The sequence below is a fragment of the Sphingomonas sp. Leaf10 genome, assembly GCF_001421245.1.
Taxonomy (GTDB): Bacteria; Pseudomonadota; Alphaproteobacteria; order Sphingomonadales; family Sphingomonadaceae; genus Sphingomonas.
Window position 1 is genome coordinate 543,523 of the sequence record NZ_LMKE01000001.1, and the last position, 55,356, is coordinate 598,878.

General features: G+C 63.9%; 61 protein-coding genes and 1 tRNA gene (1 of these 62 only partly in view). 20 read left to right on the plus strand and 42 right to left on the minus strand.

The genetic code is table 11. The features are described 5' to 3' along the window. Positions 1–1,040 (minus strand): 1,9-bis(guanidino)-5-aza-nonane synthase (locus ASE59_RS02575; protein ID WP_082458030.1); only part of this gene is annotated, 1,040 nt, incomplete at its 3' end. Between the two features lie 184 nt (positions 1,041–1,224). Then, positions 1,225–2,466, minus strand: coding sequence for a type III PLP-dependent enzyme (locus ASE59_RS02580; protein WP_082458031.1), 1,242 nt, complete (start codon positions 2,464–2,466; stop codon positions 1,225–1,227). 139 nt (positions 2,467–2,605) lie between these two features. Here ASE59_RS02580 and ASE59_RS02585 point away from each other — a divergent pair, with 139 nt between their 5' ends. Further along, positions 2,606–3,568 carry a threonine/serine dehydratase gene (locus ASE59_RS02585; RefSeq protein ID WP_200913141.1) on the plus strand — a complete coding sequence of 321 codons (963 nt, stop codon included), beginning with the start codon at positions 2,606–2,608 and terminating at the stop codon, positions 3,566–3,568. Further along, on the plus strand, positions 3,565–3,732 hold the full coding sequence (locus ASE59_RS19435) for a hypothetical protein (protein WP_156359838.1): 168 nt from the start codon (positions 3,565–3,567) through the stop codon (positions 3,730–3,732). The genes ASE59_RS02585 and ASE59_RS19435 overlap by 4 nt, the downstream gene beginning before the upstream one ends. 3 nt (positions 3,733–3,735) lie before the next feature. Here the strand turns inward: ASE59_RS19435 and ASE59_RS02590 are convergent, their stop codons facing one another. Together ASE59_RS02590 and ASE59_RS02595 are read right to left on the minus strand one after the other, a co-directional pair. Next, a complete protein-coding gene (locus ASE59_RS02590) occupies positions 3,736–3,963 on the minus strand; it encodes a hypothetical protein (RefSeq protein WP_056451657.1) in 228 nt (75 codons plus the stop codon). A gap of 173 nt (positions 3,964–4,136) precedes the next feature. After that, positions 4,137–4,793 (minus strand): alpha/beta hydrolase, encoded by a 657-nt coding sequence (locus ASE59_RS02595; RefSeq protein ID WP_055784189.1) that lies wholly within the window; start codon positions 4,791–4,793, stop codon positions 4,137–4,139. 86 nt (positions 4,794–4,879) lie between these two features. Between ASE59_RS02595 and ASE59_RS02600 the strand changes: the two genes are divergently transcribed. The 3 genes from ASE59_RS02600 to ASE59_RS18940 are packed head-to-tail and all read left to right on the plus strand — an operon-like array spanning position 4,880 to position 7,361. Next, positions 4,880–5,935: a cysteine desulfurase family protein gene (locus ASE59_RS02600; RefSeq protein ID WP_056451659.1), complete on the plus strand. Its 1,056-nt coding sequence runs from the start codon at positions 4,880–4,882 to the stop codon at positions 5,933–5,935. Further along, entirely contained in the window at positions 5,932–7,038 is a 1,107-nt protein-coding gene (locus ASE59_RS02605) for a cysteine desulfurase family protein (protein WP_056451661.1), read from the plus strand. Before ASE59_RS02600 ends, ASE59_RS02605 begins: the two co-directional genes overlap by 4 nt. Beyond that, a complete protein-coding gene (locus ASE59_RS18940) occupies positions 7,035–7,361 on the plus strand; it encodes a 2Fe-2S iron-sulfur cluster-binding protein (RefSeq protein ID WP_082458032.1) in 327 nt (108 codons plus the stop codon). The genes ASE59_RS02605 and ASE59_RS18940 overlap by 4 nt, the downstream gene beginning before the upstream one ends. Here ASE59_RS18940 and ASE59_RS02610 read toward each other — a convergent pair. Continuing rightward, positions 7,286–7,711 carry a DUF2809 domain-containing protein gene (locus ASE59_RS02610; protein ID WP_056451662.1) on the minus strand — a complete coding sequence of 142 codons (426 nt, stop codon included), beginning with the start codon at positions 7,709–7,711 and terminating at the stop codon, positions 7,286–7,288. The genes ASE59_RS18940 and ASE59_RS02610 overlap by 76 nt on opposite strands. Before the next feature lie 93 nt (positions 7,712–7,804). Here ASE59_RS02610 and ASE59_RS02615 point away from each other — a divergent pair, with 93 nt between their 5' ends. Beyond that, the gene (locus ASE59_RS02615) at positions 7,805–9,253 is read left to right on the plus strand and encodes an ATP-binding protein (RefSeq protein ID WP_056451664.1); all 1,449 of its coding nucleotides are present in this window, start codon (positions 7,805–7,807) and stop codon (positions 9,251–9,253) included. A gap of 23 nt (positions 9,254–9,276) precedes the next feature. Here the strand turns inward: ASE59_RS02615 and ASE59_RS02620 are convergent, their stop codons facing one another. From ASE59_RS02620 to serS, 6 genes are all read right to left on the minus strand, one after another. Further along, positions 9,277–10,659, minus strand: a complete 1,383-nt coding sequence (locus ASE59_RS02620; RefSeq protein ID WP_056452760.1) for a leucyl aminopeptidase family protein — start codon at positions 10,657–10,659, stop codon at positions 9,277–9,279. 174 nt (positions 10,660–10,833) lie between these two features. Beyond that, positions 10,834–12,165 carry a 30S ribosomal protein S12 methylthiotransferase RimO gene (gene rimO, locus ASE59_RS02625; RefSeq protein WP_056451666.1) on the minus strand — a complete coding sequence of 444 codons (1,332 nt, stop codon included), beginning with the start codon at positions 12,163–12,165 and terminating at the stop codon, positions 10,834–10,836. A 51-nt stretch (positions 12,166–12,216) separates the two neighbouring features. Next, entirely contained in the window at positions 12,217–12,561 is a 345-nt protein-coding gene (locus ASE59_RS02630; protein WP_056451668.1) for a DMT family protein, read from the minus strand. Continuing rightward, a complete protein-coding gene (locus ASE59_RS02635) occupies positions 12,561–13,571 on the minus strand; it encodes a potassium channel family protein (protein ID WP_056451670.1) in 1,011 nt (336 codons plus the stop codon). Before ASE59_RS02635 ends, ASE59_RS02630 begins: the two co-directional genes overlap by 1 nt. After that, positions 13,568–14,644 carry a M23 family metallopeptidase gene (locus ASE59_RS02640; RefSeq protein ID WP_082458084.1) on the minus strand — a complete coding sequence of 359 codons (1,077 nt, stop codon included), beginning with the start codon at positions 14,642–14,644 and terminating at the stop codon, positions 13,568–13,570. The genes ASE59_RS02635 and ASE59_RS02640 overlap by 4 nt, the downstream gene beginning before the upstream one ends. Positions 14,645–14,664: 20 nt before the next feature. Further along, positions 14,665–15,942: a serine--tRNA ligase gene (gene serS / locus ASE59_RS02645; protein WP_056451673.1), complete on the minus strand. Its 1,278-nt coding sequence runs from the start codon at positions 15,940–15,942 to the stop codon at positions 14,665–14,667. A gap of 95 nt (positions 15,943–16,037) precedes the next feature. On the opposite strand from serS, the gene ASE59_RS02650 reads away from it, so the two are divergent. The 3 genes from ASE59_RS02650 to dksA all read left to right on the plus strand — a co-directional run bounded on the left by ASE59_RS02650 (position 16,038) and on the right by dksA (position 18,330). Further along, entirely contained in the window at positions 16,038–16,490 is a 453-nt protein-coding gene (locus ASE59_RS02650) for a host attachment family protein (RefSeq protein ID WP_056451675.1), read from the plus strand. 214 nt (positions 16,491–16,704) lie between these two features. Further along, entirely contained in the window at positions 16,705–17,655 is a 951-nt protein-coding gene (locus tag ASE59_RS20530; RefSeq protein WP_235515616.1) for a hypothetical protein, read from the plus strand. Positions 17,656–17,871: 216 nt separating this feature from the next. Next, positions 17,872–18,330: an RNA polymerase-binding protein DksA gene (gene dksA, locus ASE59_RS02660; RefSeq protein WP_056451679.1), complete on the plus strand. Its 459-nt coding sequence runs from the start codon at positions 17,872–17,874 to the stop codon at positions 18,328–18,330. A gap of 45 nt (positions 18,331–18,375) precedes the next feature. Here the strand turns inward: dksA and ASE59_RS18945 are convergent, their stop codons facing one another. Next, positions 18,376–18,531, minus strand: coding sequence for a YdcH family protein (locus tag ASE59_RS18945; RefSeq protein ID WP_082458033.1), 156 nt, complete (start codon positions 18,529–18,531; stop codon positions 18,376–18,378). A gap of 150 nt (positions 18,532–18,681) precedes the next feature. Between ASE59_RS18945 and ASE59_RS02665 the strand changes: the two genes are divergently transcribed. Together ASE59_RS02665 and ASE59_RS02670 are read left to right on the plus strand one after the other, a co-directional pair. Next, positions 18,682–18,879: a YdcH family protein gene (locus ASE59_RS02665; protein WP_056451681.1), complete on the plus strand. Its 198-nt coding sequence runs from the start codon at positions 18,682–18,684 to the stop codon at positions 18,877–18,879. 83 nt (positions 18,880–18,962) lie between these two features. Next, the gene (locus ASE59_RS02670) at positions 18,963–19,421 is read left to right on the plus strand and encodes a DUF1465 family protein (protein ID WP_056451683.1); all 459 of its coding nucleotides are present in this window, start codon (positions 18,963–18,965) and stop codon (positions 19,419–19,421) included. On the opposite strand, the gene ASE59_RS02675 is transcribed toward ASE59_RS02670, so the two are convergent. Then, positions 19,416–20,360, minus strand: a complete 945-nt coding sequence (locus ASE59_RS02675) for an NAD(P)H-dependent flavin oxidoreductase (protein ID WP_056451685.1) — start codon at positions 20,358–20,360, stop codon at positions 19,416–19,418. The two genes, ASE59_RS02670 and ASE59_RS02675, sit on opposite strands and share 6 nt — an antisense overlap. 305 nt (positions 20,361–20,665) lie before the next feature. Here ASE59_RS02675 and ASE59_RS02680 point away from each other — a divergent pair, with 305 nt between their 5' ends. Further along, positions 20,666–21,061 carry a hypothetical protein gene (locus ASE59_RS02680; RefSeq protein WP_056451687.1) on the plus strand — a complete coding sequence of 132 codons (396 nt, stop codon included), beginning with the start codon at positions 20,666–20,668 and terminating at the stop codon, positions 21,059–21,061. A 7-nt stretch (positions 21,062–21,068) separates the two neighbouring features. On the opposite strand, the gene ASE59_RS02685 is transcribed toward ASE59_RS02680, so the two are convergent. From ASE59_RS02685 to cysS, 6 genes are all read right to left on the minus strand, one after another. Beyond that, the gene (locus ASE59_RS02685) at positions 21,069–22,403 is read right to left on the minus strand and encodes an Nramp family divalent metal transporter (RefSeq protein WP_056451689.1); all 1,335 of its coding nucleotides are present in this window, start codon (positions 22,401–22,403) and stop codon (positions 21,069–21,071) included. A gap of 26 nt (positions 22,404–22,429) precedes the next feature. Further along, positions 22,430–23,437, minus strand: coding sequence for a ferritin-like domain-containing protein (locus ASE59_RS02690; protein ID WP_056451691.1), 1,008 nt, complete (start codon positions 23,435–23,437; stop codon positions 22,430–22,432). A 20-nt stretch (positions 23,438–23,457) separates the two neighbouring features. Continuing rightward, positions 23,458–24,480 carry a ferritin-like domain-containing protein gene (locus tag ASE59_RS02695; protein WP_056451692.1) on the minus strand — a complete coding sequence of 341 codons (1,023 nt, stop codon included), beginning with the start codon at positions 24,478–24,480 and terminating at the stop codon, positions 23,458–23,460. A gap of 315 nt (positions 24,481–24,795) precedes the next feature. Further along, positions 24,796–26,169 (minus strand): class II 3-deoxy-7-phosphoheptulonate synthase, encoded by a 1,374-nt coding sequence (locus ASE59_RS02700; RefSeq protein WP_056451693.1) that lies wholly within the window; start codon positions 26,167–26,169, stop codon positions 24,796–24,798. A 98-nt stretch (positions 26,170–26,267) separates the two neighbouring features. Then, complete coding sequence (locus ASE59_RS02705) at positions 26,268–26,708, minus strand: TM2 domain-containing protein (RefSeq protein WP_056451695.1); 441 nt, start codon at positions 26,706–26,708, stop codon at positions 26,268–26,270. A 70-nt stretch (positions 26,709–26,778) separates the two neighbouring features. Continuing rightward, the gene (gene cysS / locus ASE59_RS02710; protein ID WP_056452766.1) at positions 26,779–28,218 is read right to left on the minus strand and encodes a cysteine--tRNA ligase; all 1,440 of its coding nucleotides are present in this window, start codon (positions 28,216–28,218) and stop codon (positions 26,779–26,781) included. A 190-nt stretch (positions 28,219–28,408) separates the two neighbouring features. On the opposite strand from cysS, the gene ASE59_RS02715 reads away from it, so the two are divergent. The 3 genes from ASE59_RS02715 to ASE59_RS02725 are packed head-to-tail and all read left to right on the plus strand — an operon-like array spanning position 28,409 to position 30,967. Further along, positions 28,409–28,981, plus strand: a complete 573-nt coding sequence (locus ASE59_RS02715) for an SRPBCC family protein (RefSeq protein ID WP_056451697.1) — start codon at positions 28,409–28,411, stop codon at positions 28,979–28,981. Positions 28,982–28,994: 13 nt separating this feature from the next. Continuing rightward, entirely contained in the window at positions 28,995–30,197 is a 1,203-nt protein-coding gene (locus tag ASE59_RS02720; protein WP_056451699.1) for a zinc-dependent alcohol dehydrogenase, read from the plus strand. Further along, positions 30,197–30,967 (plus strand): SDR family NAD(P)-dependent oxidoreductase, encoded by a 771-nt coding sequence (locus ASE59_RS02725; RefSeq protein WP_056451701.1) that lies wholly within the window; start codon positions 30,197–30,199, stop codon positions 30,965–30,967. Before ASE59_RS02720 ends, ASE59_RS02725 begins: the two co-directional genes overlap by 1 nt. A 113-nt stretch (positions 30,968–31,080) precedes the next feature. Here ASE59_RS02725 and purU read toward each other — a convergent pair whose 3' ends face one another. The 12 genes from purU to ASE59_RS02785 all read right to left on the minus strand — a co-directional run bounded on the left by purU (position 31,081) and on the right by ASE59_RS02785 (position 39,276). Then, positions 31,081–31,962, minus strand: a complete 882-nt coding sequence (gene purU, locus ASE59_RS02730) for a formyltetrahydrofolate deformylase (RefSeq protein ID WP_056451703.1) — start codon at positions 31,960–31,962, stop codon at positions 31,081–31,083. 48 nt (positions 31,963–32,010) lie between these two features. Further along, on the minus strand, positions 32,011–32,895 hold the full coding sequence (locus ASE59_RS02735) for a copper resistance protein B (RefSeq protein WP_056451704.1): 885 nt from the start codon (positions 32,893–32,895) through the stop codon (positions 32,011–32,013). Continuing rightward, positions 32,892–34,706: a copper resistance system multicopper oxidase gene (locus tag ASE59_RS02740; protein ID WP_056451706.1), complete on the minus strand. Its 1,815-nt coding sequence runs from the start codon at positions 34,704–34,706 to the stop codon at positions 32,892–32,894. The genes ASE59_RS02735 and ASE59_RS02740 overlap by 4 nt, the downstream gene beginning before the upstream one ends. Before the next feature lie 51 nt (positions 34,707–34,757). Next, on the minus strand, positions 34,758–35,324 hold the full coding sequence (locus tag ASE59_RS02745; RefSeq protein WP_056451708.1) for an RNA polymerase sigma factor: 567 nt from the start codon (positions 35,322–35,324) through the stop codon (positions 34,758–34,760). Continuing rightward, the gene (locus ASE59_RS02750; protein WP_056451710.1) at positions 35,321–35,764 is read right to left on the minus strand and encodes a periplasmic heavy metal sensor; all 444 of its coding nucleotides are present in this window, start codon (positions 35,762–35,764) and stop codon (positions 35,321–35,323) included. The genes ASE59_RS02745 and ASE59_RS02750 overlap by 4 nt, the downstream gene beginning before the upstream one ends. Beyond that, positions 35,761–36,027: a hypothetical protein gene (locus ASE59_RS02755; protein WP_156359839.1), complete on the minus strand. Its 267-nt coding sequence runs from the start codon at positions 36,025–36,027 to the stop codon at positions 35,761–35,763. Before ASE59_RS02755 ends, ASE59_RS02750 begins: the two co-directional genes overlap by 4 nt. A gap of 119 nt (positions 36,028–36,146) precedes the next feature. Beyond that, positions 36,147–36,220 (minus strand) — tRNA-Cys (locus tag ASE59_RS02760). Between the two features lie 94 nt (positions 36,221–36,314). Beyond that, positions 36,315–37,331, minus strand: coding sequence for a tyrosine-type recombinase/integrase (locus tag ASE59_RS02765; RefSeq protein WP_056451714.1), 1,017 nt, complete (start codon positions 37,329–37,331; stop codon positions 36,315–36,317). Beyond that, on the minus strand, positions 37,324–37,584 hold the full coding sequence (locus ASE59_RS02770; RefSeq protein ID WP_156359840.1) for a helix-turn-helix domain-containing protein: 261 nt from the start codon (positions 37,582–37,584) through the stop codon (positions 37,324–37,326). The genes ASE59_RS02765 and ASE59_RS02770 overlap by 8 nt, the downstream gene beginning before the upstream one ends. Next, positions 37,584–38,315 carry a hypothetical protein gene (locus tag ASE59_RS02775; RefSeq protein ID WP_056451718.1) on the minus strand — a complete coding sequence of 244 codons (732 nt, stop codon included), beginning with the start codon at positions 38,313–38,315 and terminating at the stop codon, positions 37,584–37,586. The genes ASE59_RS02770 and ASE59_RS02775 overlap by 1 nt, the downstream gene beginning before the upstream one ends. Further along, positions 38,312–38,902 (minus strand): hypothetical protein, encoded by a 591-nt coding sequence (locus ASE59_RS02780; RefSeq protein ID WP_056451720.1) that lies wholly within the window; start codon positions 38,900–38,902, stop codon positions 38,312–38,314. Before ASE59_RS02780 ends, ASE59_RS02775 begins: the two co-directional genes overlap by 4 nt. After that, on the minus strand, positions 38,899–39,276 hold the full coding sequence (locus tag ASE59_RS02785) for a hypothetical protein (RefSeq protein ID WP_056451722.1): 378 nt from the start codon (positions 39,274–39,276) through the stop codon (positions 38,899–38,901). Before ASE59_RS02785 ends, ASE59_RS02780 begins: the two co-directional genes overlap by 4 nt. A gap of 305 nt (positions 39,277–39,581) precedes the next feature. Between ASE59_RS02785 and ASE59_RS18955 the strand changes: the two genes are divergently transcribed. The 4 genes from ASE59_RS18955 to ASE59_RS19445 all read left to right on the plus strand — a co-directional run bounded on the left by ASE59_RS18955 (position 39,582) and on the right by ASE59_RS19445 (position 42,812). Further along, positions 39,582–40,292, plus strand: a complete 711-nt coding sequence (locus ASE59_RS18955) for a DUF4145 domain-containing protein (RefSeq protein WP_156359841.1) — start codon at positions 39,582–39,584, stop codon at positions 40,290–40,292. A gap of 108 nt (positions 40,293–40,400) precedes the next feature. Beyond that, positions 40,401–41,261 carry a hypothetical protein gene (locus ASE59_RS19440; RefSeq protein WP_156359842.1) on the plus strand — a complete coding sequence of 287 codons (861 nt, stop codon included), beginning with the start codon at positions 40,401–40,403 and terminating at the stop codon, positions 41,259–41,261. A gap of 12 nt (positions 41,262–41,273) precedes the next feature. Next, complete coding sequence (locus ASE59_RS02790; protein WP_156359843.1) at positions 41,274–42,308, plus strand: hypothetical protein; 1,035 nt, start codon at positions 41,274–41,276, stop codon at positions 42,306–42,308. A 30-nt stretch (positions 42,309–42,338) separates the two neighbouring features. After that, positions 42,339–42,812, plus strand: a complete 474-nt coding sequence (locus ASE59_RS19445; RefSeq protein WP_156359844.1) for a hypothetical protein — start codon at positions 42,339–42,341, stop codon at positions 42,810–42,812. A 620-nt stretch (positions 42,813–43,432) separates the two neighbouring features. On the opposite strand, the gene ASE59_RS02795 is transcribed toward ASE59_RS19445, so the two are convergent. The 11 genes from ASE59_RS02795 to ASE59_RS02840 all read right to left on the minus strand — a co-directional run bounded on the left by ASE59_RS02795 (position 43,433) and on the right by ASE59_RS02840 (position 54,621). Beyond that, entirely contained in the window at positions 43,433–44,569 is a 1,137-nt protein-coding gene (locus ASE59_RS02795) for an acyltransferase family protein (RefSeq protein WP_056451726.1), read from the minus strand. Between the two features lie 298 nt (positions 44,570–44,867). Continuing rightward, entirely contained in the window at positions 44,868–46,166 is a 1,299-nt protein-coding gene (locus tag ASE59_RS02800; RefSeq protein WP_156359845.1) for a hypothetical protein, read from the minus strand. Between the two features lie 474 nt (positions 46,167–46,640). Continuing rightward, positions 46,641–47,519 (minus strand): S49 family peptidase, encoded by an 879-nt coding sequence (locus ASE59_RS02805; protein WP_056451730.1) that lies wholly within the window; start codon positions 47,517–47,519, stop codon positions 46,641–46,643. Continuing rightward, complete coding sequence (locus ASE59_RS02810) at positions 47,516–48,055, minus strand: HK97 family phage prohead protease (protein WP_082458036.1); 540 nt, start codon at positions 48,053–48,055, stop codon at positions 47,516–47,518. The genes ASE59_RS02805 and ASE59_RS02810 overlap by 4 nt, the downstream gene beginning before the upstream one ends. Further along, positions 48,052–48,711: a hypothetical protein gene (locus ASE59_RS02815; protein WP_156359846.1), complete on the minus strand. Its 660-nt coding sequence runs from the start codon at positions 48,709–48,711 to the stop codon at positions 48,052–48,054. Before ASE59_RS02815 ends, ASE59_RS02810 begins: the two co-directional genes overlap by 4 nt. An 84-nt stretch (positions 48,712–48,795) precedes the next feature. Further along, positions 48,796–49,257, minus strand: a complete 462-nt coding sequence (locus ASE59_RS02820) for a hypothetical protein (protein WP_056451736.1) — start codon at positions 49,255–49,257, stop codon at positions 48,796–48,798. Then, positions 49,254–49,556 (minus strand): hypothetical protein, encoded by a 303-nt coding sequence (locus tag ASE59_RS02825; RefSeq protein WP_056451738.1) that lies wholly within the window; start codon positions 49,554–49,556, stop codon positions 49,254–49,256. The genes ASE59_RS02820 and ASE59_RS02825 overlap by 4 nt, the downstream gene beginning before the upstream one ends. Positions 49,557–50,228: 672 nt before the next feature. Beyond that, positions 50,229–52,781, minus strand: a complete 2,553-nt coding sequence (locus ASE59_RS02830; RefSeq protein ID WP_056451740.1) for a phage/plasmid primase, P4 family — start codon at positions 52,779–52,781, stop codon at positions 50,229–50,231. Continuing rightward, positions 52,778–53,008 carry a hypothetical protein gene (locus ASE59_RS02835; RefSeq protein ID WP_056451742.1) on the minus strand — a complete coding sequence of 77 codons (231 nt, stop codon included), beginning with the start codon at positions 53,006–53,008 and terminating at the stop codon, positions 52,778–52,780. Before ASE59_RS02835 ends, ASE59_RS02830 begins: the two co-directional genes overlap by 4 nt. 453 nt (positions 53,009–53,461) lie before the next feature. Further along, a complete protein-coding gene (locus ASE59_RS20870) occupies positions 53,462–53,590 on the minus strand; it encodes a hypothetical protein (RefSeq protein WP_268795251.1) in 129 nt (42 codons plus the stop codon). A 68-nt stretch (positions 53,591–53,658) separates the two neighbouring features. Continuing rightward, entirely contained in the window at positions 53,659–54,621 is a 963-nt protein-coding gene (locus tag ASE59_RS02840) for an acyltransferase family protein (RefSeq protein WP_162235262.1), read from the minus strand. Positions 54,622–55,077: 456 nt separating this feature from the next. On the opposite strand from ASE59_RS02840, the gene ASE59_RS02845 reads away from it, so the two are divergent. Then, on the plus strand, positions 55,078–55,356 hold the 5' end (the start) of the coding sequence (locus ASE59_RS02845; RefSeq protein ID WP_056451746.1) for a protein-L-isoaspartate O-methyltransferase family protein. 393 nt of this gene lie beyond the right edge of the window; the window shows 279 of its 672 coding nt (coding positions 1–279); it begins with the start codon at positions 55,078–55,080; the stop codon falls past the right edge of the window.

Below are 55,356 nucleotides of genomic sequence, written 5' to 3' on the forward strand. Positions count from 1 at the left end.
TTGCCGAAGGCGCGCTTGGCGCGATCCTTCCATGCGCCGCGATGATAGGCGTCCGAGGCGAGGAGCGGCATGACCGATCCGGCTTCGGCGAATACCATCTGTTCGAGCGCGGTGTCGACCTTGCCCCAGCTGGCCGCTTCCTTCAGCGTCGACGACGAACAGGCGCCGTCGCGCACGTCGGCGACGGTGATCTGCACGGCATATTTGTGCATCTCGACATCGTCGTGACCGAGGATTTCGGCGCAGACGACGGTGTCCTGGATGAAGTTCTTGGGCACGCCGCCGCCGATCATCAACAGGCCGGTGGTGCCCGCCTTGATCTTGATGTCGGTCAGTTCGCGGAAGTCGGCGATGGCGTCGAGCACCATGTACGGCTTGCCTTCCTTCGCACGGTCGACCTGGTGCTTGACCAAGCCGAAGCCGGCCGAGCTGTCGACGAATGCCGGGCAGAAGATCGGCACGTCATGTTCATAGGCGAGCTTGACGAGGCTGTTTTCCTTCTTGCCATGCTCCGACAGATACTTGCCCATTTCGCGGATGAAGGCGCGCGACGAATAGGCCTTCGGCTCCAGCGAGTCGGCGATCTTGCCGATCGTGTGGTCGCAATCCTGGAGCTGTTCTTCGTCGATATAGGTGTCGTAGATGCGGTCGATGTAGAGCGAGCGCAGCGTATTGTCGTCGGGGATTTCCAGCGCCTGATAGTGCTTGTGGCCGAGGCCTTCGAAGAAATCCATGTCGACGATCGACGCGCCGGTCGCGACGACGCCATCGATCATGTTCGAGCGCAGCAGTTCGGCATAGAGGTCCATGCAGCCACCGGCCGAGGTCGACCCTGCGATCACGAGGAAGATCGAGCAGTCCTTGTCCTCCAGCATCTGGTTGTAGATGCGGGTGGCGCGCGCGAGATCGCGGCTGGTGAAGCTCATCTTGCCCATGGCGTCGATGATCGGGCGGGCGTCGAACTTGGTGATATCGACATGCTCGACCGTGGTCGAAAGCAGTTCGGCCTTGCGGGTGTCGTTGATCGTCGTGTCGGTCATGATGGTCCCATCATCATCGATAAGCCGTCGTCGTTATGGGGACGCGGAAACCCGGTTGGCCTCCTGCCCACAAGACGCGGGAGGAGCCGATGGCGGTCGCATAGCGGCAAAGCGATGCAAAGCCCACCCCCGGCCCCTCCCGCGTAGTGCGGGAAGGGGGAGGTGGCTGGTTAGGGTGGTGTCGTTACAGCTTGACGACGTTGTGCGAACGGAACGCCGGAACCGCGTCGAGTTCGATATACATCGACTCCATCGGTTCGTCGTCGGTCACGACAGTCTCGCCATTGCCGAAACCGTTGAACGCGGTGCGCATTGCCGAGCCATAGGCGCCGAGCATGCCGATTTCGAAATAGTCGCCGCTACGGGTATCGGCCGGAAGCGGGAACGGGCCCTGCATCTGGTCGATATCGTCGCAGGTCGGACCCCAGAAGCTGAAGTCCATGTCGCGGGCGTCCGATTCCGGCTGCCGCAGCAGCTGCACCGGATATTTCCAGCCGATATGCGCTGCATCGAACAATGAGCCATAGGCGCCGTCGTTGATGAACAGTTCGGACCCGCGACGATGTTCGACGCGGACGACCACCGACGCGTATTCGGCGCACAGCGACCGGCCCGGTTCGGCCCACAATTCAGCCGAATAGCTGATCGGCAGGCTTTCGAACGCGCGGTGGATCGTTTCGAAGAAGCGCTCCAGCGGCGGCGGGGTCATGCCCGGATAGCGCGATGGGAAACCGCCACCGACGTCGATGACGTCGACGGTCACACCCGCTTCGACGATCGCACCACGAACCCGCTCCATCGCGTTGCTATACGCATCGGGCGACATGGTCTGGCTGCCGACATGGAAGCAGATGCCGAGCGCGTCGGCGACCTGACGGGTCGCGATCAGCAATTCCTTGGCCTCGCCCGGACCAACGCCGAACTTCGACCCCAGCGACAGCTTTGCATATTCCGACGACACCCGCATGCGCACGCACAGCGTCAGGTCGGTCGCGCCATCGGTGGCGGCGACGATCTTGTGCAGTTCGTCCATGCTGTCGAGCGAGAAGGTCCGCACGCCATGCTCGAAATAGGCCTCGGCAATTGCTTCCGGCGCCTTGATCGGGTGCATGAAGTGGCAAGTCGCTTCCGGCAGCGTCGACTTCACCAGACGCACTTCGCCGATCGACGCGGTGTCATAGTGGACGATGCCGTTGTCCCACAGGACGCGGAGCAGGTCGGGCGACGGATTCGCCTTTACCGCATACATCGAACGCCCCGGAAACTTCTCAACGAAGAATCGGGCGGCGCGCGCGGCGGCGTGCGGGCGAACGAGCGTTACCGGTTCGACCGGTCGGCGCTCTGCGATGTCGATCCCGCGCTCGAACGAGGAGTCACGGGCGATAAAGGGGGCAGCTAGCCCCAGCGCGCTATGGTGCTTGGCCAATTCAAGGGACCTCCAATTGCCTTTCGGCATACGGTGACAAAAGCTGCCTTGCGGTTGGAAGTCCCATGGGGCAGCGGAGGCGCGATCTATGACCCACAAACCTTGATGTAAAGTGTCTGTGCGGCAGAAAGTGCAATTTATGACGATTATGCGACAACCTACCCGCGCCGGGGTGCGCGATGCGGCGGCCAAGATGGCCGAAATCCTGCCGGCGTCGCCATTGATGGTGAGGGAAATCAATGGCTTGAAGGTGGCTTTCAAAATGGAATCACTTCAACCGGTCGGTGCGTTCAAACTGCGCGGCGCGTGGCATCGGTTGACGGCGTTGAGCGACACTTCGAGGACGCGTGGGGTCGTCGCCTTCTCCTCGGGCAATCACGCGCAGGGCGTGGCATGGGCGGCGAAGCGGCTGGGAATCGCCGCGACGATCGTGATGCCCGCCGACGCGCCGGAAACGAAGTTGCGGGCGACGATGGTGTTGGGCGCGGAGGTCGTTCGCTATGATCGCGCGACTGAAAGTCGTGAGAAGATCGCGGCGCATCTGGCGCATGCTCGCGGCGCGACGCTGGTGCCGAGTTTCGACGATGCATGGGTCATCGAGGGACAGGGTTCGGCGGGAATCGAAGCGGCGGTGCAGATGGCGGCGGCCGGATTGCCTGCGGCGTCGCGCGTGATCGTGCCCTGTGGTGGTGGCGGGTTGGCGGCGGGGATCGCGCTGGCGCTGCCTGATGCCGAGATCGTGACGGTCGAACCGGAAGGCTGGGACGATATGCGCCGCAGCCTGGAGGCGGGCTGGATCGAACCGGTCGGTGACGCGCCGCCGCCGACCGCCTGTGACGCGTTGCAGACGCCGCGCGTGGCCGAGCGGACCTTCGACGTGTTGTCGCGACGCGGGGCGACCGGCGTGGCGGTCAGCGAGGGCGAGATTGCCGAGGCGCAGCGCTGGGCGGCACGGCACTTGCGTGCGGTGGTCGAGCCGGGCGGTGCGGTGGGGCTGGCCGCGATTTTGTCCAGACGGGTGATGGTGACACCGGGCACGCTGGTGCTGATATCCGGCGGCAATGTCGATCCCGTCGCCTATGGCGCAGTGCTGGCAGCGTGACGCAGGGTCCGGCGGGAACGCTGCTCGCCGTGCTGATGCTGGTCGCGATCCTGATGATCGTGTTCGGCGTCCGGATGATCGTGCGCGGCGAGCGGCGCAACGGCAGTCTGATGCTCATCTGTGCGCTGGTGATGATTGGGAACGTGGCGATCTGGACGGTGTAGTCGTCAGTCGCGTTGTGGCGACATGCGGTAGCTGCGCTGGTCGAGCGCCTGTCCGGCATTGGCCGCGTTCTGGTTGTCTATCTGCATCCATTCCGCCTTGGTGCGGCACACCGGACGCGCCATGATCGAGCCGGTCGTCACCTCGCGCCGGCAGATTTTCTTTTCGGGCTTCGGGGCATCGGTGGCGGGCGCGGTCTGAACCGTGGCGGCGAGTAGTAGGATGGTCAGCATGGTCCGGCGGTCCTGTGACGGAGTGTTGCCGGTATCCTATGGCGTTCAAGCAATATGGCAAGCATGAATGGGCCGCCGCGGCGAAGCCACGTCGTCGGTCGGTGCCATGCGGCACCGCCGGCCAAGCTCGCCGCCGGGTGCGGATTAGCGGCGCTAATCCGCTGCGCCGAGCGTCACTTGATCGGCGAGTTCGGGTCCAGCCGCATGTCCAGATACTTGTCCACGCTGCCCATCAGTTCGGGCATTTCGTTCTGGAAGAAGTGGTTGGCGCCCGGGATCGTATCGTGATGGATCGTGATGTGACGCTGGGTGCGCAGCTTGTCGACCAGCTTCTGTGTCGCCGCCGGGGTGACGACTTCATCGGCATCGCCCTGAATGATGATGCCTGACGACGGGCATGGCGCCAGGAAGGTGAAGTCGTACATGTTCGCAGGGGGCGCGATCGAGATGAAGCCGCGGATTTCGGGGCGACGCATCAGCAGCTGCATGCCGATCCACGCACCGAAGCTGACGCCCGCGATCCACGTCGTCTGCGCTTCCGGATGGAAGCTCTGCACCCAGTCGAGTGCCGAGGCGGCGTCCGACAATTCGCCGACGCCGTTGTCGAACGTGCCCTGGCTCTTGCCGACGCCACGGAAGTTGAAGCGCAGCGTCGCGAAGCCGCGGCGCTGGAACGTCTTGTAGAGTTCCTGGACGATGCGGTTGTTCATCGTGCCCCCCGACGACGGGTGCGGATGCAGGATCATCGCGACGGGCGCGCGGGGACGGGGAGCGGGGGCGAAACGGCCCTCCAGTCGACCTTCGGGACCGGGGAAGATGACTTCGGGCATGGGACGTCCTGCTAACAAATGGGCGCGGCGATGGCGCGGAATGGGATCGCGGCTATATAGGGTCAAGCAATCGGAACGGAAGTGTTTTGACGACCCGCATCTATCTCGACCATGCCGCGACCACGCCCATCCGGCCCGAAGCGGCAGCCGCTGTGGCAGAGGGAATGGCGCGGTGGGCCAATTCGTCCAGCCCGCATGCCGAGGGGCGGGCGGCGCGGCGGATGCTGGAGGATGCGCGCGGCCGGATCGCGAAGGCGCTGGGCTGGGATGGGGAGGTGATCCTGACCAGCGGGGCGAGCGAGGCGCTGGCGATCGGGCTTGGGCGGGCGAAACGGACGCGGCGGTTGGTGTCGGCGGTCGAGCATGATGCGGTGTTCCGGGCGGCTCCCGGTGCCGATGTGCTGCCGGTCGTTCGAGGCGCGCCGGATAAAGACATGCTGGCTCGATACCTCACCGATGGACCGCCCCCGGTCGTTGCGGTGCAGGCGATCAATTCGGAAACCGGCACGACCTTGCTGTCTCACGATTCTGACCCGGTCGTAGCGATGGTGCGGGACGCGGGGGGGCTGGTGCTGGCCGATGCGTCGCAGGCGGCGGGAAAGCAGCCCTTGCCCGATGCCGACATGATCGTGGTGTCGGCGCACAAGCTGGGCGGACCGCCGGGGATCGGTGCGCTGCTGCTGCGGGATTATGCGATGGTCGAGCCGGATGGCGGGCAGGAGTCCGGCTATCGTAGCGGCACCGAGAATTTGCCGGGCGTGCTGGGCTTTGCTGCCGCGCTCGAGGCCGGAGGGTTGGAGCGCTGGGCTACCACCGTCGACCAGCGGTTCCACTTCAAGGATCGGCTGTACGAAGCTGGCGAGGTGATTCAGCCCGGGGGGCAATGCTCGCATATCTTCGCGGTCGCGCATTCGACGCTACCGGCTGCGGCGCAGCTCATCCGGCTGGACGCCATGGGGTTTGCGGTATCGGCGGGAAGCGCGTGTTCCTCCGGGACGCTGAAGCGCAGCCGCGCGCTGGCGGCGTTCGGGGTGCCGGGTGAGGTCGCGGACCGGACGATCCGGGTCAGCCTTGGTTGGTCGACGACGCCCGAGGAACTCGACCGCTTCGCCAATGCCTATGCGGGACTGGTGCGGCGATGACCTATCTCGATTATCAGGCAACGACGCCGCTGGCTCCGCAGGCGTTCGAGGCGATGGTGCCGTGGCTGCGCGACCACCATGCCAACCCGCACTCGCCGCATCGTGAAGGTCGGCGGGCGAAGGCGGCGGTGGAGGTCGCCCGCGCGCAGGTGCTGGCGGCGCTGGCGCCCGGCGAGGATGGGCGGCTGTTCTTTACGAGTGGCGCGACCGAGGCGGCGAACTGGGCGATTGCCGGCACGTTCGAACGCCGGGGCGCTACCCGACCGAAGGTGGTGACGATCGCGATCGAGCATAGCTGCGTGCTCGACACCGTCCGCGCGCTTGCCAGCCGGGGCGCCGAGGTCGTCGTGTTGCCGGTGGGGGCGGACGGGTTGGTCGATCGCGATGCGGCGCTGGCGGCGATCGATGCGCGGACGGCGCTGGTCGCGGCGATGCTGGTCAATAACGAGATCGGGGTGGTGCAGCCGATCGCCTGGTTGGGTGACCTGGCCCGGTCGGTCGGCGCGGTGATGCTGTGCGACGCGGTGCAGGGTTGGGGCCGGGTCGCGTTGCCGGTCGCCGCCTGCGACCTGATCGCGGTGTCGGCGCATAAGGTCTACGGGCCGAAGGGCATCGGGGCGCTGTGGGTTCGTGCCGGGGCGGAGCCGGCGGCGATTGTGCATGGCGGTGGGCAGGAAGGTGGCCTGCGGTCGGGTACGCTCAGCCCGGCGTTATGCGCGGGCTTCGGGGCGGCGGCGGCGTTGCTGGCGCAGGATGATATGTCCCATATCGAGACGTTATGGGCGGCGGCGCGCGACGTTCTTTCAGCGCCCGACTGGCAGTTGAACGGCGATGCCGTGGCGCGGTGGCATGGCAATCTCAACGTACGGATGGATAGGTTGGATGTGGCGCGGTTGATGAGCGAATGTCGCGACATCGCCTTTTCGGCCGGATCGGCGTGCGCGAGCGGATCGGGGCGGACCAGTCATGTGCTGCGCGCGATCGGGCTGAACGATGCGCAGGCGAAGAACGCGATCCGTATCGGGTTCGGGCGGTACACGACCAAGGAAGAACTGGTGGCCGCGGTGCAGACGATCGATCGCGCGGCGCGGGGGCAACGATGATCGTCCGGTTCGTTCGACCCGATGGCGGTATCGAAGAGGCACGGGGCGCGGCGGGGGATCGCCTGCTTGATCTGGCGCAGGCATATGACCTGCCGCTGGAGGGGACGTGCGGCGGGCAGATGGCGTGTTCGACCTGTCATGTCATTGTCGATCCAGCCGATGCCGGACGCCTGCCCCCCGCAAGCGAGGAAGAAGAGGATATGCTCGATTTCGCCGAAGGGGCGGTCGCGACCAGTCGGTTGGCGTGTCAGATCGTGCTGGACGAGTCGCTCGACGGGCTGACAGTGTGGGTGCCGGCGGCGGCACGTGATGCGCGGCGGTAATGCTCGACCAACAGTACCGCGACCGCGCCGCTGGTATAGGCGACGAAATCCTTCGGATCGAACCCGCTGCCAAGGATCATGCGGGCGACGTCATTGCGGTCGAGCCCGATGGCTTTCAGCAGGCGGAAATACTGGCTGAACTCGATCACGACGGCGATGGCGAAGGCGATCAGCGTCGCCGACACAACCGACAGCCATGAGACGGCGCGGAGGCCGGCATAGACCAGCACGACCGCCAGCGCGTCGCCGACATAGGGGCGGATGATCGGATCGTTGAGGAAGAACGCGATCACCAGCTCGATTGCCAGCAATGCGATGGTCAGTGCGGCATAGCCCTTGTGCAGTCGCATCGTCGCTTCCCCCGAAGTGCGACGGCCATGGCGTGCGACGGACGCCGACGCAAGCGCTTGCCCCGATGCGGCACCACCGCCTAAAGACCCGCGATGACCGTGAACGTCGATATGGGGACGGACCCGGCGGGCAAGACCGTTCCCCTTGATCTCGAAGAATTGTTGGCGACCCGATTGCTGGTGCAGGGCAATTCGGGGTCGGGCAAGTCGCACCTGCTCCGCCGCCTGCTCGAACGCAGTGCCGGCCATGTGCAGCAGGTGGTGATCGATCCCGAAGGGGATTTCGTGACGCTGGCCGGTGCCCATGGCCATGTCGTGATCGAAGCGGCCGACCATAGCGAGCGAGAGGTCGCCAAGTTCGCGACGCGGGCGCGCGAGCACCGTGCGTCCGTCGTGCTGAGTCTCGAGGGGCTGGAAGCTGAAGGGCAGATGAAGTGCGCGGCGGCGTTCCTGAACGCGCTGTTCGATGCGCCGCGCGAGCATTGGTATCCGGCGCTGGTCGTCGTCGACGAAGCGCAGTTGTTCGCGCCGGCGGGCGGTGGCGAGGTCGTCGAGGAGGTACGGCGTGCGTCGCTGTCGGCGATGACCAACCTGATGTGTCGCGGGCGCAAGCGTGGCCTCGCCGGTGTCATCGCGACGCAGCGGCTGGCGAAGCTGGCCAAGAACGTCGCGGCCGAGGCGTCGAACTTCCTGATGGGGCGGACCTTCCTCGACATCGACATGGCGCGCGCCGCCGACCTGCTGGGCATGGAGCGGCGGCAGGCGGAGGCGATCCGCGATCTGCAGCGCGGGCATTTCCTGGCGCTGGGGCCGGCGGTGTCGCGGCGGCCCTTGTCGATCAAGATCGGGCCGGTGCAGACCTCTGCGCGCAGCGGCAGCCCCAAGCTGACCCCGCTGCCGTCCGCACCGGTGGCGGATATCAAGGGCTTGTTGCTGGCACCGGTCGAGGCGATGTTGCCGCTGGGTCCGCCGATCCGGCACGTCGCGCCGCCCGAAGCGGTGGAGGCGGCGATTGCCGCACCCCCACGCCCCAGCGCCGCGCCGGACCTGCCCGAACGCTCCGCCAATGAAACTGATACGATCGTCGCCGACGTGCTGCGCGCGCTGGTTGAGGATGAGGGCGATCAGCCACGGCCGGCCGCAGTGCTGTATCAGGATTTCGACGTGCGCTGTCGCATGGTCGGCCTGCCGCGTCCGCCGCTAGACCTGCCGGCGTTCACGCGGCGGCTCGCCTGTGCGCGAGCCGGCATCTTCGAGGCGCCGGATGACGAATGGGCGCAGGCGCTGGCGATCGCCGATGTGCTGCCCGACGATATGCTGGGTGCGTTCATGCTGATCGCGCGGGCAGCGCGCGAGGGGCGGCCATGCCCCAGCGATGCGGACATTGCGCGGACCTATGGCACCAGTTCGCTCGGCCGGGTGAAGCGAATGCTTGCCTATATCGAGGGGCGCGAGTTGCTGGTGTGCCGGATCGACTTGGCAGGCAAACGGTCGATCGCGTTGCCGCATCTGGGGTGGACGACCGAGGCGGCGGAGGCGTAAATCCTCCCCGTACGGGGGAGGATTTAGGGGCGGGCGTAGCGGTCCTTCAGCAATCGCCACGTCGCGCGCAGGCCATAGGCCTCGCCGCCTTTCGCGCGGCCGGGTTTGGCGCTGGCGCGCCATGCGAAGGTGTCGAGATGGACCCATGCCGTGCACGGCGTGACGAAGCGACGCAGGAACAGCGCGGCGGTGACCGCGCCGGCCATGCCGCCGTCGGGCGCGTTGACCATGTCGGCGATGTCGGACTTCAGCATGTCGTCATAGCCGTCCCATAGCGGCATCCGCCACAACGCGTCGTCCTCCGCCGTGCCGGCCGCCAAGAGGTCGGTGGCAAGCGCTTCGTCGTTGGTGAAGGTCGCGGGCAGATCGGGGCCGAGCGCCACCCGCGCAGCACCGGTCAGCGTCGCGAAGTCGATCAGCAGGTCGGGCTGGTCCTCGCACGCCTTGGTCAAGGCATCGCCGAGTACGAGCCGCCCTTCCGCATCGGTGTTGGTGTTCTCGACCGACAGCCCCTTGCGCGTGGCGAGCACGTCGCCGGGGCGGAAGCTGTCGGCGGACACGCTGTTCTCGACCGCCGGGATCAGCAAGTGAAGCCGGACCGGGAGGTGCGTTTCCATTACCAGCCCGGCCAGCGCCAGCGCGTGCGCGGCCCCACCCATATCCTTCTTCATCAGGCGCATGCCCGCCGAAGGCTTGATATCCAGCCCGCCGCTGTCGAAGCATACGCCCTTGCCAACCAGCGCGACGCGCGGATGGGCAGGATTGCCCCAGACGAGTTCGATCAGCCGCGGCTCGCGGCCCTTGGCCGCAGCTTTCCCGACCGCATGGATCATCGGATAACCGGTTTCAAGATCGCGGCCCGTCGTGACGGTAACGGTCGCACCATAGGCGTCGCCCAACGTGCGGACGGTCGTGGCGAGTTCAGCGGGGCCAAGGTCGGCGGCAGCGGTGTTGACCAGATCACGGACGCGCGCAGTCGCGGCGGCCTGTCGCAGCGCTTCGTCGATCCGGGCGGGTTCGTTAGACAGGAGAATGCGTGGGGCGTCGTCCTCGCCCTTGCGATAGCGGGTGAAGCGATATTGCGCGGTCGCCCAGCCCAGCTTGGCCGCCCCGGGCGTGCCGGTCGCGAGGCGATAGGCACCGGCAGGAAGGAGCGGGGGCAGGTGTGCAAGATCCCAGGTCGAAAGCCGGGCAGGGTCGGTGACGACGGTCGCGACCGACCAGTCATCGGTCTGCTCGCCGGGCAACGTCGCGGTCTTGCCGGCCTTGGCGGTCAGGCGCTGCGCCGTTGCCGCAGCGCGCACGCGCGGCGGGTGTGCTGCGAGCCATGCGTCGAGTGCGGCGGCGGGGATCAGGTGGATGGTGCGGGCGGCCTGCCCCCGGTCGGCGACGATCGTCGGTGTCATGCCGATGATGTAAGGCGACGTAACCGGATAGCGCAACCCAATCCTCCCCGGGAACGGGGAGGGGGACCGCCGCGAAGCGGGGGTGGAGGGGGATTGCCGGCAGCGGACCGCTTCGGGAAGCCCCCCTCAACCATGCTGCGCATGATCCCCCTCCCCCGGGGAGCCGGGACGATCTTAGCTCAGCGGGACGCCGTAGAGGTCGTGTTCGTCAGCGTCCTCGACCTCGACCTTCACGATATCGCCCTGCGCCAGATGCCCGGCGTCGCGCAGGAATACCTCACCGTCGATGCCCGGCGCGTCGGCGGTGCTGCGGCCGGTCGCACCGCCTTCCTCGCCGACCTCGTCGATGATGACGTCGATCGTGCGGCCGATCTTCGCGGCGAGCTTCGCGGCGGAGATGGCGGCGGTCTTTTCCATGATCCGGGCGTAGCGTTCTTCCTTGACCGCCTCCGGCACCGGATCGGGTAGCGCGTTGGCGGCGGCGCCCTCGACGGGTTCGAAGCGGAACGCGCCGACCCGGTCAAGCTGCGCTTCGTCGAGCCAGTCGAGCAGATATTGGAAATCGGCCTCGGTCTCACCGGGGAAGCCGACGACGAACGAAGAGCGGATCGCGATATCCGGGCAGATTTCGCGCCAACCGCGCAGGCGTTCGAGCACCTTCGCATCGTTGGCCGGCCGCTTCATCGCCTTCAAAACATTGGGCGATGCGTGCTGGAACGGAATGTCGAGATAGGGGAGCACCAGCCCTTCGGCCATCAGCGGGATGACGCTGTCGACATGGGGGTAGGGATAGACATAGTGCAGCCGTACCCACGGCGCGATCTGTCCCAGTTCGCGGGAGAGATCGGTCATGTGCGGCACGACCTCGCGACCCTTCCAAGCGCGCGGTTCGCGGCGGATATCGATGCCGTAGGCGGAGGTGTCCTGGCTGATGACCAGCAATTCCTTCGTGCCGGCAGCGACCAGCTTTTCCGCCTCGCGCAGGATCGCGTCGGGACGACGGCTGACGAGGTCGCCGCGGATCGAAGGGATGATGCAGAAGGAGCAGCGGTGGTTGCACCCCTCCGAAATCTTCAGATAGCTGTAGTGGCGCGGCGTCAGCTTCAACCCGCTTTCGGGGACCAGATCGACGAAGGGCGAGGGGATCGGCGGTGCGGCTTCGTGCACGGCCTCGACGACCTGTTCGTACTGGTGCGCGCCAGTGACGGCCAGCACCTGCGGAAAGCGGGCGCGGATCGTTTCCGCTTCCTGTCCCATGCAACCGGTCACGATGACGCGACCGTTTTCGGCAATCGCCTCACCGATCGCTTCGAGCGACTCTTCCTTAGCGGAATCGAGGAAGCCGCAGGTATTGACCAGCACGACATCGGCCCCGGCATAGTCGGGCGACATCTGATAGCCGTCGCTGCGCAGCTTCGTCAGGATGCGTTCGCTGTCGACCAGGTTCTTGGGACAGCCGAGCGAAACCATCCCGACACGGGGGGGCGAAGGAAGACGAGTTGCCATGATCGCCGGGTCACATAGCGATTTCGGCGAAAAATGATAGGGGCGGCGATCCTATTGCCGGAACAGGAAGAACGCACCACCGGCGATCAGCGCAAAGCCGATCATGTGATTGACCGTGATCTTCTGCCCCAGATAGGCGACCGAAAAGATCGCGAAGATGGTCAGAGTGATGACCTCCTGCATCCCCTTCAGCTGCGCCGCCGAGTAGACCTGCGACCCGATCCGGTTGGCGGGCACCGCGAGGCAATATTCGAAAAAGGCGATGCCCCAGCTGACGACGATCACGAAGAACAGGGGCGCACCCTTGTGCTTCAGATGGCCGTACCAGGCGAAGGTCATGAAGATGTTGGAGGCGATCAGCAGGACGATCGGCCAGATACGCGCAGCGTCGGGCATTATCGGGTCACCACTTCGACGATCATGTCGCCAGGTTGGAGGTTGCGTGCTTCTGGGCTGTCGAACGTGATCTTGCCGCCTTGTCGGTATATTCGCAGGCCGAGGCCGGTGGTGATCGCAGACAGGGGCTGGCCGACCTCGTGCGGCGCTACCGGTCGTTCGGACAGCGCGACCGCGCCGTCGATCGACGCCAGATCGAGCATATAGTCGGCGATATGCGGTCCCCGGCACGATCCGGCGAGCAGCAGTCCGGCGAAGCTGACCGGATTGATGACCGTCGTCGCACCGGCGGCACGCGCTGGAAACTCGTTATCCTCGGCCTTCACGATCACGCTGATCGTCAGGTCGGGGGCGAGATGACGGGCCGTCAGCGTCACCAGCACCGACGTGTCGTCGCGACCGGTGGCGACGATCAGCGCGCGGGCGCGGACGATGCAGACGTCGTTCAGCGTCGCATCGCGGGTGGCATCGGCCAGCAGAACGATGCAGCCCAGTTTTTGCGCGCGATCGAGATGCGCCTGGACCGTATCGATCACGACGATCCGCCGCGGGTCTTCCCCGCGCGCGATCAGTTCGTCGACCGCTTCGGAGCCGGTCTTGCCGAACCCTGCCACGACGATGTGACCGGTCAGCTTGTCTTGCAACAGCGCCATGCGCCAACGCTCCCAACTGCGCCGAAGGACGAATTGATAGGTCGTGCCGATGAACAGCAGCACGACGAACACCCGGATCGGCGTAACGATCAACGCATCGAATAGTCGCGCGCGTTCGGTGACCGGTGCGATGTCGCCATAGCCGGTCGTCGTGATCGAGATCATGGTGAAATAGATCACATCGGCGAAGCTGACGCGCCCGTCATAATTGTCGCGCAGCCCTTCGCGATCGAACCAGTGCACCGCGACCGCGATACCGACCAGCGTCAGTACCGCGACCACGCGCCACAGGATCGAGGCCCAGACCGGCAGCGGCGACGATTGCCGCAGGATCGCGCGGCGGGAGGGTGGCGTCACTGACGCGGCAGTCGCGACAGCGGATCGACCGGGGTCCGCCCCGAACGGATCTCGAAATGGACCGCCGGCCGTTCCGCATAGCCGGTGTCGCCCGACAGCGCGATTTTCTGCCCCTTCTTGACCGCCTGCCCCCGCTGGACCAGCAACTGGCTGGCATGGCCGTAGACGGTGGTGAGGCCGCTGCCGTGGCGGATGATGACCACCCCGCCCAGACCTGGAACGCCGGTGCCGACATAGGCGACGGTCCCGGCGGCGGCAGCAGCGATCGGCGTGTCGATCGGTACCGCGATCTTGATGCCGTTATTGCGTTCGCCGCTGTCCCCCGCGCCGAAGCGTTTGAACACGCGGCCGTCGACCGGCCAGATCAGCGTGCCGGGGCTGGTGCTGGGCGGTGCGACCGCTGCGGTCGATGGCAGCACACGGCGCGGCGAGGTGACGGCGGGGGCGGGGCGGGCGTTCGGTTCGATCGCCGGTTCGCCGCCCGTTAGAATGTCGTCGATATCTAGCTGGAACGCGGCGGCCCGTTCGGCGGCCGAGCGTGGCGTTGCATCGCCGGGGATCAAGATGCGCTGTCCGGCGCGCAGGATGAACGGCTCGGTCAGTGCATTGGCGGTGGCGATGCGCGACCAGTCGACGCCATAGGCGCGGGCAATGGCGATGCCGCTCTCCCCCCTCCCAACCATGTGATAGCGACCGCCCGGAATGGTCAGCCGTTGGCCGGCGCGGATCATGAAGGGCGGCGGCAGGTTGTTGGCGCGTGCGATCGCTTCGGTCCCGGCACCGGTCGTGTTGGCGATGCCCCGCAGCGTATCTCCGGAGCGGACGATGTAGCTGCTTGGCGCGATGCTCCGCGCGTTCGGTACGACCCGTTTGGCTTCCCATGCCGGCGGTGGCGAGGGCAGGGCCGTGACGCCTTCGCCCTGTGGTTCGGTCGCGGCCGGGGTATCCGGGGCGACGGTCGGGGCCGGCTCGACGGTCGGTTGCGACGCGACGCGGCTTTGGTTGGACGGGATACAGCCGCTTGCTCCGATCACCAGCACCGCCGCGCCTATGCCCCGTTTCGCGAACCGCATCGCCGCCCCCCGTTCGTCGCTCAACCCGCCGGGGTCAGCACATCCTGTCCGATATAGCGGCGTAGCACTTCGGGCACGACGACCGAGCCATCCGCCTGCTGATAGTTCTCCAGCACCGCGACCAATGTGCGACCGACCGCTAGACCCGATCCATTGAGAGTATGGACGAACCGTGTCGCCTTCTCTCCCTCGGGCCGGTAGCGGGCGTTCATCCGCCGCGCCTGGAAATCGGTGCAGGTCGAACAGCTCGAAATCTCACGGTAGCGACCCTGCCCCGGCAGCCAGACTTCGAGGTCGTAGGTTCGCGCCGCCGAGAAGCCCATGTCGCCGGTGCACAGCTTCATCCGGCGGAACGGCAGGACGAGCCGGTTGAGAATATCCTCCGCCGCCTGCGTCATCCGCTCATGCTCGGCGTCGGACTGGTCGGGGGTGGTGATCGACACCATCTCCGCCTTCTCGAACTGGTGCTGGCGGATGAAGCCGCGCGTGTCGCGCCCGGCGGCACCTGCTTCCGACCGGAAGCACATGGTGAGCGCGGTGAAGCGCAGCGGCAATTCGCGCTCGGCGAGGATCTGTCCGGCGACGATATTGGTCAGCGAAACCTCGGCGGTCGGGATCAACCAGCGATCGTCGGTCGTGCGGAACAGGTCCTCGGCGAATTTCGGCAACTGCCCAGTGCCGAATAGGGCGTCACTGCGCACCAACACCGGCGGCACGACCTCTTCATAGCCATGGATGCCGGTCAGCGTGTCGAGCATGAACTGGCCGAGCGCGCGGTGCAGCTTGGCGGCGGCCCCGCGCACCAGCGTGAAGCGCGCACCCGACAGCTTGGCCCCGGTTTCGAAATCAAGACCGATGGCCGGGCCGATCGCATCATGTTCGGCCGGCGTGAAGGCGAAGGCAGTCGGGTCTCCGACGGTCTTCTCGACGACATTGTCGTCTTCGTCCGCACCCTGCGGCACGTCGGCGAGGGGCAGATTGGGGATCGCGGAGAGGGTGACGTTCAACTCTTCGCCGAGCGTCGCTTCCTCCGCCTCGATCGCTGGCATCCGTTCCTTCAGCGTGGCGACTTCGGCCATCAGCGCAGCGGCGGTGGCTTCGTCGCGGCTGGCCTTGGCCGCGCCGATCGCCTTGGACGCTTCGTTGCGACGGGCCTGTGCGACCTGCACCTCGGTCAGCAGCGCACGGCGGCGTTCGTCGAGATCGGCCAGCGCCGCCGATCGCGGTTCGACGCCCCGGCGGGCAAGGGCGGCATCGAAGGCGGCGGGATCGTCGCGGATCAGGCGGATATCGTGCATGGCCGGGCTATGGCGAGCGATCCGCAGCCATGCAAGCCGCAACCGCCGCCGCTGCCGGTGCGTTGGGCAGCCAGCGAAACCCGAGGAGAGATGGAATGCGGATACCCCATGACGCCTGCGTACTGGTCGCCGATGGCCGCAAAATGCTGTTCTTTCGCAACGAGGGCGATGCGAACACGCCCAACCTGATCGTCGAGGATCAGGCGATGCAGGCGAACCCCGCCGACCGCCACCAGAAAACCGATGCCGCCGGTCAGGCGCAGTCGATCCGTGGCGGCAATTTCGCGCAGGGCGGTGGCAGCATGGACGAGACCGATTATCATCAGCAGGCCGAAGATCGCTTCGCCGCCGAGGCCGCCGAACTGCTGCGCAAGCGTGCGCTCGCCAATGAGTTCGAGGCACTGATCGTGGTCGCACCACCCAAGACGCTGGGCGAAATGCGCAAACATTATCACAAGACGGTCAGCGACCGGTTGACCGGTGAACTCGACAAGGATCTGACCGGCCACCCGGTCGATCAGATCGAAAAGCTGATCTCCGCCGCCTGATCGGGCCTCGGACCGCGCGTCGCCGTGCGCGGTTCGTTATTCGGCGTTGGTCGTCTTGCGGGCAAGTCGCTTGCGCACGACCAGCGCCGCTGCGGCACCGCCGAACAGCAGCAACATCGGCGGGGCCGGCACCGGCGTTGGACCATCGGGTCCTGGCGGCGGCTTGCCGTGCGAACTGCCGTTCGAACTCCAGCCACCATTCGAACTCCAGCCCTTGCTCGACGAGCCGTTCGAGGAGGACGAGGTCGATGTCGATGTGCTGGTCGATCCCGACGAAGCCGACGAGGTGCTAGTCGAGACATTACCGCTCGACGACGAAGACGTCGACGAAGAGACGTCGCCGCTGGATGAGGCCGAGGACGACACGTTCCCGCTCGACGACGACGACACGTTGCCGCTCGATGAGGACGACACATTGCCGCTGCTGCCGCCGGAGGCGGACGAGGTGCTGCTGGTGCTCGACACGCCGCCCGTGCTGGTCGACGATCCGCCGGACGAGTTCGAGGATGAAGTCGCGCCGGACGAGGTCGACGAAGACGATCCGCCCGAGCCGCCCGACGAGGTAGAGGTCGACCCGCCGCTGGTGCTCGAGGTCGATGACACGACGATACCGCTCGACCCGCCGCCCGAGCCACCGCCGCCGAAGAAGCCTCCGGCAAAGAAGCCGCCGCCGATGCCGCCTCCACCGGTCCCGCCAACCAGCACCGGCCCGCCGCCAAAGCCACCGCCGCCCATCATCGGCGGCATTTCCACGCCAATGAAGGCCGGGGGCAGCGGAACGGGAGCAGCCTGGCTGGCAACGGTCACCACCGTCGGCGGGCAGACCGTCCTGGTCCGCGTGACGACGCGGGTGACGACCCGGCGCGGGGCGGGGCGGGGGGCGGCGCGTTTGGTGATGGCGCGCTTGGTGATCGCCCGTTTCGTGATTTCCCGGTTCTGGGCCGATTCGGCGACATGGACCGCGCCGCCGCCGATGACCGCGCCACCGCAGGCACATGCACACAGTTTCGCCAGGGCCATCTTCACCGACATGCCGCACCATTCTTCCGTTAGAATCATCAACCACCGCGTCGCCGCGATGCATTGGATCGACTTGCCCCACCAAGGCAAAACAAAGCGTAAAACTCAACCCGTACCAGGTTCAATTCCCCCCTTTATTTCGTAACCGCAAGACTTGCCAGCGGTCGACGCTGGTTAACGTACCGTAAAGGGACGTGGGAGGATAAGGGAACCTATCCGGTTAACCCTGTGAACAATCGGCATTTCGTCGGTTGGTCCTGAACGCTTGTGGTGCCGCCCTCCGCCCGATATAGGCGCGCGGACAATGAGAGGGGGCACCCTGCCGATTTGGTCAGGGGAAGCTCCGGGGCGGAGATTGGGGATGGCCACGGTTTTGAGCGACACGACACAACCTCTCGACATACCGCCGCCGGCGAACGACGACGGGTATCGCCCCCATGCGGACGAGCCGTTCATGAACCCGCGGCAACAGGCCTATTTCCGGGCCAAGTTGCTGGCATGGAAGGATGCGATCCTCCGCGAATCGCAGGACACGCTGGCGCATCTTCAGAATGAATCGCTGCGCGAGGCGGACCTGACCGATCGCGCATCGAGCGAAACCGACTGGTCCATCGAACTGCGCACCCGCGACCGGCAGCGCAAGCTGATTTCCAAGATCGAGGCGGCGCTGCGCCGAATCGACGATGGCGAATATGGCTATTGCGAAGTGACCGGCGAACCGATCGCGCTCGGTCGGCTGGAGGCACGTCCGATCGCAACGATGACCGTCGAAGCGCAGAGCCGCCACGAACGGCACGAAAAAGTCTCGCGCGAGGAATAGCGCGGATGCGAAGCGCGGGGCCGGTGGCCGACCCCGCGCGGTGCGTCACAGCGAAGTGATCTCCTGCTTCACCAGCAGCTTGCGTTTCTTGAGCGACGACAACAACGACTGGTCGGGCGAGGGCCGCTGGGTTTCGGCCGCGATCTGGCGGTCGAGCGTCGCATGCTTCGTTTCGAGTGCGGTGAGGTGGGCAGACTGCATCGTTGCATCCTCCTGCTGTGCTGTTGGGGGGATGAGTAAAACACACGATCGGGCGAATGTCGCCATGCCAGGTAGGATTTTCGACACGACGTGCGAAAATCGCTGACGGACCGTTGCCAGCGCCCGAACGGCGGGTGACAGTGTCCGGCGATGGACGAATCGGACCTTGAACAGCGGCTCGGCATGTTACGGGTCGAGCACCGCGACCTCGACGACGCGATCGCGGCGCTGGGATCGGCGAGTCACTTCGACCAATTGCAACTGGCCCGGCTGAAACGTCGCAAACTGCGCCTGCGCGACGAGGTGGCGGCGATCGAGGACCAGTTGATCCCCGATATCATCGCCTGACCGTCGCGTTCGGGGACGGTCGGCACAGCATGGCGATCGGGCGCCCCCTTTCGCGAGTCGCGGGAGCGTGGCATTCTGCGGTGATGGACGTACCGGCAAACGGCGCGATGGTGCATCGCCGACTAATCGATTCGATGTATGTCGAAGCGATGGTGCTGGCTGACGAGGCGCGCGCCTATTTCGATCAGGGCGGGCTGGCCGAACGGGCGATGCTCCACCCGATGGCGCGGGTCGTGCTGTCATGCGAGTCGCTGAAGATCACCACCCGGTTGATGCACGTCATCGCATGGTTGCTGACGCAGAAGGCGATCGACGCGGGCGAGATGTCGGCCGAACTGGCCGACGATCCGTTGCGCGTGCTACCCGCCGGGCCGGAGACCGAGGACGACGCGCTGGCGACGATGCCGGCGGGTACGCAGACGCTGATCCGCGCCAGCATCGACCTGTACCGCCGCGCCGAGCGGATGGAGCGGTCGCGCAGTGCCCCGCCCGCCGCCAGTCCCGCGCGAGCGATGTTCGAGCGGCTGGCGACGCGACTATAGCAGGCGGGTGCGGGCGGCCTGATATTCGGCGGCCATGCGTGCGATGCGATCGGCGGCGGGGACGACCGCATCGACCGCACCGATCCCCTGGCCGGCGCCCCAGATATCCTTCCAAGCCTTTGCACCGGAGCTGAAATTCATCGCCGAGCTGTCGCTCTGCGGCAGCGCGTCGGGGTCGAGGCCAGCGGCGACGATCGAGCTGCGCAGGTAGTTGCCGTGTACGCCGGTGAACAGGTTGCTGTAGACGATATCGTCAGCCCGGCCGTCGACCACCGCCTGTTTGTACGCGGGGACGGCATTCGCTTCGGTGGTGGCGATGAAGGGCGAGCCGACATAGGCGAGATCGGCGCCCGCCGCCTGCGCCGCCAGCACCGCACCGCCATTGGCGATGGCGCCGGATAACGTCAGTGGACCGTCGAACCACTGACGGACCTCCTGGGTGAAGGCGAAGGGGTTCAGCCGACCGGCATGACCGCCCGCGCCGGTGCAGACGAGGATCAGGCCGTCTGCGCCTTTTTCGACCGCCTTGTGCGCGAAGCGGTCGTCGATAACGTCGTGCAGGGTGATGCCGCCCCAGCCATGGACGGCGGTGTTCAAATCCTCGCGCGCGCCGAGCGAGGTGATGACGATCGGCACCTTCCATTTGGCGCAGGTGGTCAGGTCCGCCTCCAGCCGGTCGTTCGAGCGGTGGACGATCTGGTTCACCGCGAAGGGGGCGGCGGGGCGGTCGGGATGGGCGCGATCATGCGCCGCCAGTTCCTCGGTAATGCGGTGCAACCATTCGTCGAGCTGCGCCTGCGGCCGGGCATTGAGCGCCGGGAACGAACCGACGATCCCGGCCTTGCACTGGGCGATGACGAGGTCGGGGCCGGAAATGATGAAGAGCGGCGAGCCGATCACGGGGAGGGCGAGCGTGTCGAACAAGGGGGGAAGCGCCATGTGAGTTTCATAGCGCAACCGTAATGGCTGTCCAGTGGCGGAAGTTGACGAAGGTGACACGAAGTTGGTGTTGTGGCGGGGCTTTGAGATGCAACAAACCATTTGATTAGAATATGTTGGGAAAGAGCGTCCGCTTCGAAGTTGCCACGGAACGGAGCGTCGGTCGGAAAAGGATTGGCCCTGTCAAAGAACAACCCCGATGTCGCATCTACCGATACGGTAGGAAAGTTTGGCTGGTGGATATGGCCAACGCCTTCTTAACCCTCCCGTCCTACGCTTTGCCGGTACAGAGAGGGGATTGATCGATGGTCGAAGTCACGCGCAGGCGCAGCCTGGTGCTGTTCGAGATCGGCGCGGCGGCGCTGTTGCTGCTGCTGGCGTTCGGGGTGGCGGCGAAAGGGGTGCTCAACATGCACCGCTATCCCAGCCAGCCGGTCGTGGCCGCCGCATTCGAGGCGCCGACAGGGTGCGCCTATGCCGGCACGAAGCCGGTCGCGCGGGTGCCGGCGGCGTGTGTCAGCCCGGCGTATCGGCTGACCAAGCTGACCGACCTGGGGCTGGGTACGGTGAAGGGTGACGAGCATTGGTACCGGGTCGGTGACGATGCGCTGCTGCTGTTGTGCTTCGACGGCGGCGATGCCTGTGCGGTACGCGGGCGGGTGTCGGGCAAGTTCGTGCGGGCGCAGGGCGATCAGGCGTAGGCGCGGATCATCCGGTCACGACCTGATACAGCAACACCGAATTCAGCACGATCACCGCCGCACAGATCGTCCATGCGGCGATGGCGAGGATCGGGCGGTTGGCGAAGTCTCCCATCTTGTCCCGGTCGCCGGTGAAGCGGACCAGCGGATAGACGGCGAAGGGCAGTTGCAGGCTCAACACCACCTGACTGGCGATCAGCAGTTGCGCGGTGCCGCTCTCGCCATACAGGCTGGCGACGACCACGGCGGGCACGATCGCGATCAGGCGGGTGACGATCCGCCGCAGCCATGCCGGCAGACGGATGTTGAGGAACCCCTCCATAACGATCTGTCCGGCCAGCGTGCCGGTGATCGTCGAATTCTGACCCGACGCGAGCAGGGCGACCGCGAACAGGATGCTGGCGGCCCCGGCGCCCAGCATCGGCGTCAGCAGCTGATAGGCATCCTGTATCTCCGCCACGTCGGTGCGCCCGGCGGTATGGAAGGTCGCGGCGGCGAGGATCAGGATCGATCCGTTAATGAACAGCGCCAGCATCAGCGCGACCGAACTGTCGATGGTGGCAAGCTTGACCGCCTCTCGCCGACCCTCGACCGACCGGTCGAAGCTGCGGGTCTGCACGATCGAGCTGTGGAGATACAGATTGTGCGGCATGACCGTCGCGCCGAGGATGCCGATCGCGATATAGAGCATCGCCGGATTGGTCACGATTTCGGTGCGCGGGATCAGCCCATCGGCGATGGCGGCGAGCGAAGGTTGCGCAAGGAACAGTTCGACGGCGAAGCAGCCGGCGATGATGATCAGCAGCGCGACGATGAACGCTTCCAGCTTGCGGAAGCCATATTGCTGGAGCAGCAGGATCAGCATCACGTCGACCGCCGTAATGCACACGCCCCAGACCAGCGGGATGCCGAAGAGCAATTGCAGCGCGATGGCGGTGCCGATGACCTCCGCCAGATCGCAGGCGATGATCGCCAGTTCGCACAGGCCCCACAGCACCCAGCGGACGGGCGACGGATAATATTCGCGGCACGCCTGCGCCAGATCGAGGCCGGTGACGATGCCGAGCTTCGCCGACAGCGATTGCAACACCATCGCCATGAAGTTCGACAACAGGACGACCGACAGCAGCGTGTAGCCGAATGCCGATCCGCCGGCGATGTCGGTCGCCCAGTTGCCCGGGTCCATATAGCCGACCGCGACCAGATAGCCGGGACCGGCAAACGCCCCCAGCTTTCGCCAGAATTGCCCCGCACCGGCGGGAACGGGCACGGTGCGGAACGATCCCGGCAGGCTGGGACGACGTTCCGGGGTGATATCGGCGGCAGACGGTGGTGGAGCCATGGTCGGTCGCTGTCCCCGGAAATCGTTCAAATGGCGGCGCTGGTTTTCAGGAACCCGTTGACGCCCGCGGGGAAGAACCCGCCGAGCGCGACCGAGGTCCGTGTCTGGTACGCAACGTTCAGAACCTGTGCCGGCGCGCGGGCATAGGTGATGCCGCTGCCGTCGGTCGGTACGATGTTCGACGCGTTGTTGGCGGGCCGCGCGCCCTGATCGATATCGGCCGCGCCGTCGAAATTGTCGCGCGCGGTCGACAGCGCCTCGGTCGCGTCGATCAGCGCCGGGGTGGCGATGCCGCGCCGATAGAGCGCCGACCGGATCAGGCCGGCGTGGTACGCCTTGGCACCCTGCATACCCGCCGCCGCGTTGAGGAACGCGGCCCCCGCGAGCGAGCCGATGATCCCGCGATAGGCGGTCACCACCACATCCTCGAACACGAAGGCGCCGAGCAGGAACCGGTCGTCGCTCTCATACACGTCGAACGTCGCCGCTACGGTGGTGATGAGTGCCGCCGTGCGGGCAAGGTTCGAAAAGGCGCTGGTCGCGGTGACCCCGAGGTCGATCGCGGGCTGCGCGATCACGGTCGAACCAATCACGCCGCGCAGATAGGCGACATTCGCGCGGGTATCGGCGGCGAGTTCGCGGGCATAGCGGCCGATCGTCGCGTCGCTGAAGGCAATCTGCCGTGCGCCGGTCGCGGCACCCGGCGTGCCGGCACCGCCGAGCAGGCCGGCGTCGAGGCCGGCACCGGTCGTGGCGTAGCTGTAATATTGCGCTTGGAGATAGGCGAAGTTCAGCGTGAAATTCAAAATGTCCGCATCCGTCGCCGGGCTGGGCACCGGGGTCGGCGTGCCCGACGCGGTCGGCGTGGGGGTCGGCGTGGGGGTCGGCGTGGGGGCAGGGTTGCCGTTATTGCCACCGCAGGCGGCGAGCAGTCCGGCGCCGGCGACCGCGGCGGACACGCCGCCGGCAGCGCGTAGGAAGTCGCGGCGGCTGTCATTCTTGTCCAGCACGGGCAGCATCGATTCGTTGGTCATGTGTCTCGCTCCCGAAAGGCTCAGTTCGCCGCGCTGGTCTTGATGTTGCCGTTGACGCCGGCGGGGAAGAACCCGCCCGTGGCGACGGCATCGCGGTTCAGATAGGCGATATTGAGAACCTGTCCGGTGGTGCGGCCATAGGGGAGGCCGGTATTGGGGTCGAACGGGGTGATGTTCGACTGATCGCCGATCGGGCGGACGCCCTGATCGATATCGGTGCCGCCGTCGAGGCTGTCGCGCGCGGTCGAGATCGATTCGGTCGCATCGATCAGCGACGGGGTCGACAAGCCACGCACATAGAGTGCCGACCGGATCATCGAGGCGTGATAGGCTTCGGCGGCGAGGATGCCGGCCGCCGCCTGTCGGATCAACGTGTTGGCGATGCCGGGCAGCGCGCCGCGATAGGCGGTGACGCCGACATCCTCGAAGATATAGGCGGCGAGCAGGAAATTATCGTCGCTGGCATAGGGATCGAAGGTGTCGTTGGCACCGATCAGGCCGGCGGCGCGGGCGGCGTTCGAAAAGGCGCTGGTCGCGGTGGCGCTGAGGTCGAGCGCGGGCATGGCGATGGCCGAACTGCCGAGCGCGTTGCGGATGAATTCGACGTGCGCGACCTCGTCCTGCGCAATTTCGCGGGCGAAGTTGGCAACGACCGGATCGTTCAGCGTCGCCTTGCGTCCGCCGGTTACTGCGCCCGGCGTGGTACCGGTCGGGCCGGTCAGCAGATTGGCGGCGAGGCCGGTACCGTTGGCGGCGAAGGCATAGAATTGCGCTTCGAGATATTCGAGGTTCAGCGCGAAGTTCAGCACGTCGATGTCGGAGGTGCCCGGCGACGATGACGGGGTCGGCGTGGGGGTGGGCGTCGCTGTGGCGGTACCGGTCGGCGTCGGGGCCGGCGAGGAATCGCTGTCGCCGCACGAGGTGAGCGCGAGACCGCCACCGATCGCCGCCGCCGCACCAAAGGCGCGGAAGAAGTCGCGGCGTTCTTCGCGCCGACGCGCCCGTGCGTCCAGCGCCTCAACCATCTGTGTCTCGTCGGTCATCTACCGGTTCCCTTAACGCGTTCGGCCCCGCCCCGCGCTTGGCGGAACGACCCGGGCCAGTCGTCTGACGTGCGCGCCATGGCGGCGCGCGTGCCCGATGTCGGTGTGCTGTATTGCGTGTGAGGGCAAGAGGCTAGGCCGGATCGACGAATGATTGGCGGCGGAGTGTCTGGTTAGTTTCGGGGCCACGGTTGCGGCAAGCCCCTCCCTGGTGAAGGGTAGGGTTGGGGTGGGTGGGTGCGTGGCGCGCGCGACATTCCCTCGCGGGCCTACCCACCCCAAACCCCTCCCTGTCAGGGAGGGGCTTACTATTCGTCAGGCCGCGACGCGGCGGCGTTCGGACAGTTCCTCGTTCAGCATCTCGGCCAGCAGGAACGCCAGTTCGAGGCTCTGCCCGGCGTTGAGGCGGGGGTCGCAATGCGTGTGGTAGCGGTCGGCAAGGCTCTGTTCGGTGACCGCGATCGCGCCGCCGGTGCATTCGGTGACGTTCTGCCCGGTCATTTCGGCATGGATGCCGCCGGCATGGCTTCCCTCTGCCCGGTGGACGGCGAAGAAGCCGCGCACTTCGGCGAGGATGCGGTCGAACGGGCGCGTCTTGTAGCCGGTCGTCGCCTTGATCGTGTTTCCATGCATCGGATCGCACGACCACACCACCGGATGCCCTTCGCGCTGGACGGCGCGGATCAGTTTGGGCAGGCCCGCCTCGATCTTGTCGTGGCCGTAGCGGGTGATGAGGGTCATCCGCCCCGCGATACGGTTCGGGTTGAGCGTGTCGAGCATCCGCAGCAGCGCGTCCGGCTCCAGCGTCGGGCCGCACTTGATGCCGATCGGGTTGCCGATGCCGCGCAGGAATTCGACATGCGCCGATCCGTCGAACCGGGTGCGGTCGCCGATCCACAGGAAGTGCGCCGAGGTGTCGTACCAGTCGCCGGTCAGCGAATCCTGCCGGGTGAGCGCCTGTTCATAGGGGAGCAGCAGCGCTTCGTGGCTGGTGTAGAAGCTGGTCGCCTTGAGCTGCGGCACGCTGTCGGCATCGATGCCGCAGGCGGCCATGAAGTCCAGAGCCTCGCCGATGCGATCGGCGACGTCGGCATACTTCTTGGCCCATGGGCTGCGACCCATGAAGTCGTGGGTCCAGCGATGAACCTGATGCAGGTTCGCATAGCCGCCGGTTGCGAAGGCGCGCAGCAAATTGAGCGTCGCCGCCGCCTGCGAATAGGCGCGGATCATCCGCTGCGGATCGGGGACGCGGCCTTCGGAGGTGAAGGCGATGTCGTTGATATTGTCGCCGCGATAGCTGGGCAGCTCAACGCCATCCACGACTTCGGTATCGGCCGAGCGCGGCTTGGCGAACTGTCCGGCCATGCGACCGACCTTCACGGTCGGCAGCTTCGACGCGAAGGTCAGCACGACCGCCATCTGCAGGATGACGCGGAAGGTGTCGCGGATATAGTTGGGATGGAACTCGGCAAAGCTCTCCGCGCAATCGCCGCCCTGGAGCAGGAACGCGCGACCCTCGGCCACTTCGGCGAGTTCGGCGGTCAGGCTGCGCGCTTCGCCGGCGAAGACGAGCGGCGGATAGCTGGCAAGCTGTGCCGTCGTCGCGTCGAGTGCGGCGCGGTCGGGATAGGTGGGGAGCTGGCGCGCTTCGGCGGTGGTCCAGCTATCGGGGGCCCAATTTGCGGCCATGTGCAGTATCCATCAACTCGGTTCGGGTAATTCCCATGCGCGAAACCGGCTGTTCGCGCAATGAAGGAAAGGTTGGCCGGTCCGATCGACTGCTTCGATCAGCCGTAGCGGTGGTGGAATTCGTCATTGTCCATGACGAGGTAGCGGATCGCATCGATCAGCGCCCAAATGCCGGTAACCAGCAGGCCGACGACGGTGCAGGTCAGCAACAGCATGACGATGCCCGATCCGGTCTTGCCGAGATAGAAGCGGTGAATGCCGAGCGTGCCGAGGAAGAAGGCGAACAGGACGGCAGCGATCTTGTCCTTGCGACCGCGCGGGCGGCGGTCGTTGGCCGCAGGACGGGGGGCGACGGTGCCGGGAACGTGATAGATGCGCAACGCGCGACCGTTCGACACCTCGAAATCGACCTGTGCACCGACCGACGGGCCGATGCGGTCGCTCCAGTCGTCGGGCTGGAACCAGTAACGCTGGCCATCGTCGCCGGCGATCCGCCCCTCGCGTCCGTCCCGATCGACACCCAGTATCTGTCCCCGCATATCGTCCCCCGATGATTCGCGCGGAGGATATGAAGGCGAAGCAGGGCCGGGAGCAAGGGGTTAGCGTTACCTATCCAAGCGTCGGGCGCCAGTCCCAAGCGAGGGGATCGCCGTCCATCACTTCCACGCCCGCAGCGGTCAGTTCGTCGCGGATTACGTCGCTCTTGGCGAAGTCTTTCGCGGCGCGGGCTTCGCGGCGGTCGGACAGGCGGGCTTCGATCGTGTCCGCGTCGATCGTCGCATCGGCGGGGCGAACGCGCAGGTCGGCGCGTTCGATGGTGGCAAGGCCGAGGCCCAGCACCGCGTCGAAATCGGCGAGCGCGGCAAGGCGGTCGGCAGGTGTCAGTTTCTTGTCCGCGAGCAGTTCGTCGAGCACCGGCAGCGCGCGCGGGGTGTTGAGGTCGTCGGACACCGCCGCGTCGAGGCGTTCGCGATAGGCTGCCGCCTTACCCGCATCGCCTTCGCCCGACGCGCGGGTGCGGAGCGCGACGACGGTCATCGCCAGCCGCTTCAATCGGGTCAGCGCCGCGATCAGATTGTCGGCCGAGAATTCCAGTTCGGAGCGATACTGCGCCGACAGGCACATCAGGCGATAGGCGAGCGGATGCACCCCGCCGTCGATCAGCGTCTGAAGCGTGGTGAACACGCCCTTCGACTTCGACATCTTGCCCGAGCGTTCGACGAGGAAGTTGTTGTGCATCCAGAAGGCGGCACCGCTGTCGGCGCAACCGCAAAATGCCTGATTCTGGGCGATCTCGTTCGGGTGGTGGATCTCGCGATGGTCGATACCACCGGTGTGGATGTCGAACGGGCTGCCAAGGTACTTGATGCTCATCACCGAGCATTCGAGATGCCAGCCCGGCGCACCCTTCCCCCAGGGCGAGTCCCATTCCATTTGGCGCGTCTCACCCGGCAGAGTCTTGCGCCAGATGGCAAAGTCCTGCGGATGGCGCTTGCCCGCGACCGGATCGATGCGCCCTTCGCCAGCATCATCCTGCCCGCCCGCCAGTGCACCATAGTTCGGCACGCTGCTGCTGTCGAAATAGAGGCCGCTGTCGAGTTCGTAGCAATGTTCGGGTGCGATCCGTTCAGCAAAGGCGATCATCTCGGCGATGTGATCGGTCGCGACCGACCAGCGCGTCGGGTCGTCGATATTCAGGTCGCGCAGATTGCCCTTGAACGCCGCCGTATAGTGGGCGGCGATGTCCCAGATCGACTGGGCGCGCGCCTTTGCCGCCGCCTCCATCTTGTCGTCGCCGGCATCGGCGTCCGACGTCAGGTGGCCGACATCGGTGATGTTGATGACATGGGTGAGCGGATAGCCCTTCCACCGCAACACCCGGCTCAGCGTGTCGGTGAAGACGTACGCGCGCAGATTGCCAATATGCGCATAATTGTAGACGGTCGGCCCGCACGAATAGACGCGCACCCCCTTTGCCGGGTCGAGCGGTTCGAAGCGCTGAAGGCTGCGGGTCAGCGAATTGTGAAGCGTGAGCGGGGCACCGTGCATGGCCGAGCGCATAGCGCGGTGCGCTCCGTCTGCAAATCCGTACCGTTGACCGGGAAAGTGGCACACGCCCCGGAACAGGCCGCTGCGACAGCGGTTAGGAATTCCGTGATCGAAAAGCATAATTCGATCAATATGTTAACATGGATCAATCGACCGAGCCAAGTGGTTCGGCAGACGGGAGAGCACGGCCATGGCCCAAAGCGAACTACCCGGCGATATCGAGCGTGACGACGCTCCGGCCTTCACGTCCAAGGACAGTAGCGAACGCGGTGAGGCCGCCGCCCATGGCGAATCATCGGTATCGGGCGTTGCGGTGACGATCAACCGGCCGCGGCATGAACTCTATGCCTATTGGCGTGACTTCGGGAACCTCGCGACATTCATGCTGAATGTCGAGGCGATCGAGGTTCGCGATTCCGAGCGGTCGCATTGGAAGGTCAGTGGACCGAACGGCATTTACGAATGGGACGCCATCGTCACCGAAAACATGGATGGCGAACGCATCAGCTGGCGCGCGGAGAATAGTGACGTTCCGAACAGCGGCTGGGTATCGTTCCATGAAGCGGCGCCGGGACGCGGCACGGTGGTGACGGCGATGATCGCCTATGACCCGCCCGCCGGCATCGTCGGCAAGCTGGTGGCGAAGGTCACGCAGCAGGAACCGGCGATCCAGGCGCGCCGCGACCTGCGGCGCTTCAAGCAACTGATGGAAACCGGCGAGATCGCGACGACCACGCCGCCCAACCGCGAACCCAAATCATAAGAAGGAGCCGGCGATGCGCGCACTTACCTGGCACGGCAAGCACGACGTCCGTGTCGATACCGTTCCCGATCCCGAGATCATCAACCCCCGCGATGCGATCATCAAGATCACGTCGACCGCGATCTGCGGGTCCGACCTGCATCTGTATGACGGCTATATCCCGACGATGAAGGCGGGCGATATCCTCGGCCATGAATTCATGGGCGAGGTGGTCGAGACCGGGCCGAAATCGACGTTGAAGAAGGGGCAGCGCGTCGTCGTACCCTTCGTCATCGCCTGCGGCAGTTGCTACCATTGTTCGAAGCAGCAATATTCGGGCTGCGACAATGGCAATCCGGCCGACAATCAGGACATTGCCCAAGAACTATGGGGACAGGTCGGGTCGGCGCTGTTCGGGTACAGCCATATGACCGGTGGCTATCCGGGCGGGCAGGCCGAATATGTCCGCGTGCCGTTCAGCGATGTCGGACCGATCGTGATCCCGGACGGGATCGACGACGACAAGGTGCTGTTCCTGTCGGACATTCTGCCGACCGGTTGGATGGCGGCGGAGAATGCCGATATCGAGAATGGCGATATCGTCGCCGTCTGGGGTTGTGGCCCGGTCGGATTGTTCGCGATCCAGTCGGCACTGTTGATGGGGGCGCACAGGGTGATCGCGATCGATCATTTCCCTCACCGGCTGCAACTGGCGAAGGGATTGGGCGCGGAGGTCCTCAATTTCGAGGAAACCGATATCTATGATGCGTTGATGACGATGACCGGCGGGATCGGCCCCGATGCGGTGATCGACAGCGTCGGCCTCGAAAGCCACGGCCTGTTCGTCGACAATATCGTCGACCAGATCAAGGCGTCGACCTTCCTCGGCACCGATCGGCCGCACGCGCTGCGGCAGGCCATCGTGGCGTGTCGAAAAGGGGGCCGAGTGTCGGTGCCGGGTGTCTATGGCGGGTTGATCGACAAATTCCCCTTCGGCGCGCTGATGGAGAAGGGGCTGACGCTCAAGACCGGGCAGACGCATGTCCAGCGCTACCTGCCTGGACTGCTCAGCGCGATCATGGAGGACAAGATCGACACGACCTTCATGATTTCCGACCGGATGGCGCTGGAGGATGCGCCGAAGGGCTACAAGAAATTCCACGACGAACAGAATGTCTGCACCAAGGTCGTGCTGAAGCCCGACTGGGCGAAAGCCGATGCGGCGGGAGAAGCGTGATGGCGAACAAGCTGGCAGTGATTACCGGGGCGTCCACCGGCATCGGGTACGAACTGGCGAAGATCGCGGGGGCAGAGGGCTATGACTTGATCGTCGTTGCGGACGAACCGCAGATCACCATCGCGGCCAGGGATTTCGGCGCGGGTGCGGTATGCGCGGTCGAGGCGGACCTGTCGACCTTCGACGGAAATGACCAGTTGCTGGCGGAGGTCGGCGGACGGCCCATCGACCTGCTGATCGCCAATGCCGGGCGCGGGCTTGGCCATGCGTTTATCGAGCAGGACGTGTTGGCGTGGCGCAAGGTGATCGACACCAACGTTACCGGCACGACCTATCTGCTCCAGAAGGTCGCCCGCGACATGGCGGCGCGGGGGGAAGGGCGCATCCTGATCACCGGATCGATCGCCGGGCTGATCCCCGGCAGCTATCAGGCGGTGTATAACGCAACCAAGGCGTATCTCGACAGCTTCGCCTATGCGCTGCGCGAGGAGTTGAAGGACAGCGGAGTGACGATTACCGTGCTGATGCCGGGGCCGACCAATACGCCCTTCTTCGAACGAGCCGGTATGATGGATACGCCGGTCGGGCAGGATGATTCGAAGGAGGATCCGGCGAAGACCGCGCGCAATGGTTGGGACGCGGTGATGGCTGGCTCCGCACATGTCGTGTCGGGCGCGAAGAACAAGATCCAGGCGGCGATCAGCCATATAACCCCCGACAGCGTGCTGGCGAAGATGCATACGAACATGGCCAAGCCCGACGGAGAGTGATTTCTAGCCCCTCCCTGACAGGGAGGGGTTGGGGTGGGTCGGGTCGTGGCGGGCGTTACGCTCCATCGCGGGCCAACCCAACCCCACCCTTCCCTGTCAGGGAAGGGAGTAGGTCAGCGAAACACCACCGTCCGGTGCCCGTTCAGGAACACGCGCCGTTCCGCTGCCCAGCGGACGGCGCGGGCCAGCACCTGGGCCTCGACATCCCGGCCGATGCGGATCAGGTCCGCTTCGGTGTCGCGGTGATCGACGCGCTCGACCGCTTGTTCGATGATCGGCCCTTCGTCGAGATCGCCGGTGACATAATGGGCGGTCGCGCCGATCAGCTTGACGCCGCGATCGTGCGCGCGGGCATAGGGGCGGGCGCCCTTAAAACTGGGCAGGAAGCTGTGGTGGATGTTGATGCAGCGCCCCGCCAGCCGCTGCGACAGATCGTTGCCGAGCACCTGCATATAGCGGGCGAGCACCAGCAGTTCGGCATCGGACTGTTCGAAGACGCGGAGCATCGCCGCTTCCTGTCCCAGCCGGTCCCCGTCGACGATCGGCAGATAGTGGAACGGCACGCCATGCCATTCGGTCAGCGCCCGCAGCGATTCGTGGTTGGAGACGACGCCGACGATCTCGACAGGCAGGTCGCCGGTCTTCCACCGGTGCAGCAGGTCGTTGAGGCAGTGGCTGCCCTTCGACACCGCGATCAGCACCCGCATCCGCTCGGTGCGCGGCACGATCGACCAGTCGAGGGCGAAGTCGTTGCCGATCGGGGCAAAACCATCGACCAGCGCGTCGAGGTCGATCGGGAAGGCGGGGCCGGCGCCGGCGAATTCAACGCGCATGAAGAAGCGGCCCGCCTCCAGATCGGCATATTGCTGGCTGTCGAGAATGAAGCCGTCGATCCGTGCCAGATGGCCGCTGACCGCCGCGACCAGCCCCACGCGATCGGCGCAGGACAGCGTCAGGACATAGGCGGGCGACCCCGCCGCATCGGAAACCGGCATCGACTTTTCCCCTGTTGAGGGGGCGGCCTTAGCGGCATGTGCGCCGGTTTAGAACCATGCGCGGATGCCGGCGACCAAACCGATGCCGCCACTGTGCTCGCCCGCTGCCCGGCCGAAGCGTCGTGTGTCGCCGAAGCGGCGTTCCCAGTTGATGCCGACATAGGGCGCGAATTCGCGGGCGATCTCGTAGCGCAGGCGCAGGCCCAGTTCGGCGTTGATCAGCCCCGACCCGGTGCCGGTTGCGCGTATATCCTGCGCCGACAGGTTCAACTCGGCGCGCGGTTGCAGGATCAGGCGCTGGGTGATGCGCTGGTCGTAGTACCCCTCGACCCGGCCGAGCAGTTCGCCCCGGGTCGACACGAAGGCGGCGGCGTTCAGTTCGAACCAATAGGGGGCCAACCCTTCGATGCCGACCGTGACATAGGTGCGCGCCGGGGTCGGGCGGATATCCTGCCGAACGCCGGCCTGCAGGTTGAAATAGGGGTCGATCGCGCGCGAGTAGAGCGCCTGCACTTCGGCAGCGTCGAGGCGGGAGCCGCCTTCGCCTTCGCTCTTGACGACCAGGCGGTGAATGTCGCCGCCATACCAGCCTTCGCCCTCCCACGCATAGCCGCCGTCCTTCCATTCGACCCGGTCGAGCAGGAGTTGGGCGAAGCGCTGTCCGCCGCCTTCCTCCGCCATCATCGCGTCGCGCGAGCGGGCCATGACGTCGCCGCCCCAGACGCGGTCCGCATAATGCGGCATCGGGACCGGCGGGGGCGGGGCGTTGCCGGGGGACTGGTCGGTGCCGGACGGATCGGCGGGGCCAGCCACCGGCGCCGCTTCCACCGGGGGTGCGTGTCCCATTTGCGCATGGTCCATCTGGCTATGGTCCTGCGCGATCGCTGGCCCAGCGAAGATCAGGCCGAGCAGCGGAACGAGGACGCGGATCATACCGCGCTCCCCTGCGGACGGACGGTGACGACCCGCATCATCCCGGCCAGCATGTGGTAAAGCATGTGACAGTGAAATGCCCAGTCGCCGACCGCATCGGCGGTCAGGTCGAGGCTGACGATCCCGCCCGGCTGGACCAGCACCGTGTGCTTGCGCGGGGAATGATCGCCATGGCCCGTGACCAGTTCGAAGAAATGGCCGTGCAGGTGGATCGGATGCGCCATCATCGTGTCGTTGATCAGGTTGATGCGGACGCGTTCCCCCTCGGCGAACGCGAAAGGTTCGTGGGTGTCGACCATCCGCTTCCCGTCGAAGCCCCACATGAAGCGTTCCATGTTGCCGGTCAGGTGGATGTCGATCTGACGACCGGGTGCGCGCACGTCCGGATTGCGGTCGAGCGAGCGGAGCTGGCGGTAATTCAGCACGCGGTGACCGACATCCTCCAGCCCTTGCCCCGGATAGTCTGTACGGTCGATCGCCATGGAAGAGATGGTCTGGACGCCGGGGGTCTTGGCGACGCCGGGCGCGTTGGCGAAATCGCGCATGCCGTGGTCCATCTCGCCCATGCCGGCCATCGTTTCGCCATGGCCCATCGCGGTGTGGTCCATTGCGGCATGATCGGGGGCGGGGTTTGCAGCTGTGGCGGCTGGCGCGGCGAGGCGGCGCGAGGCATTTTGTTCGGCGGTCGGATCGGGGCGGCCCGGTTTGCCTTCACGCCCCATGCCGCCCATGCCCATGTCGGTCATTGTTGCCAGCGGCCGTGGGCGCAGCGGCGGGACCGGCGCGATCATGCCGGGGCGGGGGGTGAGCGTCGCGCGCGCCATGCCAGACCGGTCGACACTCTCGCCGACCAACGTATAGGCCGCATCGCCGGGGGTGACGATCGCGTCATAGGTTTCGGCGACGCCGATCTGGAATTCGTCGACCGTCACCGGCTGCACGTTCAGCCCGTCGGCCTGGACGATTGTCAGCGGCAGGCCGGGGATGCGGATGTTCAAGGTGGTCATCGCCGATGCGTTGACGATGCGCAGCCGCACCCGCTCGCCCGGCGTGAACGCGCCGGTCCAGTTGTCGACGGGGCCATGACCGTTGATAAGGTAGGTGTAGACAGCCCCCGTCGCGTCGGCGATATCGGCGGGGTCCATCCGCATCCTGCCCCATTCGGCGCGGTCCTTCGCCTTCTGGTCGCGGCCAGACAACAGGCCGACCAGCGTCTGCCGCTGGAAATTATAATAGCCGGGTTGAAGCTTCATCCGGCGGAAGATCGTCGCGGGGCTGGAGCGGCTGTGATCGGACAGGACGATGACGTGTTCGCGGTCGAACGAGACCGGATCGGGGGTGGCGGGATCGATGACGATCGGGCCGTACAGCCCCTCCTGCTCCTGCCCGCCCGAATGGCTGTGATACCAATAGGTACCGTTCTGCCGCACCGGAAAGTCGTAGAGAAAGCTCTGCCCCGCCGGAATGCCGGGAAAGGAGACGCCGGGAACGCCGTCATATTGGAACGGCACCAGCAGCCCGTGCCAGTGCAGCGAGGTTTCGACGTCGAGATCGTTGACGACGCGGATGCGCGCGCGCTGTCCCTCGCGCAACCGGATCAGCGGGGCGGGGGACATGCCGTTGATGCCGATGCCGCGCGACGGGCGACCATCGACCATGCGGTTGATCCGGCCGATGCGCAGCTCGATCTGGTCGCCCGACACGACCGGCCCGTCCGCTGCCTGTCGTGCACCAAGCGGCGTCCAGGCACCGAGCGCCACGCCCCCCAGCGCCGCGCGTTGCAGCAACCGGCGGCGATCGATCGTCGTCATGCAAACATCCTTGTCATTCGTCCGGCTATACGCAGCGCGGGACGCTTCCCCTCAACCGTTCAGCATGTCGGTCAGTCGGGCGCGGGCGCGACGGATACGGGTCTCGACCGCCTTGGTCGAGATGCCCAGCAGCGCGGCGGCATCGGACTGGCGCATCCCCTCGACGGTGCAGAGCAGCAGCGGTTCGCGCAGGGTTGCCGGCAGTCGCGCGAGCGCGGCGCGCAGCCGGGCGGTTTCCTGCCGCTGTTCGGCCGCCTGCACCTGATCGGGGTCGACGGCGGCCAGCGTGTCGGCGAGGTCGTAGATCGTCCGCGCACCGAAGAAGAAGCGCCGCAACGCCCGCCGTCGCGCGAGGTCGCGACATTTGTTGAGCGCGATCGTCGCCAGCCATGCCGACATCGGCCGCGCCGCGTCATAGCGGCCAAGCGCACGATAGGCCGACAGGAATGTCTCCTGCACCAGATCCAGCGCCTCATCCGGGTCGGCTACGCTGTTGAGGATCAGGCGATAGACCCGGCTGCGATGCCGCTGCATCAGCGTGGCGAAGGCGGCCTCGCTGCCGGCGAGCGCCCGTGCCGCCAGTGCGCCGTCATCGGGTCCGACATCGGCAGGGGTCACTGGGCGGGATGGGTGAGCGCGCGTGTCACCGCCCGGTCGAAGGCCGGGGTCTGTTCGGGCCGAAGCAGCCGCCGCATCGCGAAGACATGCGCCAGCGTAGCCTTTTGCAACGTGCCCATCGTCCGGTGCGACGCATCGACGGCGGCGGCGACACGCGGGCCGTCATCCTGTTCGGCCGCGATTGCCTGTGCCAGCCGGGCATTGTCGGCCCGCATCTGCGCCTGCAACGCCGCCCGCCGCGTCGCATAGCGCTCCTCCAGCGCATCGAGCGCCCGCGTCTGTTCGTCGGTGAGTTGTACGTGATCGTGCAGCAGCGCGTGCAGTTCGCCGCCATGCCCGGTGCCGTGGCTGCCACCGATCGTGCGACCGGCCAGCACACCGGCCAGCGCCGCGACGAAGGCGACGATGGCAACCAGAATGGTCCAGCGCGTCCGGCTCATCGCCCGGCCAACAGGGTCGACGGTGCCAGCGCCAATTCGTCGGCAAAGGTCGCCGCCGGCTGCGGGCGCGGGGCGGGGTCGGCGGCGATCCATCCCATCGTCAACGCACCGACCGCAGCAAGCGCCGCCAGCCGAACCCCGGCGGCACGCGCCGCGCCATCGGCACGCACGCGCGCGAAGACCGCCGGTGCCAGCGCATCCATGCGGGGGTCGTCGGCGACGTGCGAGAGGCGGCGCAGCGATCGCTCGAGTTCGTCGGTCATGGCATCCATCCCATGGTTACATGGGAATGCTACGCAGCACGGCGGGTCAACCCTCTACCGGGTGGCGGATCATGCGGAAATTTCAGGGGCAACCGATTCGGGCGGCGCTTGCCGACCCTTGGAGGCGCGACCGGGAATCGAACCCGGGTGCAAGGATTTGCAGTCCTCTGCGTCACCACTCCGCCATCGCGCCTCGATACGGTGGGAGGCGCGCAAATGCTGTTGTTTTGATGCCCCGTCAACCCGCGAGTGGTTCGAGTTCGCAATTTTCTTAGGCGAGTTCGCAATCACTGACCGTTCGCTTCCAATTTCTGGATGGCGCGCTGCGCGGCTTTCCGCTGCGCAATGTACTTCATCGCCATCTGATACGTTTGGTGACCGAGGATCGCGGCGATCTCGGAAACGGTGCATCCGGCCTCCTCAAGCCGAGCCGCCGCCGCGTAGCGAAGGCCATGCATCGTGCGGTGCGGCATGTCCGGTACAAGCTTCACCGCCCTTGCCAGTGCCTGCGCCAGACTTCCCGGCTTATAGGCCCGATGCTCGATACTCGTCGCAATCACGACGCCCTTCCGGTCCGAAGCCCGGATCGACGAAAGGTACGCCTGCAATTTGGGATGACACGGGATATCGAGCCATTCGCCGGTCTTCTGCTGTCTAACCCGTATCGTTGCCCCCCGGAACTGGGTCCAGGTGGCAACCACGACGTCCGATGCGCGCTGACCGGTGTACAAAGCGATCATCACCGGAGTGACGACGTGCGTTGGTCCGAGTGCGAGAAACAGTTCAATTTCTTCATCGGACCAAGGGATGTACGGCGTCGGCTTACGCTGGAGCTTTTTTAGGCCTTCCGCAGGATTAAACCCGGCAGCGACATGCTCTTCCTCGTCGGCCCACGTGTACAATCGGCTCATCATTGATTTAAGTTTATCGGCCTTGCGCGGCGTGGAGGCGTAGCTGTCCCGAACCAGCTTCAGCATTTTGCGAGTGGTCAATTCATAGGGCTGATCGCCAAGATCGCGCTCGATGATCGAAAGCGACAGTTCGTAGCTGTCGCGGGTCGAACCCTTCAACATCGCGAATTCGGGACTTTTTCGGTACTGCTGAACCAGCCAAGCAAAGGTCGAACGCGCCGGCGCGAGCTTCACTCCATCCTGAACCTTGGCGAGCAATTCGGCGTACTTTGCGTGCCACTGGGCATCGCCGGGCGCGCCCGGTATCCGGACGCTGGTACCGACCAGAGGATGCCGGAAGTAGTAATACTTCCCCTTTTTCAGGTCGACATGCTTCGGGAGGTTCCTAGCCACGCTTGAACCTCTTCATGAACGTAGCTTCGACCTCGCTTGCGGCACGGTCCCGATCGATCTTGTCGACCGGCTTACCTGCCAACTGGTCGGCGTACAGATCCAGCGAAGTGCGATCGAACAGAACGCGTCGGCCGATATTAACTGGTACGATGCCGAGCGATCGGAACGTGTTCGGTGATACGCCCAAGTAGCGGGCAGCCTCTTCGACACAGAAAAAACGCGGAGGGTAAGCGTATGTCGTGAGGTTCGCCATTATGCTGCCCCCTCGTCAATACTCTCCGGCGGCAAGTCACGAAGCATTTGAGCGGCGACAACTTCCCAATCTGGTTCCGGCGGCGCCCTGTCACCCAAAACCGCGAGATGGCACATGTGACGAACACGAGCGTCGATCATGTTCAGCAGAACGATTTTCGCGCTAACCCGGCCACGGTGGAACAGTGCGTTGTACAATTCGGAGTGAGCAAACTTGCCCTGCGGATTGACCGCGAAGATTCGGCAAGGCCACTCCCCCTTATCGGCGGGGTCGGTACCCATCGTCAGGTACGTCAAATACGGCGACGGGAATAAGCCGCCAGCTTCACGACGCGCGAGCGCGCCGACCTGACCCTCCACGACGCCGCTACGCATCCAAAAGTTAGCGGCCTTGAACGCGTCGGCCGGTAGCGTTCCGAGCCGCACCAGTTCGCTCGTGACCGCCAAAACCAGCACGCTGCGAAGCGTCAACCGGTTTGGCAGTCCTTGTGACGGCGAACGCCCATCATCTTCCGATAGATGCACATGCTTCCGTTGGAACCACGATTTTACCGTGGGGATCGGCATGTCGCAGACCTTGTAGACCAAAGCCATGTTGAAGAGCGGCACGTCTTCCGGAATTTCCCACATAACCCGTTTCCTTCTGGACAGCGTCCAGTCTGGATGCGCCCGCATCTCTTTCATGTCAAGACAGGACGCGAGATTTTCGGTTTGGCACACATTCTGCGTCATGTGCCCAACCGTTCAGCGTCTGACCTGATGGCCTTCACGACAGGCCCTGTGTCGTACAAGAACTCATCGAGGCCATCGGTCAGCAGACGCAATTTAAGGCAGAGCGCCGCCATGTGGGGGGCGGGCGTCTCCAACAGCGTTCGCAGCGCAGCGTCAGCGGCAATATCAAGCTGATCATTCTCTTGATCGATCCGACTGTAACCAGTCCTCCGGTCAAATTCCGCGTATGCCTGATCATATGCCTGCATTTCGGCGCGCGCTTGCTTCCAACCCTTTGTTTGCCGGTAAACGCTTTCGGTATTTAGCAATTCCGCGCGCGTGAAACGGTGCAGGACTGGCAGGCCAGCCTTGTCCGTGCCGACCTGATAATATTCATACGCCTTTGAACTCGGCACGTGCCGTTCCAACGGGGCCAGTGTGGCGCGATAGAACCGCTCTGCTTTCTGCTTCGTGATCTCGTAGTGCATCAGCACTCGGTCCCAATGCGCCGTGTCCGGCGTAGCGCCTGCGGCTACGGCGGGGAGGGTAGCAATCGGCGCTACAGCGATGGCACCCAAGAGCGCCCGGCGAGCGACGGGAGCGTTCATGAGCGCCTCCCAGCGTAAGACGTGAACGTGCCCGGCCGCGCCGGCAGGAAGGTTCGCAGATACCGACGCATGCGCACTCGATTGCCGAGATATTCCAGTTCCAGACGGAGGGCGTCGGATGCCGCCTCGTCGCCATCCATGTTGGTCCACAACATCGGCTCACCCTTGTCACTCGGACCAACCATGTTGCCGAGCCGATACCAGCGTTCGAGCCATGCCGCCGGATCGAACGGCGTTGTCCAAGGTGTTGGGGTAAGTGCGAGCACGGGAACGAGCGCCATCTTTCCCAGAACGTCGCGTCGGGTACTCTTGGCGGAAAGATCGTTTTCAAGTGACGCACGGGGGGCGTCGGCGCTAAAGGCGCGATCAGCCATGATCGATCTCCATCGGATCGGTTGCGGTTAGAGCCGGTTCAAGGTTGCCTCCTTGTCCCGGCTCGCCTTTTCCAATATCGTTATTCCATGAACAGGGCAATAGACGATATTGGAAAACCCAAACGTGGTCGTCCGCAAACGAACGCGACACCTGTTATGGTCCGTTTGCAACCGGACCTTCTCCGCGCTCTCGATACGTGGATCGCCGCTCAATCGGCGCAACCATCGCGACCAGAAGCAATCCGTCACCTCCTAACGCAAGCCCTGCGTTCGGTTGTTGAAACAGCTGACAGAATCGAGAGCGTATGACTGCAACCTTCTTTGCTGACTGCCCCCGTTGCAATACGGTCAAAGCGACATTTGACGCCTCCTCCGCTGTTGAAATTCCCGGCCGTCCAGATTCGTTCAGCACTTTCGGTGCATGCCGCAATTGCAGAAGGGCTTCCATTTTCAACTTATTCAATAAGTATAATTCCAAATCTCCGATGGATAAGGCGTTCACTAATAATAGTCTGAACGATGGATTCGGAATTTCGCTTTCGAAACCTGTATTCAGCGGAGTTGCGGCCTGCCCGGAATATGTACCAGAAGATATCGAACGAGTTTTTCGAGAAGCAGGTACGTGCTTCTCCGTTGGAGCGTTCGATGCTAGTGGTGCTATGTCTCGCAAGGTTTTGGACGCTTCCACACGCACACTGGTGAACGTAGAGCCGCAATCCGTCGACAAAGATCATGCCGATTATATTTCTTGGAAGCAGTTTAAGGACTTACGGCTCCGTTTGGACTGGCTTTTTGAACGCAATAAGTTGCCTAATTCCCTAAAAGAACTCGCTTCGTGTGTTCATCAGGACGGCAACGATGCCGCACATTCGCTCGAAACTATAGGCCGAGAATCCGCTCTAGACTTGCAAGATTTTACAATATCGATCTTGGAAACCCTTTACACCGTTCCCGGTCGAGTTGCCGCCAATATTCAACGCCGAGAACAGCGACGGGCGACCGGGGGACCGACGTGACGGGACGGCTGCAACCTTCCAAATCAGCCGCGCTAGATGCGTCGATCGCTAGTCAAACTGCTCCGCCGCTTCGCCCGGAAGCGATCCACATACTATTGAGTGCGCAGCATGGTTGACGATATCGCGGATCGAAAAGGCCTCACGTTTGCACAGGCCGAGGGCGTTCATACGCTGCCCCAGCAACTAGCACTTCGGGAAATATCTCCCCAATGTACAGCTTTACTCTGGGCGATTGTTTATGAATCGTTTGAGAAAAGCTTAGGGCATGACTCGATGTATGGCGGGGAGCCGTGGGTAGTTGATCCGTGGCTATCCATACTTAGGGCTTGGCATGTAACGCGAGAGCATAGGCTCCTTGACGAATTTACATCGAAGGAAAGCATTAGATTACCCCAGCTGAAGAAAATCATTACGTCTTCGGACTATATCGTCGTATTTGATTTCCTACAGTATGTTATACAGCACCCAAAGTGCCCATTTGGGCTTCAAGAAAGTATCGCGGTAGCTTTGACTACATGCAGGGCAGCATACCGGATCATCGATTACATGATAGTACCAATAGCCTCAGACGAAGAAGCTTTAGCGCTTAAAGCTGCATTGAAGGTAGCAGAAACCGCTAAGCCGCGTGGCCCGTATCATCATCTAAAGCTCGCGGCTGCACACCTCACTGCTGGGGCAATGGCTGACAGCGTGCGAGAGAGCATCAGCGCCGTAGAAGGGGCTGCAAAGTCGATCGAACCCTCGGCAGACACGCTTGGCCCGGCACTTCACAAACTGAAATCGTCGATTGACCTCAACCCCGCCATGTCGAGCGCGTTTGCAAAACTGTATGGCTGGACAAGCGATGCTAAAGGTATCCGGCACGCCAACGTTTTCGAAGGTACAGCCGACGTTACCGAGCGAGACGCTATGTTCATGTTTGGAGCATGCGCATCGTTCGTCTCATATCTGCTGAGCGCTACAAAATAATTCGCCGGCAAGATGTCTACTTCACGCACGATACAAACGGTATTTCGTAGCGCAAGCTCTTTATGGTCGCGCGTAAGGCGTGCCCGTGGCGATCGATCAAAGGATATCACAGGGAACGCGACCTTAGGCGCGACGGAGCCTGCCGAACCGGAACTAGGTATCGAGACGGTAGAATTTCTGGGCGATCTCGCTAGCGACTCCTTCAAACGGCAAATCGAACTGGACGAATCGATCTGGCGTTCGCTGCCGTTCTTTGCCGCGACGTTCGCCTTCGTAGCGACCGTAATCGGCCGATCGGCAACGGACTCGCCGCAATGGGGATGGTCGCCTTACCCCATCGCTACAGCGGTAATGCTAGGCCTTTCGGTCGCCGGCCTTGCATGGTCGCTTAGGTGGTTCTGGATCGTCCTGAAGCCGCGCGAGTACGAATACCCGTCATCTGACGCACAGGTTCAGCAGTATGGACGCGATATGCTGTCGTATCATGCCGCCAGCGGCGTAACGGAAAGCGACCTCGACGCCCGCACCGTCCGCGAGCTACGCCTGTTCATGATGGAGCAGTATGGCAATGCCGCCGCTGCCAACCTCGTCCACAATGCTACCAAGCTGAAGGCCCGGTCAAAAACGCTGTTCTTCATGCTCACTGCCTTTGTCCTCGCATTCGCCTGCGAAGCGACTATATTTTTGCATAGGCAGTTCGGCGAAACGTCGGCTGTCGAGGGAAGCAGGACGGATGAAAGCGAAAACACAGAGCGGCATCCTGACGGGCAAACGCAGCCCGGCAAATCAATCGCCTCCACGCCCGACGCCGCCCCGGCCGCAGTTAGTCAAGGAAGGCGCGAGTTTTTGGGGCGCAAGTTCGCGACCGGAAATCAGGAGCAAGCCGTGACGCGGGATAGGCCGAACACCTCGACACCGAAGCCCGGTAGCGCTGCCCCGATGCGGCCGACGCCACCTTCCCCGATTGTGGTAATGAAGGATCGGGCAGTCGATCTGGGCAACACCAAAACCCAGCCCAAGCCGACGACCAAACCTGACCACCGGTAAACGAATAACTGTTAATCGGAAGGGCACGCGATGGCGGATACACCCGTTTTCTTGGATAGCGCGGCGGGAGAGGTGGTTTCTGCAGATGATTTGCCGCTCGGCACGTTGGCTTTTTTAAGCAGTTATCCGCACCCCGTACTGGTTACTCTTGTCGCCAATATTAGATGTTTTATGCATCTGGGAGGTGAACTGGCGTTCCAGATATGGCCGGACGCCGAAGAGGTTGCCGCGTTGATTATTCCGGACTGGCGACTCGAAATTGACCCGCGATCGATAGTTGATAGCCATTCTATGCGCGCAGTTGAAGGGACCGCTTTCCGACAAGGGTCACGATCGGGAATATTTGGACTTTACGATACTCGACGCGCACTGAGAACGCATTTCCCAATCGATACGACCGGCGACAGTTCGCCGCTAAACGGCTCTACTAAAAGAGTCTATTTTTCCCGATGGCGGATAATGGTTGCTACCGCCGACGGCGACCAAGTGCTGGTAGAGCATTAAGCCAAGGTCAGCCGCTCTATTCGTTACAGCTGCAAACAAGAACTCGCGCCTGCTGTCCCCGAACATTACCCGATTGGGCGCAACCATGAGCCCTTGACCCCCAGTTCGAAACAGCCGCGATCCATTGTTCGCGTGGTCGTTTCGATGAGTGGCCACAACGTCAGAATACGAGCGGTACGGGCTGGTAGCGCCAATCCCATAACCGCCGGCAGGGGAAAGAACCCAATAAGCGCCTTCCAATGTCATTTTCGCACGCCACGACCTAGCCAGCCAATACCTTCAACGCCACGACCAGCAGTTTCTTCGCAAGCTGGATGGCTGTCATGGTGTGGAATCCTCGCGGGACGCAATTAGCGCCGCGCATCATCCACACCGGGTCCAGCGGGGTTTACCGCCGTTGGAGCGTTACGTACCCGCGATCAGGAGCGATGAACCGACCGATGTTTTGCCGGTTATAGACCCATGCTGAATTTATACCGCCGCGCTTGCTCTTCGGTCGACGCACTGCTGACGGCTTGGCTGATCGATAGAAGTCCCGCCGCAAAACCCGGGCGGTGCCCCGGATGCGATGGCACCGATCTCTATAGCGGCGATGGCTTGTGCCAGTACTGCAACGCCATCTAGGCGGTCTTCAGATCGGCCGAGCCGGTCGCAACGGACGGAGTAGCGCCTAACTTCATGCGCTTGCCCCACGCGATAACGGGCATCTCGACGTAGCAGTACATGAACGCCGCGCAAGCGACGACCAAGCCGTACGTTGCGAGCAAAGCAGCGAACATTCCTGAGCGACCCAATTGCGAGGCGTACGGCACAAGAAGCGTACCCGCCACGAAAAGCACGATCGGCATGTGAAGGACGTATAGTCCATATGAGCGCGTGCCGAGCCAAACGAACGGCTTGAAACACAGAACTGCGTTCAATGCGTCCGCGATCTTTGAGCGGCCGGCGTAGCCCGCTGCAAGATAGACGGCGAACCACATGAATAGCGGTGGCGCACGATGGTTCAGCAGGATTAGGGCAAGCATCACAGGAGCAATGACTGCCAACACCTTCCAGACTGAAATTTTGGGCAACCGAGACCATGCCAAACCGCAGAAGATACCGAGAGCGAACAGCGGCAATCGCAATGGCAAGAAGGACGGCACGCCTGCCGTCCACCACGGCCCGGTGACAGAACGAAGGACAAGGATCGAGGCTAACACCGGAACTGCAATCTTCCAGCGACCCGGCTTCCGAACGTCCACCGTCCAGAGAACTAAAGGTGCTACCAGATAGAACTGCCATTCGAGGCTGATTGACCAGAGCGGACCCGAGAAAACTAGGGCCGACATGGGCAGTGCCTCGTCCGGCACCGCGCCATGCAGCATGGTCAGGTGCACCGCGATATTCTGCCAAAAATTGTCGTCTACCAACGCCGCTCGTTCAATGAAGCCGGACTTCTCGGCTGCGCCGAACAGGCTATCGCCGATCACGGGCGCATAGAACGCTTGCGTCATGATGCCCAACACGAGCGCGACCAGGTACAGCGGATAAAGGCGCAGAAACCGGCGGAAAATATAGCTGGTGTACGACTCAGGCCGCTTCAGCAGCATGATAGTGATGACGTAGCCGGACAGGATGACGAATAGGTCAACTGCGAGCCCGCCTTCCGCCACGAAGCGCATCGGCCGCTCAACGATCAGCAGAATATGGCTAAGAAATACCCAGAAAGACGCGGCAAAACGCAGCGTCTCGAACTGCCCTATGTGATTCTTCATATCGACCCCCCGGTAGATGGGAGGCGCGGTACCATACGAACGGAATAAAATACTATAGGATTCATATACCGCCTGAACTGTCGTAGCGGTGGCTATGACCCGTTTCAGTATGCTATGCGCGAACCATGCTCGCGCTCTTTCATCGCATCACGGAATGGGTTGACGCTTTCTGGGAGCGAATGCTTGACCGTGAATGGTTCGCCCCCGAAGGCCCGAAGCGCGATCGGTGCCCCGAATGCGGGGGCACCGATTACTTCGACGGGTACGGCACGTGCCAAGAATGCGACGACCTCTGACTTCACCCAGCCCAATTGAAGGTCTGGAACTCACCAATTTCTGCTACGAAATCGACGGCCGATGCACGAAGTAGGAACCGCACGACCACCGTTAGCGGACTGTCGACGTCAACATGAATCGGCAAGGTGCCTTCGAGCCAGAACTCGCGATCCTCGGTGTCCGCCGCGCCGTTGAACACCGAACCGCTGGTGAGCGTCGTACCGGTCGTGGTAACCACTTCATCCGTCGACAAGTCAGTACGCGCCGGGGCGAATGCCACGCTCCGCGCGCCGGTCGTGTTGCTGCCCCCTTCTAGCGCCGCATAGAACATGTACGGGTTCTGCGTCGCCGGGATGCGGACCTTACAACGCCAATTGACGCGCTCGCCGGCGGTGGCGGCGAACCCATCAGACCGCATTTCTATGCTGGCGCCGCTCGAGCCAATATACGACATGCCGCTGAACGCGAGCCGCTGATAGGGCTTGCCGCCGTTCGTGACCCGGCTCGCTACAGTCGTGATCGCGCTACCGGCGGCAGCCAATGTGAAGCCCGAATAGACCTCGCCAGTCGCAGGACCGAGCGCGCCTCCGGAACCAGCCATTGCGGGAATCTTGTTCTCACTTGCCGGCGTCGGGAACGTCTTGGCAACGACAAATGGCGCAACAGCTGCCTCATAGGCTTTGCTCGCGCGTCGCCCGCCGCGGCTAGAGATGTGTTGCCCATCATTCCGAACCGCGTCCGAGTAAGGTTCAACATTCAAACCGCTGCCGGTCGACGGGTCATGCATAAACACGGGTAGATCGACAATCACAAGATCCGTGGCCGCCGCGACAAGCTGGTCGATGTATGCGTTGATGTCGACGATCTTCTGGCGGTTGGCGCTACCCTTTTCCCAACCCGACGTGGATGACGTGCGGAACCAAAGCTTGTTCAGGAATATCTTACTGAAGCCCTTCGACCGAGCGTTAGCGATATCACGATCAAGTGCCGCCTTGTGCTCCGACAAGCTGCGGCTGATGCCGTTCCGGCCCAACTCATAGTTCAACCATCGCTTCGCAGCCGGCACGCCGGCCAAGCGGGTGGCGAGGTATTCGATCTGCGCGGGCCACGCATCAAAGTCGAGACCTCCGATCGCGGCGTTGTCGCCGTAGTACAGCTTAGTGTTAGACGTGTCGAAGTCGTTGATGACCTGAACGCGATACGGGCTGGTGGCGTTCAAGTTCGAAATCGGACCCGCAGCATTGTTACCGCCCCGAAGGATCGACGCAGTGTTCGTCGCATAGTTGTTGTGCGCGATCGTGCTTGGGCCAACCATACCCATACGCGGGTAGTCAATGGCACCCGAGGTCGGCGTCGGTTCCGGCGTCGGAGTACCAGTCCCCGCAGCCGTCGTAACTGTGAACGTGCGAGGCAAACCCCCAATTATCGCAATAGCGCTCGTAGCCGCACTATTACTTGCAGATGACGTAACGCGGAGCCTTAGCGTATCCCCGTCTCTGACGGTGGTAGTCGCGGTTGAATAGGCCGCGCCGTTCTTAGAATATTCACCACCAACTATAGTAAGCGTTGCTCCACTGCCAACTCGTTGAAGCGTTACGATGTTACTTTCAAAAACCGTCGACAACGCAGCGCCTTCAACAGGCAGAAAGTCGTTTCGATTGCCACCCACGACTGCGCGGGCAACGCCATTCGGAACGGCCATTGGTACACCGGCCGGTCCCGCCGGCATCGACACGAAAGAGATCATATGGTTTTCCTTGCCAAGTTAGTTGCAGGTGAAAGGCGGCTGTTCGAGTCAATCGCCAATTAGCGCGGCGGCAGTGGCTGCTTGGCGGCGACGAAGTTCGAGCCTGCTGCTTGAGCCGCTTTGCCGGCCAACGATGTCAGCGAGGGACGCAATGCCGTCGATCGCCCCCAGGGCGAGCGCTCGGTGTGCCGAGAAGGTCTTTCCGGTGCCGTGAACCGCCGCCACGTCGCGCAGAGACATGCCACGGCCCCGCGCAATGGCTTTCGCGAACCGCCGATTGGCTGTGTCGACACCGGTCTGTATTTCCGCACGATCTTCCGCCGACAACGGCGCATACGGGTGCGCACTGATCTTGTCGGCATGCGACGCGATCAGGGTCGTTTTCATCCCGATCTTGTCTTCGAACCCCGACCGATCGACGTGGCCCGACCGGACGCCGACAGAGCCGACCTCGCCCGACTTCGTCACGTAAAATCGGCTCGCTTGGGTCGCCAGCCAGTAGGCAGCGGAGAAGCAATAGGGTTCAGCTACGGCAATGACCGGCTTGGACTGTCGCGCCGCGTAGATCGCATCCCCGGCCTCTTCGCAGCCCCAAACCGTACCGCCGGGACTGCGAATGGCAAGAACGATCGTACCTACCTTGGCATCGGCCGCACCGCGCCGCACACCGTCCGCGATCTGTTCGTAGGAGGTGCCGCCCGCGTACATGCCAGAGGGCGCAAGCACACCGTTGATAGGAACGACGAAGGTAGCACCTTCCTGCGTCGCAACCGGTTGGCTTGGCGCGGACCGGCCGACGACGAACTTGCCGAACAACTGGTGAAGCATGTCCGGGATGGCGGCAAAGGATGACGTTTCGGTCAGCACGCCATGCAACGCGGTCGGATGCATCGCCCATAGCGACACGGCGCTGATCGGATCGTTCATGCGGCGATCCCCAACGCACGATGCGCCGCCCGCCCGCGATGCCAACCCGGTAGCAGGCTCGCTGCAACCGGAGAGAGCGCGTCGATCGCGTTGCCCGAATGCCAACAGACCGCGCCCGGACAGGCACCGCTCGGGCATATGCTAATTTCGCGCAGCACGGCGCTGCCGATATCGTCCAGTTCGCTGCCGCCATGCCGAGCGGTTGCGCGCTCAAGGCATGTGAAGCCGGCGGAACACTGATCGTACGTCCCCCGCGCGATGCCGCAAACCAGATCGTAGGCTGTTTCCGGCGGCGTGAAAGCGAACGCCAAGCCGTACGCATCCGCCCATATGTCGAGGTCGATATCCTTACCGGTGCCGACTACCTGCGTTCCCCGGTGCATGAACTGGACAGACACGCGGGCCGGATCGTAGATGAAACAATCGCGGTTATACCGCCCCGGCCTTGCAAGGTGCGGCGCATTCGGACGCCCAATCACACCCGTCACCACGTCCCACTGGGCGACGTAACCGTGAATACCAGCGCGCCAGCTCACTTGCCGTACTCGGTCGCACGACGCTCGATATCGGCCACCATCTCGTTGCCACGGATGAGCCGCCCCCCAGCGAAATTGGGGAGGCGGTCATCGTAGCCGGCCTGTGTAACCAGCGTGCGGCAGGCCTCCTCGCGATCGAACGCCTCGCGCAACAGTCCGATGGCGGCGGCAATCGAACGTACGGCGTCACGGTGCGCAGCTTCCATCGCAGCGGCGGCATCGATCGACCGTTCCGACTTAATGTCTGCTACGACTTCATCCTGCCGGCGAAGGGCTTGCGCGTAGCCCTTTAGTTTCTGCCGCAGTCGGGCAACTTGGCTGTTGAGTTCTTCGAACCCCTCGAATGCTTCATGTGGACGACCCTCCAGAATAGCGCGAGCTTGCCGCTCGGTTTCGTCGTCCTGTCGCCCGGCCATCCCAACAGCGATCGAGGTGACCGCCTTGTTGAGTTCCTTCTCGATATCGGTGCGTTCCAGAGCGATAGCACGCCGTTTGGCCGAAGCGTCCGCGTAATCCGCGAAACTAGCCAGCGGCGTGATCGCAGGCAGTTGGTAGGTTGCCCACCGTGCGGCCATCTGCTGACCTTCGCGCACGATCGCTCTGGTAAGGATCGGCGAGTCAGCGTCGATATCGGTAGTCGGCTTGGTGCTGTTCACGGCATTGTGTCCTTGTTGTTTCGAAAGCTGATCGGCGGTTGCGCTGGCAGCGAAAAGCAAGGTTCCGCTGCCAATTTCGACAGGTCAGGAGGTCAGGATAAGGCGGAGCGTCCGCATGCTCGGCACGGTCGCGGGCAAACGAACGACGTGGAACAGGAACTCGCGTGGCATGCCTCGGTAGCTGTCCGGCATGTCCTCCAGCGCCACGTCCAGTCGCGCCGCGCGTCGCCAATACGCTTCGGCGGCGGTCGCTATCTCCCGCGCCTGTGCGCTGGCGCAGCGATCTGGATAATGTCGGAGGGCCATGCGGCGCAGAAGATCGTCGCGCGCAGCTATCCGTTCGACGGTCAGGGCAGACCGACGACCGGTTGTCGCCTTCAAACCCAGCGCAAGCACGGGGTCGCGCCCGTGGAGGATCGATCCAAGGGCGTCCGCTACATTGGTGGAGGAAATATCCCCGGCTTTCAGCAGCACTTCACGCGCGCGGCGCAAGTCACCGACCGTTGGTTGGACGCCCACAACGGAGACGCGGTTCGATACGATCATCGTTCGGGCGCTCCCGGCGTCATGGCATCGAACAGCCCCGGCAGCGTCGTCTGGGACGGCGCAGTATCCGCCGCCGCCTGTTCGGCCGCGAGGCGAAGGCGACGACGTTCGTTTCGGCCATCGCGCCAATGCTCGCGAACGAAGGTCGCAGCGGCATCGAGGTCGAGGACGAACGGCTTGCCGTACCGGCCGCGTTGAATGATCGGGAAGTCATCGCGTGCGGCGATCAGGCGCGCGAGCGACGGAACGCTCGGCATGCCCTCGATCTGGGCAAGGTCCGACAGCGTGCCGACCTTCACAGCCCGAACCCGACATGAGTAAATTTATTCGTCGGAACGAACGCGCGCAGGCCAACACCGGGAAGCGGCGTAGCAGGCCCGCAGGAAGGCGCTGGGAAGGCCCGTAGCGATCGACCGCAAGCCGAAGGTCCGTTTGACGCCCCGGAACCGCCAACGACGCCTAGCGGGGCTGTTTCAGCGACATCGGCCCCTGAAAATCCGCCCCGTGAGAAAAAAACCCCTACGTGCGAACGGATGCGGTCTAGGCCGTGGCCCCCTCTGTCAGAATTAACCCCCCCCGGGGGGGTGCCGCGTCCACTGCCGATCGCGCGCGCTCCGACGCTGGATCGTCCGTCGCACCGGCTGGGGCCAGCGACACACAGCAGGAACGAAGAGGTCGAGACGCGTAGAAGGGCCAAACCCTTGCACGAAACGCCCAACCCTTGCGTAACCCTTGCACGTTCCCGAAGCGCTAAGCGCTTGTAAAAGAACGAGAGGGGTTTGGAATGTGCAAGGGTTGCAAGGGTTGCAAGGGTTTTGTGTAACCCAACGCGCATGCGCAGCCGCGCACGCGCACGCATGTACGTGAGACAGGGGTGCACGAAACCGTTGCAACCCTTGCAAGACCGCAGAAAACTGCGGTGCAACCCTTGCACGAACCCTTGCGTAACCCTTGCACAAACCCTTGCAAGGCTATGGACATGGCAAGTCATCATCATCTCCGTAGGGGGGCGCGGGGGACCAGTTGCGATCATCGGCCGGCGCATCGTCGGCGAAGTCGTCGGGCGTCCGCGTCATCGTCAGATCGATCCAGCGCATGCCGTGGCTTTCCACCTTGCGGTGGCCACGATCGCTCATCGCCTTGCTGAACCCGGTCTGCGTCCATTCGCGTTCGCCGGCCGCGCGCGCCCATGCGATGAACAGGGCGTAGAGCAGCGACGACTTGACGCGCTCGCCCTTGGCCTCGGCCGTACAGGTCGCGAGGAAGCGCCCCAGCGGGTCGCTCTCATCGCGATAGTCAGCCGTCGCGCCGCGAACGATCGCCGGTATCTGAAGGCCATGCAGCCGCCAGTCGATCAGGCCGTCGAGCAACCGGTTCAGGATACCGCTCGCCTCGCGCCGCATTTTCTCGACTAGCTGCCGGTCCTTCTCCGCGTCAGGTATCTGAACGTTCCACGGCACCAACATCACGCGCCGCCAGATGCCGTCATCGACGCCACTGATTGATGGCCGGTGATTGCCCGATATCGTCATCTTGAATGCCGGGTTCAGGTCGAACGGATCGCGCATCAGCCGGCGTACGGGGATAGGCTCCCCGCCCGTGGCGAGCTTGATAAGTGCCTCGGCCAGCTTCGCGCCCTTCTCCGGTTCGGAGGTCCGAAGCATGCGCACCCCGACCAGCGCCGCGAGGTCCGGCGAAGCGTCGGAGCCTTTTCGCTTCCGGCCCTGATCGAGGAACGTCTCGATCGGCACCGTTCCCGAATAGTCGCCCGCGATCGTCGCCCATGTGTCGACCAGCGTCGATTTGCCGTTCGCGCCCTTGCCGTGGTGAAACACCAGCTTCTGTTCGCCAACGTCGCCGGTCAGCGACAACCCGCCCCACTGGTGGAGGAACCGCCGCATATCGTCCTCGGGCTGAACCCGCGCGATGAACCGGTCATAGATCGGGCAGTCGGCACCAGGTCGAAACTCGACAGGCATCAATCGCGTGATGAGGTCCGCCGGATCATGCGGCCGAAGGTGCAGCCGCGCCCACGGGTCCGGCGCGTCACGATCGTAGGTCAGTTCCAGCGTGCCGTTCAGCACGTTGATGAGGAACGGGTTGCGGTCGAGTTGTTCGGGCTGGACCGTCAGCCCGGCACCGGTCAGATTCTTGGCGATGCCGGCGATACAGCCGAGCCGGTTGGCGCTTTCGGATGCACGCGCCCATGCCAGCAGCTTGTCGGACAGCAGAACTTCCGTGCCGTCGCGTTTGGTGTCCACCAGATCGTCAAGCGCGCCGACCTCGCCCAGATCGCGCCGGCCGCTCTCCCGCATGACGCGCGATTCGTCGCGGATCGCGCGGACGGTATCGTGAACCATGCCACCGATCAGCGCATCAGCACCGTCGAGCACGAACCGTCGCCCGTCATAGGCAACCCAGCCCATCTTATCCACGTAGCGGATGCGATCCCCATACCGCGCCGCCAAGCGCTCGGCGTTCCCCAAGTCCGTCATAGGGAAGAGGCAGAGGTCGGCGTGGAGAGTATCGTCACACGGAGCGTGCAAGGGTTGTCGCCCCGCCGCCTTGCCCCCGCGCAGCGAGCGCGAAGGGGATCGTTCAGTGACCTTCGACAGATCGCGCGGTACGGCCAGTCCTGCCGCCCATCCGCTATCGATGGTCGCGATGATCGCCTGTTCGTCATCGTTGCCGGGATTGGCGAGCGCCGCCGCCGTCACCGCGCTACGGGCATGGGCTTCCCCGATCGCATCGGCCGCGACCAGTTGCGCCACGGAGAAGGCACCACGGTTCAGCGCGTTCTGCCGGCCGCCGCTCGGCGCTTTCCGAATTGCGGCACATTCGTTGTCGAGCGCCGCCAAGGCATAGCGATCGATCGCGCTACCTTCCACCTTCGCCGCCGGCTTGGACGAACCACGCGGCTTTGCACCCTTGCCGGCTTGCAGAACGCGGATCAGCGAGGCCGGCGCATCTGCGACCGGCACATCGGTAGCGCCGCGCAACCACCGGTAGCTGCGACCGTCGCTGGTCGCGCTCGGCGGCACGATGACGTACCCACCTTCGCCACGCACATCGATATGCTCGGGAAGGTTGCCGCGATTGCGGATCGCAGCGCCATCCGCCGGTTGCTTCAGGTACAGATGCACGCCGCCGCTCGGCGTGCGCACCGCCAGCGAGGCCGGCAGCGCCGCCCCGATCTGGTCCTGCAATTCGCCTTTCAGCCGATCGAGGGTCCACTCTTCCCCCGTGTCATCATCGACACGCGGATCGAAGTCGAGGACGAACAGGCCGTTGCCGCCCATGGCGACACCGATCATCGCGTTCGGCCACCGCATCCACCACGCGGTTATCTGTTCGGCGTCGGTGCTGGCCTTTTTAAGCCCGCCCGTTCCCTTGATCGACTTGCCGGCCGCATCCTTGTCGGTTGGGACCAACGGTTTCTTGTCGCGGGGCGAACACGGGAAGACCGGCCAACCGTCCTCCGCATACTTCAGCGCTGCCCGCAGTAGCGGGTTCACGGCGATCACAGCAGCACTTCCAGTCCGAAGTGATCGCCACCCCGGCACAGTTCGATGCCCGGCTTGTTGCTGAACCGAATCTCACCATCCGGCGACAGGGTTCGCAGCCGCGCGAACGCATAGCGCCGCGCCGCATGCAGCCGCATGGGATCGGAAGGCCGGTAGCGACGATCGATGCGCAGGAACGGGAAGAGCGTCAGGACGACGAACCGTTCAGGACACCGCGTCAGCGGCATCTCGGTAAGCTGTACCGTTGGCGACGTGCACGACCATGCCCGGTAACCCCGGAGTTCGGGTCCGACCGGCCAACCGTCCGAGCGTTCGGCGTATCGGCTTGCCATATGGTTTTCGAGCCGAGCCAGCCCGGTAAGGTTTGCCGCATCAGCTAGAGTACTCACCGGTCGACCCCGGCGGGTATTTCAGAAGCGGTCGGACGCGAGCCAACGTGGCGAAATACCACGCTTCCGACACGGACAAACCGCCACGAATTTAGGGTTGCTGCGCGACCCGAAAGTTCGCAATCGCTCTGTAAGTCATTGAAATTGTATGAGGCGAAAAGGGGGGCAAATTTGCGAACTACGTCGGATTTCCGACGATTCGGGGTGGTTTTGCAGTCCTCTGCGTCACCACTCCGCCATCGCGCCTCGATACGGTGGGAGGCGGGCATTTGCGGGGGATTGCGCGCGGCGTCAACCCGGCTTGGCAAAAAGATTGCCCGCCTGCGGAACGCGAAATTTCTCCTCGCCAGCGGCGGATACCTTCACCCCGCCGCCGTCGTTGCTCTCCGCCAGTTTCTTTGCAAGCTGGATAGTTGTCATGGTGTGGAACCCTCGCAGACAGCAAATCGCGCCGCGTATCATCCACCCATGGTCGAGGTTTGCCGCCGCTAGATAGCTGCCGGCGGACGTCTGAACCTTGAACCCTGAAACTTCGGTGCCGAGAACAGCCACTGAACTGCGACGCTTTTCTCGGATGCGACTGAGAAAATCATGCCGACAGCCAGCGCGACGAATATGCTCAGCACCGCCAGCACGCCAGAATGCTCCAGTCCAAGCTGCGTACCCAGCACGTCGAACAGGTATATCGCAGGAAAGTGGCTGACGTAAAATTTGAGAGAGTTTTGCCCCACGTAATTCGGAAGCTGCGCCCATGGTTTGTCGGCGACCTTACGCGACAAGTAGCAAGCACCGACAATGAACGCGAACACCACCGGAACCGCCATCGGCTGCGATTTCAGGTCGAAATAGGCGGCTGCGATGCCGCCAAGGATCGCGATCAGCACCGCTACGAGCGATGTACGCTTGTCGACGAACGTCAGGAATGCGTCCCAATGGCGAGCGACGAAAGCGCCAAGGAAAAAGTAGCTCATCAGATAGAACATTCGCGACTGGACCTGAATGCCCTTCGACGCGAATAGAGCAGCAACGGCGACAACGAACGCTACTACTGCAATCGCCAACGGATTCACGCGCTTCACAAAGTAGGCAAATCCGTAGAACAGTCCGATGAAGAACAAGAACCATAGGTAGCTACCTGCGTTCAGCAGGCTGACGATCGCTTGAATGCTGCTCACATCGCGGGAAAATACCAGAGCGGTGACGCCAGACCACACGAGGTAGGGCCACAAGACGCTACGAATCTTGCCTGTGAAATAGGTGACAGTGTCTTTTTTAAGAGACTGCGGAAGTAGCAGGCCCGACAGGAACATGAGCGTCGGCATCCGGTACAGTGCGAAGAACTCGGTAGCATCTTTCAGCCACATCGGCGGCATAAGATCGACCCGACTTAACATCTTTGTCGAGTGGAACGCGATGACCAGCAGGATCGCAAAGCCGCGCAGAAAGTCCATCCACGAATGTCGGGAACGCGTGCTCGCGGCCGCTACCTGCGTAACTTTCATTTTGGCCGCCCCCCGGCAATCGCCACACACCATGGCGGCGGGTGTCGATAGCACGGGTCGGCAACGCGCGTAAGATGCCCCTTCGTGCTGCGATGTTGCGCAATGATACGGCGGGACTGGCCGAGCTACTGGTCACCCGACGCATTGCCTTCGACATGCCGGCTGTTCGACAGCGACGGCGGACCCTATCATTTCGATTACGGCCATCTGACGTTCGCCGCCTCACAAGAGGTCGTGCAACGCCTGCCGGACGTCTCTAGGCAATAACGCGCGGCATGAGGGGCGCGGGGCGGCACAAATTATACGCCAACCCGTCCTTGGCGAGTGCCGCAGGGCGCGATAGACAGCGCGTCGCGATGCGATGTGTATTGCGTGGCTAAAACAGTTGTGCGACAGGATTGCACCATGACCGATTCGAACCAGACCCGACCCGATTTCGAAGCGATGCGCCACGCGATGGTCGTCAGCCAGCTTCGCACCAGCGCCGTCAGCGATCCGCGCGTCGTCGATGCGATGGGCGACGTACCGCGCGAGGCATTCGTGCCGGCCGCGCAAGCCGCGCTCGCCTATCGCGATGCGCCGTTGCCGCTGGGGGGCGGCCGCGCGATCAATCCGCCGCTGATCACCGGCCGGCTGCTGGTCGCCGCCGATATTCGTCCGACCGACCGCGTGCTGCTGGTCGGT

Bases quoted from the DNA above. Each gene is read 5' to 3' on its own strand.
- ASE59_RS02585 (WP_200913141.1), top strand. From the start codon at position 2,606: ATGACGATTATGCGACAACCTACCCGCGCCGGGGTGCGCGATGCGGCG.
- ASE59_RS02590 (WP_056451657.1), bottom strand. From the start codon at position 3,963: ATGCTGACCATCCTACTACTCGCCGCCACGGTTCAGACCGCGCCCGCC.
- ASE59_RS02595 (WP_055784189.1), bottom strand. From the start codon at position 4,793: ATGCCCGAAGTCATCTTCCCCGGTCCCGAAGGTCGACTGGAGGGCCGT.
- ASE59_RS02605 (WP_056451661.1), top strand. From the start codon at position 5,932: ATGACCTATCTCGATTATCAGGCAACGACGCCGCTGGCTCCGCAGGCG.
- ASE59_RS18940 (WP_082458032.1), top strand. From the start codon at position 7,035: ATGATCGTCCGGTTCGTTCGACCCGATGGCGGTATCGAAGAGGCACGG.
- ASE59_RS02610 (WP_056451662.1), bottom strand. From the start codon at position 7,711: ATGCGACTGCACAAGGGCTATGCCGCACTGACCATCGCATTGCTGGCA.
- ASE59_RS02615 (WP_056451664.1), top strand. From the start codon at position 7,805: ATGACCGTGAACGTCGATATGGGGACGGACCCGGCGGGCAAGACCGTT.
- ASE59_RS02620 (WP_056452760.1), bottom strand. From the start codon at position 10,659: ATGACACCGACGATCGTCGCCGACCGGGGGCAGGCCGCCCGCACCATC.
- rimO (WP_056451666.1), bottom strand. From the start codon at position 12,165: ATGGCAACTCGTCTTCCTTCGCCCCCCCGTGTCGGGATGGTTTCGCTC.
- ASE59_RS02630 (WP_056451668.1), bottom strand. From the start codon at position 12,561: ATGCCCGACGCTGCGCGTATCTGGCCGATCGTCCTGCTGATCGCCTCC.
- ASE59_RS02640 (WP_082458084.1), bottom strand. From the start codon at position 14,644: ATGCGGTTCGCGAAACGGGGCATAGGCGCGGCGGTGCTGGTGATCGGA.
- serS (WP_056451673.1), bottom strand. From the start codon at position 15,942: ATGCACGATATCCGCCTGATCCGCGACGATCCCGCCGCCTTCGATGCC.
- ASE59_RS02650 (WP_056451675.1), top strand. From the start codon at position 16,038: ATGCGGATACCCCATGACGCCTGCGTACTGGTCGCCGATGGCCGCAAA.
- dksA (WP_056451679.1), top strand. From the start codon at position 17,872: ATGGCCACGGTTTTGAGCGACACGACACAACCTCTCGACATACCGCCG.
- ASE59_RS18945 (WP_082458033.1), bottom strand. From the start codon at position 18,531: ATGCAGTCTGCCCACCTCACCGCACTCGAAACGAAGCATGCGACGCTC.
- ASE59_RS02665 (WP_056451681.1), top strand. From the start codon at position 18,682: ATGGACGAATCGGACCTTGAACAGCGGCTCGGCATGTTACGGGTCGAG.
- ASE59_RS02670 (WP_056451683.1), top strand. From the start codon at position 18,963: ATGGACGTACCGGCAAACGGCGCGATGGTGCATCGCCGACTAATCGAT.
- ASE59_RS02675 (WP_056451685.1), bottom strand. From the start codon at position 20,360: ATGGCGCTTCCCCCCTTGTTCGACACGCTCGCCCTCCCCGTGATCGGC.
- ASE59_RS02680 (WP_056451687.1), top strand. From the start codon at position 20,666: ATGGTCGAAGTCACGCGCAGGCGCAGCCTGGTGCTGTTCGAGATCGGC.
- ASE59_RS02685 (WP_056451689.1), bottom strand. From the start codon at position 22,403: ATGGCTCCACCACCGTCTGCCGCCGATATCACCCCGGAACGTCGTCCC.
- ASE59_RS02690 (WP_056451691.1), bottom strand. From the start codon at position 23,437: ATGACCAACGAATCGATGCTGCCCGTGCTGGACAAGAATGACAGCCGC.
- ASE59_RS02695 (WP_056451692.1), bottom strand. From the start codon at position 24,480: ATGACCGACGAGACACAGATGGTTGAGGCGCTGGACGCACGGGCGCGT.
- ASE59_RS02700 (WP_056451693.1), bottom strand. From the start codon at position 26,169: ATGGCCGCAAATTGGGCCCCCGATAGCTGGACCACCGCCGAAGCGCGC.
- ASE59_RS02705 (WP_056451695.1), bottom strand. From the start codon at position 26,708: ATGCGGGGACAGATACTGGGTGTCGATCGGGACGGACGCGAGGGGCGG.
- cysS (WP_056452766.1), bottom strand. From the start codon at position 28,218: ATGCACGGTGCCCCGCTCACGCTTCACAATTCGCTGACCCGCAGCCTT.
- ASE59_RS02715 (WP_056451697.1), top strand. From the start codon at position 28,409: ATGGCCCAAAGCGAACTACCCGGCGATATCGAGCGTGACGACGCTCCG.
- ASE59_RS02720 (WP_056451699.1), top strand. From the start codon at position 28,995: ATGCGCGCACTTACCTGGCACGGCAAGCACGACGTCCGTGTCGATACC.
- ASE59_RS02725 (WP_056451701.1), top strand. From the start codon at position 30,197: ATGGCGAACAAGCTGGCAGTGATTACCGGGGCGTCCACCGGCATCGGG.
- purU (WP_056451703.1), bottom strand. From the start codon at position 31,962: ATGCCGGTTTCCGATGCGGCGGGGTCGCCCGCCTATGTCCTGACGCTG.
- ASE59_RS02735 (WP_056451704.1), bottom strand. From the start codon at position 32,895: ATGATCCGCGTCCTCGTTCCGCTGCTCGGCCTGATCTTCGCTGGGCCA.
- ASE59_RS02740 (WP_056451706.1), bottom strand. From the start codon at position 34,706: ATGACGACGATCGATCGCCGCCGGTTGCTGCAACGCGCGGCGCTGGGG.
- ASE59_RS02750 (WP_056451710.1), bottom strand. From the start codon at position 35,764: ATGAGCCGGACGCGCTGGACCATTCTGGTTGCCATCGTCGCCTTCGTC.
- ASE59_RS02755 (WP_156359839.1), bottom strand. From the start codon at position 36,027: ATGACCGACGAACTCGAGCGATCGCTGCGCCGCCTCTCGCACGTCGCC.
- ASE59_RS02770 (WP_156359840.1), bottom strand. From the start codon at position 37,584: ATGGCGAACCTCACGACATACGCTTACCCTCCGCGTTTTTTCTGTGTC.
- ASE59_RS02775 (WP_056451718.1), bottom strand. From the start codon at position 38,315: ATGACGCAGAATGTGTGCCAAACCGAAAATCTCGCGTCCTGTCTTGAC.
- ASE59_RS02780 (WP_056451720.1), bottom strand. From the start codon at position 38,902: ATGAACGCTCCCGTCGCTCGCCGGGCGCTCTTGGGTGCCATCGCTGTA.
- ASE59_RS02785 (WP_056451722.1), bottom strand. From the start codon at position 39,276: ATGGCTGATCGCGCCTTTAGCGCCGACGCCCCCCGTGCGTCACTTGAA.
- ASE59_RS18955 (WP_156359841.1), top strand. From the start codon at position 39,582: ATGACTGCAACCTTCTTTGCTGACTGCCCCCGTTGCAATACGGTCAAA.
- ASE59_RS19440 (WP_156359842.1), top strand. From the start codon at position 40,401: ATGGTTGACGATATCGCGGATCGAAAAGGCCTCACGTTTGCACAGGCC.
- ASE59_RS02790 (WP_156359843.1), top strand. From the start codon at position 41,274: ATGTCTACTTCACGCACGATACAAACGGTATTTCGTAGCGCAAGCTCT.
- ASE59_RS19445 (WP_156359844.1), top strand. From the start codon at position 42,339: ATGGCGGATACACCCGTTTTCTTGGATAGCGCGGCGGGAGAGGTGGTT.
- ASE59_RS02795 (WP_056451726.1), bottom strand. From the start codon at position 44,569: ATGAAGAATCACATAGGGCAGTTCGAGACGCTGCGTTTTGCCGCGTCT.
- ASE59_RS02800 (WP_156359845.1), bottom strand. From the start codon at position 46,166: ATGGGTATGGTTGGCCCAAGCACGATCGCGCACAACAACTATGCGACG.
- ASE59_RS02805 (WP_056451730.1), bottom strand. From the start codon at position 47,519: ATGAACGATCCGATCAGCGCCGTGTCGCTATGGGCGATGCATCCGACC.
- ASE59_RS02820 (WP_056451736.1), bottom strand. From the start codon at position 49,257: ATGATCGTATCGAACCGCGTCTCCGTTGTGGGCGTCCAACCAACGGTC.
- ASE59_RS02835 (WP_056451742.1), bottom strand. From the start codon at position 53,008: ATGCCGCTGACGCGGTGTCCTGAACGGTTCGTCGTCCTGACGCTCTTC.
- ASE59_RS20870 (WP_268795251.1), bottom strand. From the start codon at position 53,590: ATGACAACTATCCAGCTTGCAAAGAAACTGGCGGAGAGCAACGACGGC.
- ASE59_RS02840 (WP_162235262.1), bottom strand. From the start codon at position 54,621: ATGGACTTTCTGCGCGGCTTTGCGATCCTGCTGGTCATCGCGTTCCAC.